This is a genomic window from Halanaerobium saccharolyticum, assembly GCF_004362045.1.
Classification (GTDB): domain Bacteria; phylum Bacillota; class Halanaerobiia; order Halanaerobiales; family Halanaerobiaceae; genus Halanaerobium; species Halanaerobium saccharolyticum_C.
The window spans coordinates 1-48,274 of record NZ_SNWX01000024.1; the positions used below are offsets into that span (position 1 = coordinate 1).

43 protein-coding genes, 1 rRNA gene, 1 pseudogene and 1 other annotated feature are annotated in these 48,274 nt (G+C 34.1%); of the genes and pseudogenes, 1 reads left to right on the top strand and 44 read right to left on the bottom strand.

Annotated features, from left to right (window positions below; translation table 11 throughout):
* Nucleotides 1-112: 112 nt before the first annotated feature.
* The 28 genes from DFR79_RS12130 to trpS form a co-directional block, all read right to left on the bottom strand.
* A complete protein-coding gene (locus tag DFR79_RS12130; protein ID WP_133515749.1) occupies nt 113-2,032 on the bottom strand; it encodes a V-type ATP synthase subunit I in 1,920 nt (639 codons plus the stop codon).
* Between the two features lie 2 nt (nt 2,033-2,034).
* On the bottom strand, nt 2,035-3,090 hold the full coding sequence (locus DFR79_RS12135) for a V-type ATPase subunit (RefSeq protein WP_133515750.1): 1,056 nt from the start codon (nt 3,088-3,090) through the stop codon (nt 2,035-2,037).
* Between the two features lie 5 nt (nt 3,091-3,095).
* A complete protein-coding gene (locus tag DFR79_RS12140; RefSeq protein WP_133515751.1) occupies nt 3,096-3,416 on the bottom strand; it encodes a hypothetical protein in 321 nt (106 codons plus the stop codon).
* 15 nt (nt 3,417-3,431) lie between these two features.
* A complete protein-coding gene (locus DFR79_RS12145) occupies nt 3,432-4,826 on the bottom strand; it encodes an ATP-binding protein (protein ID WP_133515752.1) in 1,395 nt (464 codons plus the stop codon).
* Nucleotides 4,819-5,499: a response regulator transcription factor gene (locus tag DFR79_RS12150; RefSeq protein ID WP_133515753.1), complete on the bottom strand. Its 681-nt coding sequence runs from the start codon at nt 5,497-5,499 to the stop codon at nt 4,819-4,821. Before DFR79_RS12150 ends, DFR79_RS12145 begins: the two co-directional genes overlap by 8 nt.
* A 154-nt stretch (nt 5,500-5,653) precedes the next feature.
* On the bottom strand, nt 5,654-8,449 hold the full coding sequence (gene ileS / locus DFR79_RS12155; RefSeq protein ID WP_133515754.1) for an isoleucine--tRNA ligase: 2,796 nt from the start codon (nt 8,447-8,449) through the stop codon (nt 5,654-5,656).
* A 55-nt stretch (nt 8,450-8,504) separates the two neighbouring features.
* Nucleotides 8,505-8,739, bottom strand: a binding site (T-box leader).
* Between the two features lie 100 nt (nt 8,740-8,839).
* On the bottom strand, nt 8,840-9,370 hold the full coding sequence (locus tag DFR79_RS12160) for a DivIVA domain-containing protein (protein ID WP_133515755.1): 531 nt from the start codon (nt 9,368-9,370) through the stop codon (nt 8,840-8,842).
* A gap of 18 nt (nt 9,371-9,388) precedes the next feature.
* Nucleotides 9,389-10,177: an RNA-binding protein gene (locus DFR79_RS12165; RefSeq protein ID WP_133515756.1), complete on the bottom strand. Its 789-nt coding sequence runs from the start codon at nt 10,175-10,177 to the stop codon at nt 9,389-9,391.
* Nucleotides 10,178-10,189: 12 nt separating this feature from the next.
* Nucleotides 10,190-10,474 (bottom strand): YggT family protein, encoded by a 285-nt coding sequence (locus DFR79_RS12170; protein ID WP_133515757.1) that lies wholly within the window; start codon nt 10,472-10,474, stop codon nt 10,190-10,192.
* 16 nt (nt 10,475-10,490) lie between these two features.
* A complete protein-coding gene (locus DFR79_RS12175; protein WP_133515758.1) occupies nt 10,491-11,195 on the bottom strand; it encodes a YggS family pyridoxal phosphate-dependent enzyme in 705 nt (234 codons plus the stop codon).
* A 4-nt stretch (nt 11,196-11,199) separates the two neighbouring features.
* Nucleotides 11,200-12,102: an HlyD family efflux transporter periplasmic adaptor subunit gene (locus DFR79_RS12180; protein WP_133515759.1), complete on the bottom strand. Its 903-nt coding sequence runs from the start codon at nt 12,100-12,102 to the stop codon at nt 11,200-11,202.
* A 66-nt stretch (nt 12,103-12,168) separates the two neighbouring features.
* A complete protein-coding gene (gene ftsZ, locus DFR79_RS12185; protein ID WP_133515760.1) occupies nt 12,169-13,245 on the bottom strand; it encodes a cell division protein FtsZ in 1,077 nt (358 codons plus the stop codon).
* 56 nt (nt 13,246-13,301) lie between these two features.
* Nucleotides 13,302-14,588, bottom strand: coding sequence for a cell division protein FtsA (gene ftsA / locus DFR79_RS12190; protein ID WP_133515761.1), 1,287 nt, complete (start codon nt 14,586-14,588; stop codon nt 13,302-13,304).
* A 119-nt stretch (nt 14,589-14,707) separates the two neighbouring features.
* A complete protein-coding gene (locus DFR79_RS12195; protein WP_133515762.1) occupies nt 14,708-15,403 on the bottom strand; it encodes a cell division protein FtsQ/DivIB in 696 nt (231 codons plus the stop codon).
* A 36-nt stretch (nt 15,404-15,439) separates the two neighbouring features.
* A complete protein-coding gene (gene murC, locus DFR79_RS12200; protein ID WP_243727789.1) occupies nt 15,440-16,813 on the bottom strand; it encodes a UDP-N-acetylmuramate--L-alanine ligase in 1,374 nt (457 codons plus the stop codon).
* A gap of 30 nt (nt 16,814-16,843) precedes the next feature.
* Nucleotides 16,844-17,944, bottom strand: coding sequence for an undecaprenyldiphospho-muramoylpentapeptide beta-N-acetylglucosaminyltransferase (gene murG, locus DFR79_RS12205; RefSeq protein ID WP_133515763.1), 1,101 nt, complete (start codon nt 17,942-17,944; stop codon nt 16,844-16,846).
* 8 nt (nt 17,945-17,952) lie between these two features.
* On the bottom strand, nt 17,953-19,047 hold the full coding sequence (gene ftsW, locus DFR79_RS12210) for a putative lipid II flippase FtsW (protein ID WP_133515764.1): 1,095 nt from the start codon (nt 19,045-19,047) through the stop codon (nt 17,953-17,955).
* 9 nt (nt 19,048-19,056) lie between these two features.
* Complete coding sequence (murD, locus tag DFR79_RS12215) at nt 19,057-20,406, bottom strand: UDP-N-acetylmuramoyl-L-alanine--D-glutamate ligase (protein ID WP_133515765.1); 1,350 nt, start codon at nt 20,404-20,406, stop codon at nt 19,057-19,059.
* 59 nt (nt 20,407-20,465) lie between these two features.
* Nucleotides 20,466-21,416 (bottom strand): phospho-N-acetylmuramoyl-pentapeptide-transferase, encoded by a 951-nt coding sequence (mraY, locus tag DFR79_RS12220; RefSeq protein WP_133515766.1) that lies wholly within the window; start codon nt 21,414-21,416, stop codon nt 20,466-20,468.
* Between the two features lies 1 nt (nt 21,417).
* Nucleotides 21,418-22,815 carry a UDP-N-acetylmuramoyl-tripeptide--D-alanyl-D-alanine ligase gene (locus tag DFR79_RS12225; RefSeq protein ID WP_133515767.1) on the bottom strand — a complete coding sequence of 466 codons (1,398 nt, stop codon included), beginning with the start codon at nt 22,813-22,815 and terminating at the stop codon, nt 21,418-21,420.
* Nucleotides 22,816-24,282 carry a UDP-N-acetylmuramoyl-L-alanyl-D-glutamate--2,6-diaminopimelate ligase gene (locus tag DFR79_RS12230; protein WP_133515768.1) on the bottom strand — a complete coding sequence of 489 codons (1,467 nt, stop codon included), beginning with the start codon at nt 24,280-24,282 and terminating at the stop codon, nt 22,816-22,818.
* A 40-nt stretch (nt 24,283-24,322) separates the two neighbouring features.
* Nucleotides 24,323-26,392, bottom strand: a complete 2,070-nt coding sequence (locus DFR79_RS12235) for a PASTA domain-containing penicillin-binding protein (RefSeq protein WP_133515769.1) — start codon at nt 26,390-26,392, stop codon at nt 24,323-24,325.
* Between the two features lie 11 nt (nt 26,393-26,403).
* Nucleotides 26,404-26,874: an FtsB family cell division protein gene (locus tag DFR79_RS12240; RefSeq protein WP_133515770.1), complete on the bottom strand. Its 471-nt coding sequence runs from the start codon at nt 26,872-26,874 to the stop codon at nt 26,404-26,406.
* A gap of 16 nt (nt 26,875-26,890) precedes the next feature.
* A complete protein-coding gene (rsmH, locus tag DFR79_RS12245; RefSeq protein WP_133515771.1) occupies nt 26,891-27,823 on the bottom strand; it encodes a 16S rRNA (cytosine(1402)-N(4))-methyltransferase RsmH in 933 nt (310 codons plus the stop codon).
* Between the two features lie 13 nt (nt 27,824-27,836).
* Complete coding sequence (gene mraZ / locus DFR79_RS12250) at nt 27,837-28,268, bottom strand: division/cell wall cluster transcriptional repressor MraZ (RefSeq protein WP_133515791.1); 432 nt, start codon at nt 28,266-28,268, stop codon at nt 27,837-27,839.
* 168 nt (nt 28,269-28,436) lie between these two features.
* Nucleotides 28,437-29,606, bottom strand: a complete 1,170-nt coding sequence (dinB, locus tag DFR79_RS12255) for a DNA polymerase IV (protein ID WP_133515772.1) — start codon at nt 29,604-29,606, stop codon at nt 28,437-28,439.
* Complete coding sequence (locus DFR79_RS12260) at nt 29,607-30,659, bottom strand: D-alanine--D-alanine ligase family protein (RefSeq protein WP_133515773.1); 1,053 nt, start codon at nt 30,657-30,659, stop codon at nt 29,607-29,609.
* 20 nt (nt 30,660-30,679) lie between these two features.
* A complete protein-coding gene (gene trpS / locus DFR79_RS12265) occupies nt 30,680-31,684 on the bottom strand; it encodes a tryptophan--tRNA ligase (RefSeq protein WP_133515774.1) in 1,005 nt (334 codons plus the stop codon).
* Between the two features lie 111 nt (nt 31,685-31,795).
* Here trpS and DFR79_RS12270 point away from each other — a divergent pair, with 111 nt between their 5' ends.
* The gene (locus DFR79_RS12270; RefSeq protein ID WP_133515775.1) at nt 31,796-32,188 is read left to right on the top strand and encodes a Fur family transcriptional regulator; all 393 of its coding nucleotides are present in this window, start codon (nt 31,796-31,798) and stop codon (nt 32,186-32,188) included.
* Here DFR79_RS12270 and rnhA read toward each other — a convergent pair.
* From rnhA to rrf, 16 genes and pseudogenes are all read right to left on the bottom strand, one after another.
* On the bottom strand, nt 32,185-32,640 hold the full coding sequence (gene rnhA, locus DFR79_RS16490; protein ID WP_347814035.1) for a ribonuclease HI: 456 nt from the start codon (nt 32,638-32,640) through the stop codon (nt 32,185-32,187). The two genes, DFR79_RS12270 and rnhA, sit on opposite strands and share 4 nt — an antisense overlap.
* A 150-nt stretch (nt 32,641-32,790) precedes the next feature.
* Nucleotides 32,791-33,048 (bottom strand): annotated as a pseudogene (locus DFR79_RS16495) (carboxymuconolactone decarboxylase family protein); the annotation flags it as partial.
* Between the two features lie 120 nt (nt 33,049-33,168).
* Nucleotides 33,169-34,887 carry a phosphoenolpyruvate--protein phosphotransferase gene (gene ptsP, locus DFR79_RS12280; protein WP_133515777.1) on the bottom strand — a complete coding sequence of 573 codons (1,719 nt, stop codon included), beginning with the start codon at nt 34,885-34,887 and terminating at the stop codon, nt 33,169-33,171.
* Nucleotides 34,884-35,162, bottom strand: coding sequence for an HPr family phosphocarrier protein (locus DFR79_RS12285; RefSeq protein ID WP_208107546.1), 279 nt, complete (start codon nt 35,160-35,162; stop codon nt 34,884-34,886). Before DFR79_RS12285 ends, ptsP begins: the two co-directional genes overlap by 4 nt.
* An 86-nt stretch (nt 35,163-35,248) precedes the next feature.
* A complete protein-coding gene (dhaM, locus tag DFR79_RS12290) occupies nt 35,249-35,647 on the bottom strand; it encodes a dihydroxyacetone kinase phosphoryl donor subunit DhaM (RefSeq protein WP_133515779.1) in 399 nt (132 codons plus the stop codon).
* A gap of 13 nt (nt 35,648-35,660) precedes the next feature.
* Entirely contained in the window at nt 35,661-36,290 is a 630-nt protein-coding gene (gene dhaL / locus DFR79_RS12295) for a dihydroxyacetone kinase subunit DhaL (RefSeq protein ID WP_432207098.1), read from the bottom strand.
* 5 nt (nt 36,291-36,295) lie between these two features.
* Nucleotides 36,296-37,285, bottom strand: coding sequence for a dihydroxyacetone kinase subunit DhaK (gene dhaK, locus DFR79_RS12300; RefSeq protein ID WP_133515781.1), 990 nt, complete (start codon nt 37,283-37,285; stop codon nt 36,296-36,298).
* On the bottom strand, nt 37,278-37,874 hold the full coding sequence (locus DFR79_RS12305) for a glycerol-3-phosphate responsive antiterminator (protein ID WP_133515782.1): 597 nt from the start codon (nt 37,872-37,874) through the stop codon (nt 37,278-37,280). Before DFR79_RS12305 ends, dhaK begins: the two co-directional genes overlap by 8 nt.
* Nucleotides 37,875-37,933: 59 nt before the next feature.
* Entirely contained in the window at nt 37,934-39,985 is a 2,052-nt protein-coding gene (locus tag DFR79_RS12310; protein ID WP_166638049.1) for a methyl-accepting chemotaxis protein, read from the bottom strand.
* A 167-nt stretch (nt 39,986-40,152) separates the two neighbouring features.
* A complete protein-coding gene (locus DFR79_RS12315) occupies nt 40,153-40,524 on the bottom strand; it encodes a DUF1667 domain-containing protein (RefSeq protein ID WP_133515784.1) in 372 nt (123 codons plus the stop codon).
* 1 nt (nt 40,525) lies between these two features.
* Nucleotides 40,526-41,806 (bottom strand): NAD(P)/FAD-dependent oxidoreductase, encoded by a 1,281-nt coding sequence (locus tag DFR79_RS12320; protein WP_133515785.1) that lies wholly within the window; start codon nt 41,804-41,806, stop codon nt 40,526-40,528.
* Nucleotides 41,799-43,274, bottom strand: coding sequence for an NAD(P)/FAD-dependent oxidoreductase (locus DFR79_RS12325; RefSeq protein WP_133515786.1), 1,476 nt, complete (start codon nt 43,272-43,274; stop codon nt 41,799-41,801). The genes DFR79_RS12320 and DFR79_RS12325 overlap by 8 nt, the downstream gene beginning before the upstream one ends.
* A 95-nt stretch (nt 43,275-43,369) precedes the next feature.
* The gene (gene glpK, locus DFR79_RS12330; RefSeq protein ID WP_133515787.1) at nt 43,370-44,866 is read right to left on the bottom strand and encodes a glycerol kinase GlpK; all 1,497 of its coding nucleotides are present in this window, start codon (nt 44,864-44,866) and stop codon (nt 43,370-43,372) included.
* 59 nt (nt 44,867-44,925) lie between these two features.
* A complete protein-coding gene (locus DFR79_RS12335) occupies nt 44,926-45,783 on the bottom strand; it encodes an MIP/aquaporin family protein (RefSeq protein ID WP_133515788.1) in 858 nt (285 codons plus the stop codon).
* A gap of 409 nt (nt 45,784-46,192) precedes the next feature.
* On the bottom strand, nt 46,193-47,332 hold the full coding sequence (locus DFR79_RS12340) for an aldose epimerase family protein (protein WP_133515789.1): 1,140 nt from the start codon (nt 47,330-47,332) through the stop codon (nt 46,193-46,195).
* A 438-nt stretch (nt 47,333-47,770) separates the two neighbouring features.
* A 5S ribosomal RNA gene (gene rrf, locus DFR79_RS12345) occupies nt 47,771-47,887 on the bottom strand.
* Nucleotides 47,888-48,274: the final 387 nt, after the last annotated feature.

The following is a 48,274-nucleotide window of genomic DNA, read 5'->3' on the forward strand; positions in this document are numbered from 1 at the left end:
ACATTCTAAAGATTTTTCTTATAATTAAATTAGTGGTGCTCTATTACTATTTGCTTACATTTTATGGTAACTATCATATTTTATTTGACGTTATCATAATATTTAAAAAAAATTATTCAATACTCAGCGGCTTGAATTCTCTCCCACTTCCGCTGTAGAATTTTGAAAAAATCTCAAAAAACTCTAATCTTAAGATCTGAATCCCAACAACAACACCTTCTAAAACCATAATTACTATATTACCCGCAATCAAAATTAAGAGGCTCCCGGCATTATTACTCACCATCTCAGATAGTATAATAACTGCCATTGACAAACCAACATGGTTTAAAGTAAAAGCACCAACTCTTAAAAAAGAAAGCGTATTACTTAAATATCCTAAAACAGAGTCGAAAAGTTCGAAAATAGACTCCAGCAGATACTCGGATATCTTTTTATCCACCTCAAATTTTTTTCCAACAATTAAATTGCCGAGCGGCTCTTTTAAAAATATCAGCAGTAATAAGCTTATTACTATGCTTAAGGTAAAAGGCAGCGGTATTAAAAGTCTATTCTGCAGACCGTAAGCAGCCAAACTTGAAAGCAGAAACAGATATAAGATTAGACCACTTAAGCCGCTGTCAGAAAATAATGCCTCTTTGTAATCTTTATTTTTAAATGAATTAAACAGGTTAAAAATCATTGATGTGATCAAAAGAAAAATTCCGATCATTACTGTAAAGCCGAGCCAGAACATAATATTCTCCATCGGCCTGATTACAAGTGCAGGAATCAGATCTTCCATTCCAAATATACTTCCGTAAAATGCACCAAAAAGCATCGAAGAAGATCCCAGTGAAATTAATATATAGCCTATACCCTGATCAGTGATAAACTTTATTTTATCTTTATAAATGGCCAGACCAAGCAGAACAAAAATTAAACCCTGGCCTAAGTCACCAAACATTATTCCAAATAATAATATATAACTTAAAGCAAAAAATAACGATGGATCAATTTCTCCATATTTGGGCAGCCCATATAGCTTAACCAGAGAAGAAAAAGATTTAACCCAGTCTGGATTTTCAATAATTGTTGGTGGCTCTTCTTCAGCAGTATTTTCAACTTCCTGACTGCTGTATAATACTTCTGGATATTTATTTGAAATTAACTTTTCAAATTCATTTTCGTTTTCTTCACTTATCCAGCCAGCTGTAATAAAGAAAAAATCACTTTTACCATAAAAGCTGTTATTTACATCTGTAATTCTATTAAATATTAACGCCTGCCTGTAATATTCCAATAACTGCTGCTGATAGCGGTGTTTTAATTTCTTAAATTCCAGCTTTATTTGATCTCTGATGATCTCAATCTTATCAAGTCGATATCTCGATTGATTTAGAATATCTTTGGGCTGTTCTTTAACTCTGTCAGGAAGTTCAATCCGATTAAAGTTGACTGAATTTAGAATGTCAAGTGCTTTTTGCTCATAATTCTTTTTAGCAAAGGTAAAAAACCAGACTCTTTCCTGATCTTCATTTACTTTTAAGACAAGAACTGGAACTTCGGTAACATTTTCAATCAGCCTCCTATATCTTTCCTGGCTTAAACTGCCAAAAATCAGGGTCACATAGGATAAGTTTTTTAAACTCTGAAGTTCTATATCAATATTCCGCATTACATAGACATGTCTAATTAGATTGTTTAATCTCTTTTCTTCAGCATCCAGTTTTTTAGTTATCCTTTCTAATTTATCAATCTTTTTCTGGATTGGATTAATAAAATCCTCAAGTTCTTCCAGACTAAATTCATTCAGCTGCTCAAAATTAGTGTTCTTTATTTCTTGATCTAAATTAAGACTGTCCATAATTTTGTTCAGCCTGTTAAAATAAGGTTTGTATGAATTTTCAATCTGATCATTTTTGAACTTCTTATGATATTTCTCTTTTTTTAAAAGTTCTATTTGACTATTTTTCATTATTTCTTCAGTTATTGAATCAATGTCATTTTTCAAGCCGAGAATCTGAAATTTTTTCATTTTTTTTATTCCCAAAATTACACCTCCCTTCTAATTAAGAAATTTTTAATCCGTTCATCTGGTAGAGAGTATCTAATCCCTTCAATTACTGTAATTATATCTCTAAGTTCATATTCTCTAAGGTACAAATAGGCAAGTATATTTGAAATCGTAAAAAAACTTTCAGATTTAATCTGCTGCAGTTTCTTAAATATATAATTTAAAAAAAATCTCTCAAAAATATTATTTGCGTCTTTAACTGCATTTTCAAGCAGCTCTTGATACGGAGCATAAGAAATTTGTTTGAATAAATCATCTGGATTATTTACCTGACTCAACTTTCTGAGTTCTTCTCTTGAAACTTTAAAATGAAAAGGAATAATATAATTTAATATTTCACCAGAAGATAAATTGTAATATCTTTTTATCCTGTAAATCCACTGAATATTTAAGAGATCAATCTGGGTTCCTATAATCTCATCAAAATATTTTTTGTCTTTTTTTGAAAATCCGCCAGCTAAGTCATTAAGGTGTGAAAAATAATGGAAGTCTAAAGTCATTTCTATTTGAAATAAATTTTTGTTCTGCTGGTACTGTTCTGCAAATTCGTCTAAAATTTCAGCGTAATGAAGTTCCTTCAGCACTTCCTGTATTTCTTGATAGGAAGAAGCCTGAATAAGATTATTAAAGTCAATTTTTTTATTACGATCTATATAAATTAAATTATCACTGAGATAATCTTCCTCATTTTCCATTAAAATAGTTCTCAAAATTATTTTTAAATCTTCAATTTCAAATTTTTTGAAATAATGTTCAATAAATTTTTCTAAATCCGAACTCAAATATTTCTTCAAAAAATCTTCAGAGAGGACAAGACTCTTTTTGAGATTTAGTTCAAGCTGACGTCGGTGAATTTCCTGTCCTGAAATATCTTCTAAATATTCTTTATAATATGTATTATCATAAAGATAGTTAAATGCTTCCTGAACCGAATTCAATTCTATTAAATTCTGAAAATCTTTTTCTTTAAGCATCTTACTGCTTAAAGCTTTTAATTTTGCATTAATAGCCGGATATTGAAAAATAGCTGCCATTATCTTCACCTTCCTGAGCTAATTATTTTATCAAAGTATTTTTTTATTAAATCATCTTTTACTTCCTGATAATCATTTTCTATTTTTTTTATTTCATTCTTACTTTCTTTTTTCAAATTAGCAGCAAATTTTTCTGCTCCCTCTTTGCTTTCTGCAAGTATTCTTTCTCCCTCTTCTTTACTTTCCTCGAGCTTTACTTTTTCTTCACGAGCCATTCTTTTTTCATATTTTTCTTCTAATTCTTTAATCTCCTTTGAAACATCTTCTTTTAAATTCTGTGCCTTTTTTTCAATATTTATAACTTTTTCTATTAATTCTTCCTGCATATTAATCCCCTCCTATTATTCTTTTGGCAGTATTATACTGAAATTACTGCCATTTTTCATGGAACTTTCAACTTTAATTTCTCCACCATGAATTTTAACAATCCAGCTGCAGATAGAGAGTCCCAGGCCAGTACCACCATATTCTCTTGAACGAGATTTATCAACTCTATAGAATCGTTTAAAAATATTATCCAGTTCCTCTTCTTCAATTCCTATACCATCATCTATAATATTTATTTTATATAAACTACCTTGAGTGGTTAGAATTACTTTTATTTCTCCCTCAGACTTAGTATATTTGACTGCATTGTCAATTAAATTTAACAAAAGCTGAGTAATCAAACTTAAATCAGCTTTTATTTTAAAATCTTGTTTTCCGAAAGTTTTCTTAATAATAGAAATGTTTTTTTCCAGAGCCAGGTTATTCATTTCTTCTATTACTGTGTCAACCACAATATTTAAATCAAATTTTTCTTTATCAAGTTTAATGTTTTTTTCATCTGCTTTTGCCAGCAGCAGCATTTGAGAAATTAGGTTATTCATCTGAACGATGTGTTTTTTAATGGTTAATAATATATCTTTTTGTTCAACAGTCAGCTTCTCTTCTGAATCGAGTGCTTCATCTACTTGAGCCTTAATAACAGAAACTGGAGTTTTAAGTTCATGAGAAACATCAGCATTAAACTGTTTTTGCCGATAAAATGAATTTTCCAGTCTATCTAATAGATTATTTAAGGTTTTGACCAGTCTTCCTACTTCATTTTCTCTATTCGCAGAGATTTTTATTCTCTGCGAAAGATTTTTTTGACTAATTTTTTCTGCAGTGGCAGAAATAATATCAATTGCCTTTAAGGCCCGATTGGCAAGAAAATATCCTCCTCCACTGGCCAGTATTAAAGTTAAGGGAATCATTATTAGAAAAATCACTACTAATTTATCCAGCACTCTCTCTTCTCTGGCAAAAGAATATAAAAGAGTTATAAAGCCAGTCATTTCAGTTGTTCTGGAATCATTGAAATCATAGGGAGCAGCCAGTACAGCCCATTTTTGATTATTATATTCAATTATTTTAAATTTATTAATAGCCTCTAGATTTAAATTTTTAATGAAATCAGAACTAGTATGCTTACTTATTAATTTACCCTGACTATTGATAAAATAACTTTTGATGTTTTGATTGTTGATGCTTCTTAAAGGATCTGAACCTATTTTGATAGGATCTCTGACTTCTGATTTGATATTTTGCATCTCCATTTTTAAGATGCTGTGCACTTCCTCTTTTAGCTGTTTTTCTAAATAAAAATAAAGTATAGAGCTAAAAAAGATTAAAACAAGAAAAAGGATAATCATATACCAGATTGTCAAATTTATTTTTAAAGGATATTTTTTATAATTAAAATTTTTACTCATCTTTAATAACCTTCATTTTATAACCGTGACCTCTGACTGTTTTTAGCAGCTTTATTCTATGTTGATTATCAATTTTCTTTCTTAAAAACCTGATATATACATCAACAATATTTGTATTATTTCCACTCATATATCCCCACACATGTTCTTCAATCTGGGACCGACTAAGGACATTCCCTCTATTTCTCATTAAATACTCCAACAGAGCATATTCTTTACTGGTTAGTTCAATTTTTTTGCCTGCTCTTTTAGCAGTATAGTCAACAGTATTTAAAACTAGATCACCATTTTTCAATTTATTACTATGTTCTTTAACTCCTCTTCTAAAAATTGTTTTGATCCGTGCAATTAATTCTTCAAATGCAAATGGTTTAGTTAAGTAATCATCAGCCCCCATATTTAAGCCTTTAACTTTATCCTCTATGCTATCTTTTGCAGTTAAGATGAGCACCGGAGTCTTATCTTTCCATTCTCTTAATTCTGCCAGAACTTCCAGACCATTCTTTTTGGGAATCATTATATCCAAAATAATTAAATCATATTGATTAACAATTGTCTTATCAATTGCTGCTTCTCCATCATAGGCAATATCAGCAGTAAAATTTTCTCTTTCCAATCTTTTTTTTATTATTTTAGCTAAATCTTTTTCATCTTCAACAATCAGAATATTCATTAATAACACTTCCCTAAATCTAAAATTTGACTTTAATAACAGAGAATAATTTACTATTTAAAAATTATAACAGTGCTTTATTAAAAAATGATTAAAAAAAGCAGCCTCATCTGAGGCTGCTTTTAATTAGTCCTATGCTCTTTGCTTTCCTTCACTATTTTTCCGCTTCAATAACTTCTGCACAGCGCTGACAAATATCTTCATGTTCTTCAAGCTCTCCAACTGTCTCGTCATACTTCCAGCAGCGGTCACATTTTTCGCCTCTGGCCTCGCTAACTTTAACCAAGACAGAACTATCTTCACCCTGATGAGCATTCTCGGCAGTTAATTCATCATTAAGTTCAGCCTGAGATACTATAAATAAATCAGCTAATTGATTAATTTCTGAACTTAATAACTGCTGCTGCTCTTCAGATGTTCCTTTAAGTTCTACCATTGCTTCCAGTGAATTACCAATTTTTTTGTCTGCTCTTGCTAATTCTAAAGCTTTAGAGACATCTTTTCTAACTGACAGCAGCTTATCCCACTTATTGATCAATTTCTGATCAAAGTAATTTTTCTTAACTTCCGGCCAGTCAGTTAAAAATACACTTTCCTCAGCTTTCATTTTCTCAGGTAGGAACTGCCAGACTTCTTCTGATGTATGAGGAATTATTGGAGCAAGTGTAATAACCAGAGCCATCATTATATCATAAAGTGTACTCTGGGCGGAACGTCTGCTTAAAGAGTCAGTTCCATCTGTATAAAGACGATCTTTAGTAATATCCATATAAAGTGAACTCATCTCTACAGTACAGAAATTGTGAACATCATGATAAACCCGGTGATATTCATATTTTTCATAGGCAGAGGTTATTTTTTCAATTAAATCCTGCAGCCGAATCATAATCCAGCGATCCAGTTCTCTGCGGTCTTCATATTCTACATAATTTTGTTCACTGTCAAAATCGCTGATATTACCTAAAATGAAACGGTAGGTATTTCTAATTCTTCTGTAAGCTTCAGAACTCTGTTTTAAGATATTATCGGAAACTCTAATATCATTTTTAAAATCAGAAGATGCAACCCAGAGTCTTAAAATATCAGCACCATACTGGTCGATTACTTTATGAGGCGAAACTACATTACCTCTGGATTTAGACATCTTATTACCTTTTTTATCTACTGTAAAACCATTAGTAATTACCTCTTTGTAGGGAGCAGTACCCTCTGTTGCAACAGCTGTTAATAGTGAAGAGTTAAACCAACCGCGATATTGATCTGTACCTTCAAGATAAACCTGGGCCGGCCAGCTTAAATTATCTCTTGTTTCTAAAACAGCCTTATGACTGGAACCTGAATCAAACCAGACATCCATAATATCTTCTTCTTTTGTAAAGTGATTCCCACCACAATGAGGACAACTATAAGATTCTGGCAATAGTTCTTTTGCTGAAAGCTCATACCAAGAAGATGAACCTTTTTCTGCAAAAATTTCTTTAACAGAGTCTAAAGTATCATCATTAATTACTGCTTCTCCACAATCATCACAGAAGAAAATAGGAATTGGTACACCCCACTTTTTCTGACGGGAAATACACCAATCTGAGCGTTCTGAAATCATATTTGTCATTCTTTCTGCTCCCCACTCAGGATACCAGTCAACATCTGCAATTGCTGCCAGAGTTTCTTCTTTAATAGCATCGATTGAGGCAAACCACTGATCGGTAGCTCTAAAAATCAAATTATTTTTACAGCGCCAGCAGTGAGGATAACGGTGATCAATAAAGTCAAGATTCATCAATAAATTCTGCTCTTTTAATTTGTCTGTTACCATAATATTAGCTTCATCATAGTGTTTGCCTGCAAAATCACCTGCCTCTTCGGTAAAGTAGCCCTGATTATCCATTGGTGCATAAACTTCTAAGTCATATTCCTGGCCAACTATAAAGTCATCATGTCCGTGCCCGGGAGCAGTATGGATACAACCCGAACCCTGTTCTAAGGTTACATGATCTCCAAGGATTAATAGTGATTCTCTATCAAAAAATGGGTGTCTGGCTCTTTTATTTTCAAGTTCTTTACCGCTAAATTCTTCACTGATAATCTCATAATCTTCAATTCCAGACTTAGACATGACTGAGTCTACAAGTTCTTTAGCCATTACCAGTTTTTCTCCCTCTGCTTCTACAACAACATAAGGATATTCTGGATGAAAAGCAATAGCCATATTAGAAGGAATAGTCCAGGGAGTTGTTGTCCAGATAACTATATAGCTATCTTCACTATTTAAAGTAACTCCACCAACTTCAACCTGATCCATCATTGGGAATTTAACAAAAATAGAAGGTGCTCTATCTTCACCATATTCTACTTCTGCTTCGGCAAGAGCTGTCTCACAGTGAGGACACCAGTGTACAGGTTTTTTGCCGCGATAAAACAGATCTTTTTTAGCCATTTCTCCAAAAACTTCTATCTGTTTTACTTCATATTCCTTATTTAAAGTTAGATAAGGATTATCCCACTCTCCCCAGACACCGAGCCGTTTAAACTGCTCCCGCTGACGATCAATATATTTCAAAGCATAATTTGTACATTTTTCTCTTAATTCTGGGACAGAAAGTTCAGCTCTTTCTTCATCTGTCATTTCGCTTGTTACTTGATATTCTATTGGTAAACCATGGGTATCCCATCCCGGTACATAGGGAGAATAATAACCTTTTAATGTTGCAAATCTGGTCACAAAATCTTTCAAAATCTTATTTAAGGCATGACCAATATGGATATCTCCATTTGCATAGGGAGGACCATCATGTAAAATAAAAGATTGATTCCCCTCTCTATTCTCTACTGCTTTTTCGTAAATCTCTTTTTCCTGCCATAACTTCTGAAAATCAATTTCGCGTTCACTTAGATTTGCCCGCATCGGAAAATCTGTATCAGGTAAATTAATTGTCTCTTTATAACTCATTTACTTTAATAACCTCCTGTAAAAATATATTAAAAATAAAAAAAGCCTCTGTCCTGTAAGGGACGAGAGACCGCGGTACCACCCTAATTAAAATCAGTAAATAGTCTTTGAAATAAATTCAAAATCACTAATTTTATCTTAGCAATCTTTAACGCAGAAATACGGGTATACTACTCGATTCATATACCGACTCCAGGGTGATCTTCTCAATTTTCTGTTTCCCGGCTTTCACCAGACCCGGTTCGCTGAAAACTATTAAAAATTGATACTTTCCCCTTCAAAATCACTTTATTATATAACATTTTTTACAATTATAAACTATCATTAAAAATAAGTCAAGTTCTACCCTCAATATTGTTTGTTAAATAATTAATGATGCAGGTAAAAATTTCACCTATTTTCTTCAAAATCACTACTATCTTCAATTTCACTTTCTATTGCTAAAGCAGAATCATCAAAATCGCCTCTTAAAGATTCTTCATTTTCTTCATTTAACATTTCCAGATGACTTTCCAGTAAAGTTTGAAAACGAATTTTAAAGAAATTCCTCTGTTCCCGCAGCTGTTCAAGTTTTCTTTTTTCAGAAGCTACCTGATTACGGGCATTTTCTTTAATTTCTTCTGCCTTCATTCTTGCCTCTTTTCTGATCATTCGTGCTTCATTATCAGCCTGTTCAATTCTTTCGGAGACAGTTCCCTTAATTGAATCAAGAGTGCTTTGAAGTTTATCTTCCATATCCTCATAATTTTCTATTTTTTCTTTAAGTTCCTGGTTCTCTTCCTGCAGATTATTTAAATCCTTAAGTAAACGTTCATAAGCAACTCCGACATCATCCAAAAATTCATCAACCTGAGTTGTATTATAGCCAAAAGTTGATTTTTTAAATTCTTTGTTATATATATCAAGCGGGTTTAGTTTCAAAATATCCCTCCTCTACAACTAAGTCAATCTTTTTAAAGTTAACTTAATTCTTCCTTTATTTGAAATACCTCTTTTTGCTTCTACTTTAACTCTACCCCTACCTCTAACAGAAATCAAGTCCCCAATCTCTACTTCTGCTGCCGGGTCTGATTCGATTTTCCAGTTCAATTTAACCTTCTCGTTTTCTATATCTCTGGACATTTTACTACGAGAATCTCCAAAACCCGAACTGGCAACTGAATCCAGTCTCATAGAAGCAACTGTGGTCAATATTTCTTTTTCGTACTGTACAGGTTTTACTATCTCAGATTCAGTAATTTCCTTAACATCAACAGGTACCTGATGTACCTTATCCAATTTTAATTCAATAACATCCTCAATTTCTGCTGCTACAATAATCTGAGCAAAATCCGAATGAACAAGAATATCACCAATTACTTTTCTCTGCAGCCCCAGGCCCATCAGAGCACCTAAAAAATCCCGGTGGCTTAGTTTTTGAAAAGAAAAATTTCCATCAAGCTGATAAATTTTAATCTGCTTTTCTACTAAATCCGGAAAAAGATATTCTGGGAAAATGACCAGTCTTTTTCTTTCAGCCTGAGGATAACCGCCTTCTTTTTTGAAATTAATTTCTGCAATCTGTTCAATTAACGGTATCGCTATGTCTATCTGATAAGGGTTCAAAAAATCTGTAGCCTGAGTTTTGTGATATTTTAAAACCTGTTCACACTTATCTAAAACATGTGAACCCAGCCTTCTATCCTCTTCTCTGTGTAAATGATTTAACAATTTGTCTTGATCAAACATAGATTCCCACCTTTATATTACCAGAGTAATTAAAATATCTCTAATGAAACCATGGATAATCTGTAAAGCAAAAATTGCGATTAATGGCGAAATATCAATACCAAGTATGCCCCCACTGGGAAGCAGCTCTCTAATTGGACCCAGAATTGGCTCAGTAGCATCAAAAATAAATTTAATTACTTTTTGCCAGCGCATATCACTGGGATTTGGCTGAACCCAGGAGATAATTACCCGACCAATAATCAATAAATTTAAAATCTCAAAAACTGCACTTACTATTCTTACTAATATAAACATTGTTTTGCCTCCAAAATTAGTATTCTCTTTCTCCAAATATTGCTGTACCAACCCTGACTATAGTTGCACCTTCTTCTACAGCAATTTGATAGTCATTTGTCATCCCCATTGACAGCTCTTTTAATTGAGTAACCTCACGCGAAAGCTGATCAAATAATTTTTTCATATCCTTAAAATATGAACGAAGTTTTTCTGTATCATCTAAGTAGGGCAGGACAGTCATTAATCCCTCCACTTTTAAATACTCTAAATTAATTATTTTTCTTAAAAAAACTTCTGCTCGGTCAGGAGTTATTCCAAATTTATTTTCATCACCGGCAATATTGATTTCAATTAGTACCGATATTTTTCTCTCGTTTTTTTTGGCTCTTTTATTTACTTCCCTGGCAAGTCTTAAGCTGTCAATAGACTCAATCATCCTACAATTTTCCATCCTCATAAGATATTTTACTTTATTTCTCTGTAAATGTCCAATGAAATGCCAGTCAAGCTTAATATTATCAGACATCAGTTTATCATTTTTCTCTTCTAATTCCTGAACTCTATTTTCACCAAAAAACTTAACCCCTGCTTCATTTAAAATTTTTATTGAGCCAGCCTTTTGGTTTTTGCTTACAGCAAGCAGCTTTACTTGAGTATGGTCTCTATCAGCAGCTGCCGCCGCTTTTTTTATATTATCCTTAACTTTATTTAAATTAGAAATTAGTTTATCTTTCTGCATAAGCCTAAACCTCCCTGCCGTAATTGAAATCTTCAGGATTTGTGATTATTTCTTCCCCAATCTCTAAACCGCTCACTATTACATATTCATCATTTCCATTTAAAATTACAACTTCCTGAAACTTATATTTATTATACCCACTAACCTTAAGAACACCCTGGCCAGAAGGTTGACTAAATACTGCTTTGCGGGGTATTTTAATACCTCGATAAATATTTTTGATAATATTCACTTCTATTCTTCTTCTATTAATCCAGCGAGGAATAAATTGATCTAACTCAATCAAGAAAAAAGTATCCTCCAGATTGGGTAGAATATCAAAAATTCTGGCTTTAAAAAGTTCTTCTGAATTTTTCTGCGCTATAAATATTACTTCATTAGTTCTAAATCTATCAACCTGTGACTTCGGAACCTGTACTATTAAAAAAAGTTTAAAGTTATTAATTATTCTATACAGTGTCTCTCCTTTTTTGACCCTATCTCCAGAAAGAAGATGTTCATAGTTTCCTCTTAACTCCTCAAAATCACTATATTTAATTTGATTTAAGTTATCAATATTTACTTCATCCTCTAAACCATCTACAGCAAAACTAACTATTCCTGCATTCTTATTAAATATCTTCTGCTGCCTGTCCGAAGATCTAATTACTGCCAGTTTTCTACCTGAAGCAAGTCTATCTCCCTCACCAACCAGAAGTTCTACTCGACCTGAAATTGGAGCCCTGATAACTTTTTCATCTCTAACAATCAGTGCCTCAGTCCAGAATCCATCAATAACTTCTCCCTGAGCAGCTAACATAGTTTCATATCTTGCTGCCCCAAAAAATTGAGTTCCTAAGATAAAAACAACCATTAAAATAAATATTATAACAAAAGGTTTAAAATTTGTAGCATTTTTTTTTGCCATCAGCATCACCTTAAAAGAAAGAGATAATCTAAATCCTGATGTAATTACATCAGGATTTTATTGTTATTATCCTTTTTTATTTCTTAAAAAAGCCGGTATATCAAGATCATCACCAGAAAAACTCTCCATTTCAAAATCTTCTTCCGGCATCTCTTCATCTTTAGTATTCTTAATTTCCTTTTTAGGAGACCCCGCATCAAAACCAGTCGCAATAACTGTAACTTTAACTTCACTTTCTAATTCTTCATCAATTACAGCTCCTAAAATAATATTTGCATCAGGATCAGCCACTTCCTGAATAACTCTGGCTGCTTCATTTGCTTCATGGATCCCCAGATCCAGACCTCCAGTAATATTTAATAATACACCTCGAGCTCCATCAATAGAGGCCTCCAATAATGGAGAAGCAATGGCCAGTTTTGCAGCCTCAGTTGCTCTATTATCTCCATCAGATTTGCCAATTCCCATGAGCGCTGAACCAGCGTCAGTCATAATTGTCTTTACATCAGCAAAGTCAAGGTTAATAATACCAGTAATTGTAATTAAATCAGAAATACCCTGTACACCCTGTCTTAATACATTATCCGCAATTTTAAAGGCGTCCATTAAACTTGTCTGTTTTTCAGCCACTTCCAATAAGCGGTCATTAGGAATTACAATTAAAGTATCTACTTTATTTTTTAGCTCTTCTATTCCCGAAATAGCATTACTCATTCTTTTTTTACCCTCTACTGTCAGCGGTTTAGTAACAACTCCAACAGTCAGTGCACCCAGTTTTTTTGCTGCCTCAGCAACTACAGGAGCAGCTCCAGTACCTGTTCCACCACCCATACCAGCAGTAATAAATACCATATCTGCACCATCTATAGCCTGTGCAATTTCTTCTCTATTTTCTTCAGCCGCTTCAAAACCAATCTCTGGATCTGAACCTGCTCCCAGACCTCTGGTTATTTTTTCTCCAATTCTAATTGTTACTCCAGCATTAGAAGCCATTAAAGCCTGTGCATCTGTATTAATTGCAATAAATTCAACTCCATCTAAACCTTCTTCAATCATTCTATTGACGGCATTATTGCCGCCACCACCTACACCAACAACTTTTATATTTGCAAATTGTTCAATTTCTGTTCCAATATCAAACACTAATATTCCCTCCCCGTTAAGGATAATATGTAAGCTTATCAAAATAATTTCTGGTTTTAGAAAAACTCACTAAACCAGGTTTTTAGTTTTGTAAAAAACCCACTTACAATTTCTTTGCTATTATTACTATTATTACTGCTCAGGTTACTATTCCTGGCATCTCCATTTTCCAGAGCAAACTCAATCAAACCTACAGCTGTAGAAAAAATTGCCCGGGGGATAGTATCACCCTTTTTTATATATACGGGATTATCAATAACATTTGACAGCCCACTAACATAATCAGGTTCTCCTATTCGAACTGGTAGTTCTGTAATATCAGAAGCAAGTTTTTCGGAACCCTCCAGTAAAGAGGCTCCTCCGGTCAAAATCATACCAGCAGGTGTCAGATCAGCAGAACCAGCACTATCCAGTTCCTTTTTGACAAGTGAAAATACTTCGCTCATTCGCGGTTCAATCACCTGACAGAGCATTTTGCGAGAAAGTTTCTTTCTTTCCTTTCCACTAGCAGCCAGAACCTCAATTTTATCACTTTCATCAATTTCTGCTGGCAAAACCGAACCATGCATTATCTTGATTTTCTCTGCTTCAGAAACAGGGGTTCTTAAACCTACTGCAATATCATTGCTGACATGATTACCTCCAACAGGAATTACTGCAGTATGTGCTATACTGCCTTCATGAAAGACAATAACATCAGTAGTTCCACCACCAATATCTACTAAAACAGCTCCTAACTCTTTTTCATCATCAGATAAAACAGCCTGGCTGGAAGCCAGCGGTTCTAAAACCACCTCATCAACACTTAAACCGGCTCTTAAAATACTTTTTACCAGATTCTGAATTGAGGTTGAAGCACCTTTTATAATATGAGTTTCCACCTCAAGTCGAACTCCAGACATTCCTAAAGGGTCCTGAATCCCTGGACTACCATCTACAATGAACTCTCTGGGAAGCACATGTAAAATATCTTCCTCAGCTGATACAGGAATTATTCGCGCTGCATCAATAACTCTTTTTATATCACTCTCTTTAATTTCCTTTTCATCTCCAGTAACTGCAACAACTCCATGACTGTTGATAGACTTAATATGTGAACCAGCAATCCCAACATATGCAGAATCTACCTTCTGTCCGGCCATTCTTTCTGCCTTCTGAACAGCACTTTTTATTGCATGACTGGTTTTATCTATATCAACTACAATTCCTTTGCGGAGGCCGTTAGATGGAGCTAAACCTATTCCAATAATCTCAATATTATTATCTCCATTAATTTCTGCTATTAATGCACATATCTTAGTGGTGCCGATATCAAGCCCAGTAACTATCTTTCTCCTTTTCACAACAGTCTACCTCCTTTCTTATCCAAACATTTCTTTTTTTTATTCATTTAATAAATCAGGCTCAATTAAAATAGTTCAATATAAATTTTGTTATTCCTTTATTATTGATAAAATTATCCTTATTTTAACTTAATTACAGGATGTTTTATAACCTGTAAATTAATATAATCAATGTCAGCTTCCTGATTATTATTTAAAATAGAATTTAAAATTGCAAATTTATCTTCCAGCTTTTCATTCCTACCTAAATTAACCCCTCCACCTTCTCTCAAATATAACTTATAAACATCATCCTGATAAATTATTTTTTTAAACTTTCCAAGATATTCAGGCCTTAGGTTATTAAAAATATTTAAAATATCATCTGCTAATAGAGGAAAGAATACTTTATGATTATCAAAATAATAAGCAAAACCAGCAAGTTGAGGTAAATTAACCTCTGCTGTTAAACCTTTTTCTGCTAAAATTATGCCATCTGCAGAAAAAATCAACTTTTGGTTGTTGTTTTTCAGCCAGGCTACTGCCTTTCTTTCTTCAATTACTACATGAACTGTTGAAGGGTATGATTTTTCTATTTGAACTGAAGATATCAAATTATGTTTTAATAAATTATTTTTCAATTCCTCTTCGTTCAAAAATAATAAATTATCACCATAAAATTTATTAATTCTTAATCTTAACTCATTTTTATTCATCTCAGTTCGAGAATGAAATACAAAATCCCTGATATGAAAAAAAGGAGAAAAAAGAAAAGATAAAAAAGTTAGAAATATAAAAAATAATAGCATCAGAACGATCTGATATTTTTTCTCCATTAATCATCCCTCACAAAATTGAACCAATATAATAACCTAATTATTTTTTAAAATCAAATCAGGAAGTTCTGTAATATCGCCCGCTCCAACAGTCAGAATAATATCTCCTGCCTCAGCTTCAGCCAATAATCTAGCAGTAATTTCATTAAAATCAGCTAGATAATTACATTCCACAGCAGAATTTTTAGAAATTTTATCTGCTAAATCTTTTAAAGAAATAATATAATTCTTTTTTTCTGAAGCAGAAAAGATATCAGTTAAGTATACCTGATCAGCATCAGCAAATGCCTGACTAAACTCTTCTAGAAATTTATAAGTTCTGCTGTATCGATGGGGCTGAAAAATAACTCTAATTTTATTATAATCCATGTTTTTTACAGTCTTTAAAAGTTCTCTAATCTCAGTTGGATGATGGGCATAATCATCCACAATATCAACAGTAGAATTTAAAACTTGACCCTTATAATCAAATCTACGATCAACTCCACTAAATTCTTTAAGAGCAGCCTGAATTACTTCAATGTCTATTTTTAAACACCTGGCTGCCGCGGCTGCAGCCAGAGCATTATAAATATTATATTCTCCAGGAACAGAAAGTTCAATTGCAGCAGCAAATTCTTCTGAATGATATAAATCAAAAAAACTATTAAAATTATGATACTTGATATTTTTAGCTGTGAATTCTCCCTCTTTTAAGGAAAAACTGCTGCAATTTTTTCTATTTTTAAAAAGAAAATCTAAGTTTTTATCATCTTTATTATATAATAGAATTGCCCGCTTGTCATTTTTATCGGCAAATCTTTTAAAAATATCTTCAAATTCTTTAAAATCCCGATAAAAATCAGGATGATCAAGCTCCAGATTATTTAGTAATAATAAATCTGGATCAAAATAAAGAAAAGATCCATCACTCTCATCTGCCTCAGTTATAAAATATTCACCTCTGCCATCTGCCATATTACCTTTTAGTTCCTCGAGAAATCCTCCTACCATAACTGCAGGATCTTTTTTTGCCCGCCTAAAAATTGCAGCCAGCATCGCTGTAACAGTTGTTTTGCCGTGAGTTCCAGCAACAGCAATAGTTTTTTTGTTTCTCATTAAATAGGAAAGCATCTCTGCCCTTTTAACTATTTTTAAGCCTTTTTTTCTGGCTGCCTTAATTTCGGGGTTATTATCGGGAATGGCACTGGTTTTGACTATTATATCAGCACCCTCAATATTAGAAGCAGTATGACCTATAAAAAGTTTAATTTTATATTTTCTTAATAAATCCAGATATTTGCTTTCTTTTAGATCAGAACCACTTACTTTATAACCTCTTTCCGCAAGAATTTCTGCTATACCACTCATCGAAACTCCACCTATGCCAATCAAATGAATATGCGAATTTTTATTTAGCAAAATAATCACCCTAAATCAAATTTTATTATTAAAATAATTTTATAAACCCAATTTTTCTATAACCCTGATAATATTGGACAGCGAATCTTTTTGTGACATTGATTCTGCTGCAGCTGACATAGATTTTAATTTTTTTTCGTTTTCAATAATCATTCTCACTTTTTTCAATAGTAACTTTTCATTTAAATCAGCTTCCTCAATAACTACCGCTGCTCTGTTATTTTGCAGAGTGCGGGCATTAAAAAGTTGATGATTTTCTGCAGCTGCTGCAAAAGGAATTAAAATAGATGGTTTTGCACAGCTTGTGATTTCTGCCAGACCAGTTGCTCCAGCTCTAGCAATGATCAGGTCCGCTACAGCCAGTGCATATTCCATTTCATCTAAATAGTCAATAACTTTTAATAATGGATTTTCCAGATCAAGATTACTGCTTTTGAGTCTGGTCAGCAGCTGATTATAATTATCTTTTCCGCTTAAATGTAAAATTTGGATATTATTTTGAACTGCATATTTATAAAGTTTTATCACATTTTGGTTAATCACTTCTGCACCCAGACTTCCACCGGTAATTAAAATAGTTTTTAGGTCTGGATCTAAATGCAATTCTCTGTAAGCTTGAGCCTTTTCTACATTCATAATTTGGGCTCTGACCGGATTGCCCGTGATCTCAATTTTATCTTCATTAACATTTAAATAGTCTGCTGCCTCAGAAAAGTTAAGGCAGACTTTATCAACTACCTGAGCCAGTAATTTATTTGTAATACCTGGATAGGCATTTTGTTCATGGATTATAGTATTTTTTCTCAGTAAACTTCCAGCCAGAACCACAGGTCCAGCTACAAAGCCCCCGGTTCCGATAACAAAATCTGTTTCAAAATCTCTGATTAATTTTAAAGCTTTAAAAAAAGCTTTAGTGTTAAAAAATAAAGAACTAAAAATCTTTGTTGAGATTTTTCTGGGCAGTGGTCGTACAGAAAGTTTTTTAAAATCAAAGCCAGCCTTTGGCACAATTTCTGCTTCCATTCTGTGATCAGAACCAAGATACAAAATTTCCCAGCCTCTTTTTTTTAACTCCTCTGCAACTGCAAGTGCAGGATAAATATGACCTCCTGTGCCTCCACCAGTAATTACTGCTTTCATAATTTATCTCATCCTTCAACATAACGCGAAATATTTAATAATAAAGCCAGTGCTGTTAAATTAATTACTAATGATGATCCCCCATAACTAATAAGCGGCAGAGTAATACCAGTAACAGGCATTAATGATGTGACTACTGCCATGTTAATCAGAGCCTGTATAACAACTATCGACGTAATACCAACCGCAAGCATTGAACCAAACGGATCATCAACTCTTGTAGCAATTTTTAGACCTCTCCAGGCAAGTAAAAAATATAAACTAACAATAAATAAAGTACCCAGCAGACCAAATTCCTCACCCAGAACTGCAAAAATAAAGTCTGTACCTGGTTCTGGTAAATACAAAAATTTCTGATGGCTGTTGCCGGCACCTACTCCAAACAAGCCGCCGGAACCAAGAGCCAGCAAAGACTGGATGATATGATATCCACTATCCAGCGGATCCTGCCAGGGATTAAGAAAAGTAAATAACCTTTCCCTCCGATATGGTTCGGCCATAATTGCTGCCAGTGATAATAATAAAGACACTATACTCAGAACAATAAATAACGATATTCTAATACCGCCGACAAAAATCATTGCTGCTGCAACTGCTGCCAGACTAACTGCAGTTCCAAGATCTGGCTCCAGTAAAATTAAAAATGATATTAAGCCGATTACAATTAAAGGTGGTAAGATTCCATTTTTTATTTGTTTTATTTTGTCCTTATTTTTATCAATATAAGCAGCAAGATAAATAACTATAGTAAATTTAGCCAGTTCAGATGGCTGAAAATTAACTGGACCTAAAGGTAACCATCTTCTTGAGCCTCCTGCCATTTTCCCAACTCCAGGAATCAGAACTAAAATCAAAGTTCCCAGAGAAACTAAAAGTAAATAAGGAGCTAAATCCTTTAATTTTTTATACTTTAGTTTATAAATAATAGCTGATAAAAGGAGAGCTACCCCTAGGTATTTAAGCTGATTATAAAAAAAATAATAACTATTAGAAAAAAGTTGTTCGGCTTTAACGGAACTGGCTGAGAGAATCATTATCAGACCACTTAAAACCAGAGCAATAATTGTAAATAATAAAATAAAATCAGGCAGCTTTTTACGCATAACTTCTCCTTAATCAATATTTTTTATAACATTCTCCTGAAAAATTTTCCCTCTCTCTTTATAACTGGAGAACATATCCCAGCTGGGACAGGCAGGAGATAAAAGTAAAGCTTTATCTCCAGATAAGCTTTCTACTCCAATTTGAGCAGCGGCCTCCATTGTTGTAACTTTTACTATCTCCAATTTGGAGTCTGCAAAAAGAGAAGCAATTTTTTCTGCGGTTTCCCCAATTAAAATTAAAATCTTAACTTTCTCTTTAATCAGAGGCACTAACTCCGAGAAATCGGCATTTCTATCCTGACCTCCCGCTATTAAAATAATATCCTGTTCAATACTGGCAAGAGCTTTTAGAGCCGCATCAGGATTGGTTGCTTTTGAATCATCAATAATTAAATAATCCTTTGAGTTTTTAACAATTTCCATCCGGTGAGACTGCAGTTTATAGTTTTCAGCAGCTCTCTGAATTTTTTCTATTTTTTGACCAGCAAGATATGCTGCCAGAGCTGCAAAAGCAGCATTTTTACGATTGTGTTCCCCAGGTAAATCAATTTTTTTAAAATCCAGCAGCTTTAGCTCTTCTTGCTGAAAATAAGCTTCTTCTTTACTAATTAACAAATCAGCCTTTTTAGATTCAGAACTAATACCTAGAACACTGGCCTTAATTTCGTCTTTCAAATCTAAAAGATATGGATCATCAAAATTAAGAATTGCATAATCGGTCTCTTTTTGATTACTAAAAATATTTTTCTTGGCTTTCTGATAATTATCTTCACTGTGGTGGCGGTCCAGATGGTCTGGACTGTAATTCAAATAAAGAGCAATTTTAGCTTTAAATTGCTTAACTGCCTCTAACTGAAAAGAACTCAATTCTAGAATAACTTTTTCTCCAGACTGCAGTTGATTAATAATAGAGATAAAAGGGATCCCTATATTCCCTGCTACTTTGACCTGATCACCATCTAAATCGCTCAGCATTGCCCCCAGCAGTTCTGCAGTAGTAGTTTTACCATTAGTACCTGTAACAGCTATAATTTCCGCTTCTGACTGTCTAAAGGCAAATTCGATTTCACTAATTGTCTCAATTCCTTTTTTTCTGGCCGTTTTCAAAATTTCTAAATCATAAGGAACGCCGGGACTTAAAATAATTAATTCGCTTTCCAGAATTTGTCTCCCATTACTTCCCAGATCAAATTCTATATTTACACTATCAACTTGGGCAATCAAATCCCTTAAATCTTCTCTATTTTTTGAGTCAGCAACAATGATGTCCAGATCAAATTTTGATAAATATTTAACAACTTCCAATCCAGTACGGGGACTAAAACCTAAGACAGCAATTTTTTGATAATCTAAAGTCAATAAAATCTAACTCCTTTAAAATATAAATATTAATCTAAAACAAAAAAACAAAATTTTATTTATAATATAGAAAGCAGAGCAGCAAGAGATAATATAATAGTAATAATCACAAATCTAAATACAATTTTATTTTCTGCCAGTCCAGCTAACTCAAAGTGATGATGGATTGGTGTCATCTTAAATACTCTTTTACCACCTGTAATTTTATAATAGGGAACCTGAATCATAACCGATAGAGTTTCGACCACATATATACCACCGATAACCAATAGGTATAGTTCTGCAGCTGTAAAAACTGCTGCTGCTCCCAGAAAGGCCCCTATTGCAAGTGAACCTACATCTCCCATAAATACGGAAGCCGGATTGGCATTATACCAGAGAAAAGCAGTTGTGCTGCCTGCCATAATCAGCATCAAAAGACTGTATTCTGGTAAATTAAGTAAGTAGAACAATAAAGCAAAGGCCAGAGTCACTACAGTGGTTATTCCAGCTGCCAGGCCATCCAGACCGTCAGTAAGATTAACTGCATTAGAGCTGCCAATAATTACAATAAAAGACAGTAAAAATTTGCCTGCCGCACCTAAATTATAGAAATCATAAAAAGGGAGCAGTATACTATGTTGATTAGCTACAAAAACTGCCACCACTGCTGTTACTGCAGCTGCAGCTATCTGCAGAATAATTTTTTGCCAGGCTCGAAGCCCCAGGGATCGCTCAAACTTTATTTTTAAAAAATCATCTAAAAAACCTGTTAAAGCCATAATAAAAGTTGTCAGCAAAATTGCTATAATCTCTATATTGAGATGCAGAAGTGATATTGAAAAAAATAAGAAAGCAGAAATGATTAAAAGCCCCCCCATTGTTGGGATTCCTGCTTTTTTTAGATGACTTTCCGGTCCATAATCACGTACCTGCTGGCCAAAATTAATCCTTTTTATATAACTAATAAAAGTATTACCACTAAAAATAATTAATAATAATGGTAAAAGATATGCTAAAATATACCACATTTTAGAGCTCCTTATTTTTTAATTCAGCTGCTATTTCTTCCAGTTTGTTGGCTCTTGATCCTTTGATTAAAATCAAATCATCTGTTTTTATTTCAGCAGCAAGAAAATCAATACATTCCTGGTTATCATTCAAAATTATTAATTTTTCTGTCTGCATTTTAGACTCAGCTCCAGCTGCAATATCTTTAGCTTTACTACCAATTGTTATCAATAAATCCACTTCTTTTTCTGCAGCATAAGCACCAATTTCCTGATGTTTAACCTTACTTTCCGAACCTAATTCCAGCATAGAGGCTAAAACAGCTATTTTTCTCTCTGCCTTTAACTCAAATAAAACATCAAGAGCAGCTTTTACAGCCAGAGGATTGGCATTATAACTATCATTTATAATCCGGGAACCATTATTTAGTTCAACAAACTCCATTCTGTTGGAGGAAAATTTTGTCTTCAGCAAACCCTGCTGAATTTCACTTAAACCAAGCTTTAGTTTAAATGCTGTAATTAGGGCAGTCATCACATTATAAATATTATGTTTACCGGCTTTATTAAATTTGAAATTATAAACTTCATCTCCATATTTCACTTTAAAATTTAAGATTTCTTTATTTTTGTCAAAAGAATAATCTATTGTCTGCAGATCTGCCCCCGTTTCAAAACCAAAATATATTACTTCTGCCGCTGTAGTTTCTCCCATTTTTCTGGTATAATAGTTATCGTAATTTAAGACTGCAGTGTCAGATTCTTTGAGCTGGTCAATTAATTCTTTTTTTGCCTGAGCAATATTTTCCAGACTACCCAGCTGTTTTAGATGGGCTGCAGCAACATTAGTTACAATCCCAAAATCAGGTACTGCTATTTTTGCAAGCAGCTCAATTTCTCCTAAAGCACTCATTCCCATTTCCAGAACAGCAATTTCTTTCTCAGCTGTTAAGCGTAACAGAGTTAAAGGAAGTCCCAGATGATTATTATAGTTTCCTTCAGTTTTTAAACAATTATATTTTTGAGAAAGGACAGAATAGATCAAATCTTTAGTAGTGGTTTTACCAGCACTTCCTGTCACCGCAACCACTTTTAAATCAGCAAATGTTTTTCTATAATTATGAGCAATATCCTGCAGAGCCCTGGTAGTATCAGCAACTTTTAATACAGCCACCTCTGAGTTTTTGAGAAAATCACTTTCAATTTCCCGATCAACAATTACTGCCCCAGCTCCATTATTTACAGCATCTTCCAGATATATATGTCCATCCTGATTTTCTCCAATGATTGCGATAAATAAATAATTCTTCTTAACTTCCCTGCTGTCAATCACAATTTCTTCTATTATTTGCTCACCAGTTCCCTGTAACAATTCTGCTCCAGAAAATTTAATTATTTTATTTAAACTTAATCTCTCCATTTAAATTCCTTTCGCTTCTACCGCAGCCTGATAGGCAACTTTTCGGTCATCAAGCTCTATTTTTTTATTTTTTAATATTTGAAACTTCTCGTGTCCTCTGCCCAGAAGCATCACTAAATCATCTTTTTGGGCCAGCATAATTGCTTTTTTAATTGCTTTTTTGCGATCAGCAATAACTTCATAATTAGTAAAATCCGTACTAAAACCAGCTTCTATTTCAGCAAATATCTCTGCTGGTTCTTCACTGCGTGGATTATCATTACTGACAATTGTATAGTCAGCATATTTTTCTGCCAGAGCAGCCATTGCGGCTCTTTTGCTGCGGTCCCTATCTCCCCCACAACCAAAAAGTACAATTAATTTATTTTTATCCATAACACTGGCTGTTTTTAAAACATTTTTCATACCATCTGGAGTATGTGCATAATCAACCACTATCTGGAAATCCTGGCCTGCATTTATGATTTCAAAACGTCCCGGCACAGCAGGAATATTAGTTAAAGCCTTTTTAATAGTTTCCTGTTCAACTCTCATTAGATCAGCTGTTAAAATTGCAGCTAGAGAATTATAGATATTAAAAACTCCACCTAAATTCAATTTAAAGAGGGTCTCAATTCTACCTGCTGTTCTGTATTCCATACCTCTCTGATGCAGTTCATAATCAGAAGTATATAAATCTGCTCTAGAAGAAGATAAACTGTAAAAATAATTCTTTCCGCCTGATTTTTCCTGAATATAATCAGCATTTGTATCATCAAGATTAATTACTGCATATTGATCTGAATTTAACTGAGCAAATAATCGAGATTTAACTGCTCGATAATTCTCCAGATTTTTATGATAATCAAGATGCTCGGGGCTAATATTTGTGAAAATAGCAGCAGCAAATTCCATCCCTTCAACCCTATATAAATCCAGAGCATGTGATGAAACCTCCATCACCCCATATTCCACTTCTTCTTCTCGCATCTGAGAAAAATATCTGTATAAATCAACAGATTCCGGAGTTGTTCTTTTTGAATCAAGCTCCCGGCTGCCAATTATGTTTTTAATAGTACCAAAAAGAGCTGCTTTACCTCTGGCTTCCTTTAAAATGTTGTATAATAAATAGGAAGTTGTGGTCTTACCATTAGTTCCAGTAATTCCTATCAACTTAATATCTTTCAGGGGGTTTTTAAAAAAAATTTTACCCAGTTGAGCCATTGTTTTTCTGCTGTTATTAACCTTAATATAACTGACCCCACTCTGGTAATCTGAAAGCTCATCTTCTATAACTACTGCTGTGGCACCGTTTTTTATAGCCTGGTCAATAAAACGATGTCCATCAACTTCAAATCCGGAAATGGCTACAAAAAGATTATCTTTTTCTATCATCCGGGAATCATATTTAATCTCGGTAATCTTCTTTTCTAAACTACCTTTTTTTAATTCATAATCTATATTATATAACAAATTTTTTAACTTCATCTTAAAAACAACCTCCACAACTAATTGTTCAACTTACTAACTATCGGAGTTTTAAATTTACTTTTTTAGAACTTTTAATTCTACTTCCCGGGTAAACTGACTGACCTACAACTTTTCCGGAACCATCTAAAATCAATTTCAGACCTTTTTCTCCTGCAAGTCTTTCTGCTTCAATTCCAGTTAGACCTCTAAAATCCGGTACCGCAATCAGCATTTGTTCTCTTTGTTTCTTCTCACTGAAGAGCCAGACTGTAGACTTATAATTTGCTTTAACTCCAGATGCAGGAAGTTGAGCTCTTACAACTTCGCCATCCCCCATTAGTTTAACATTAAATCCTTTTTCTCTCAAACTGGTTTCTGCACTTAAAAAATCAGACCCTATTAAATCAGGAACTATAATTTCTCTTTGACTTTGTTTAAAATAAAAATCATTATCCTGACCGGGTTTAATATTTAAGTAATTCAAAATATTGGCTGTCAAATTCTTAAAAACAGGAGCTGCTGTCTGACTACCATAATAGGTCTCACCTTTAATATCATATAAAATAGTTAAAATAACTAGATCTCTGTCTCCAGCAGGTACAATACCAATAAAAGAAGAATCATAAATATCCTCATTATAGTGTTTGGCGGTACCAGTTTTTCCCCCAATTTCATAACCCTCAATGGCAGCCTGAGTTCCTGTTCCACTTTCTACTACCTGTTTTAATAATTCTTTTGTTTTATCAGCAGTACTTTTAGATATAACCTGTCTTACAACCTGAGGTTCATTGATTATATCTTCAGAATTACTGCCAGTATCAACTCTTTTTACCAGCCGCGGTCTCATCAACTTTCCTTCATTGGCAACTGCTGCCACTGCCGTTACCAGCTGAATCGGAGTTACTGAAATACCATGTCCAAAAGAAAAAGTTGCCAGTTCTAAAGGACCAATTTTTTGGTAATCCGGAATAATCCCCGCTGCCTCTGCTGGTAATCTAATTCCTGTCTGTTCTCCAAAACCAAAAGCCTTAATATAAGAATAAAAAGTTTCCTTTTTCATCTTGAGACCAACTTCAACAAAACCAGGGTTACATGAATTTTTTATAACTTCAGCAAAAGTCTGAGATCCGTGACCAATACTACTCCAACAGCTTATTTCTTCATTTTCTACATAAATATGACCTGGATCAGTTAAAATATCATTTTCAGTAATTACCCCTTCCTCGAGAGCAGAAGCAGCAGTAATTATTTTAAAAGTAGACCCGGGTTCAAAAACATCACTAATTGCTCTATTACGCCAGTTTTTCTCCGGGTAATTAGCAAAATTATTTGGATTATAAGTAGGAGTATTGGCCATTGCAAGTAAATCTCCATTAGAAGAATCCATAACAATAACTGAACCCCCTGAAAAATCAAAGGTTTTAGCAGCATTTTCAAGTTCCTTTTCTGCCATATATTGAATTACTTCATCAATAGTCAGGTGGACATTATACCCATCTCTACCGGGAACAGCCTCTCTAACCCCATTGGGGATTGTGTGACCTTCTGCATCTTTTTCTACAATAATTTTTCCGGCTTTACCACTTAAATAATTATTATAAGAAAGTTCTAATCCATTAAGTCCATTATTATCTACACCAGTAAAACCAATAATATGAGAAGCCAGCTCTCCCTCAGGATAATATCTTTTACTTTCTTCAGTAAATGTAATCCCTTTTAAATTCTTATTCTCGATTTTCTGAAATGTTTTCCGACTAACTTTTCGCTGTAAAAAAATTGCAGCTGCATCAGAAATTATTCGTCTATAAATAGTATTATAATCTTTGTCCAGAATCTCAGCAAGTTCAGCAGCAGTTTTTTCTGGATTAATAATATTATCCGGCAGAGCAACCACAGTCTTTGCCGGTAAGCTGACTGCAAGTTTCCTGCCGGTATTATCATAGATTATTCCTCTTTCTGAATTTACTACAAATTCTTTGACCCGCTGACTTAATGCCATATGTTTATATTCTGCACTATTAATTATCTGAATCCAGACAAGTCTTAAAGCCAGAATAATAAATAATATAAAGATAATTGCAAAATAGAATATTACTCTATTTTTTACAGTCTTTTCAAATCGCTGCAAATATAATCCTCCTATTCAAATGATTCTGCCTGAACAGTAGCTACTTCACTAATTATTTTATCATAAATTTGTGCTAAGAAAAACTTTTCTTTTGGAATGTCAGCCATAAATTTTTCTTTTTTTTCACTCTGATTATTATAAACCAGGGTTACCCTTTTATCTGGCTCAATCATATTCAATTCTCTTTTGGCAATTTTTTCGATTTCTGCCAGAGAAGTTTTGCTGGCCAATTCTACTTCCAGCCGATCATTTTTTAACTTAATAGTTTCTAATTTTTCCTCTAATTGCAGCAGTTTAGAACTGCTCTGATTGATATTTAAAACTTGAGAAATATATAACAATATGGAGATACTAATAAAAACCATCATAAATATATATAATATTGTTAAGGCCTGTTTTTTTACATTTGTAAAATTATAGGATGACTCATTGAGATAATTACTCTGAGAAACTCCATTTTCATAACCTGGTTCCGTATACATTTTATTACCTCCCTCTTTAAATTTTTTCTGCTGCTCTCATCTTGGCACTTCTTGAGCGTGGATTTGATTCCTTTTCTTCCTTTGAAGCCTGAACCGGACTCCTAGTTATAACCTTAACTTTTGCCTCTTTATCACAGACACAGATCGGAAAATCTGGTGGACAGGTACAATCTTTTGCCAGGTTTCTAAATTTATGTTTTACTATTCTATCTTCCAGTGAATGAAAGGTTATTATTACCAGCCTACCACCCGGTTTTAAATAGTCAACTGCCTTATCAATTAGATTTTTAAGCTGTTCCAGTTCATTATTAGTTTCAATTCTTAAAGCCTGAAAAGTTCTTCTGGCCGGATGTCCACCACTTCTTCTGACAGCTTTAGGAATAGCAGCTTTAATTACCTCCACCAGATCACTGGTAGTTTTAATTTCCTCCTCAGCTCTCATTTTAACTATAAATTCAGCTATTCGAGCAGCCCAGTTTTCTTCTCCATATTCAGTAATAATTTTTTCTAATTCTGCCTGAGAGTAATTATTTACTATATCCCCTGCAGTTAATTTTTGTTTTGGATTCATTCTCATATCTAAAGGGCCCTCTTTTTGGTAGCTAAATCCTCGTTCAGGATTATCCAGCTGGGGAGAAGAAACTCCTAAATCAAAGAGCATTCCATCAACAGCTTCAATCCCCAATTCTGCAAGCACCTGATCAAAATCCTGAAAATTTGAGTGTGCTAAAATTAAAGATTCTTCATCTGGAAAACGTTTCTTTACTGCCTCAATTGCAGCAGTATCCCGGTCAACTGCAATTAATTTACCTTCTTCAGATAAGTTTTTTAGAATTTCCGAACTGTGTCCAGCTCTACCTAAAGTCCCATCTAAATAAATTCCGTCTTCTTTTATATTTAAATATTCAATTGCTTCTTCTAATAATACAGCCTGATGAGTATAATCCATATTAAAATCCTTTCTAGATTCCTAATTCTTCCATTGCATCTGCAATATCTTCATAAGAATCTTCTACATCGTCCATGTAGGTATCCCATTTTTCTTTGGCCCAGAGTTCAATTCTATTTGCCAGACCGATTATAACTATTTCGTGATCAAAATCAGCGTAGTCTCTTAAATTTATTGGTAGGGAAACTCTTCCCTGTTTATCTAATTCGCATTCGTTAGCTCCTGAAAAGAAAAAGCGGACAAAATTTCGGGCATTTTTACTGGTCATTGGTAGGGAAGTTAATTTTTTTTCTAATTCTTTCCACTCAGCCATCGGATAAAGAAATAAACAATTATCAAGCCCTCTAGTAATAACAAACTGCTCACTTAAGTCTTCCCTGAGCTTAGAAGGGATGATTAAACGTCCTTTATTATCCATATTATGAGTGTATTCTCCCATAAACATAATATCACTTCCCACTTTCTACCCTTTTACTCCACTTTTCACCACTTAATAATTTTATTCTACATCAAATAGAAAAGTCCTTTATATTTATCAAAAAAAAATAATAAATTTTTATTAAACATAAATAATTACCTGACAAACTAAAAACCCACCGCAAACGGTGGGTTTTTAGTCATCATTATTTAAGTATAATTTTCTAGCTCGTGATATTTTATTGAATCCATATTTTCGTTTTAATTGATCTATAGTTTTGTCTAATTGATCCTCACCTTCTGCAAATAAATTTAATTGTTCCTGCCCTTCCTGACAGAGATTTGAAACCCCAAGCCCCAATAATCGCAGAGGTTTATTTAATAAATCATTTTGAATTAACAGTTCTTTTGCTCTCTGATAAATTTCTTCACTGCTGTTTACAGCAACTTTGAGAGAATTTTGCCTGCTGTAAGTACTAAAATCAGAATACCTGACCTTAATAAAAACAGTACTACCCTTAAGAGAGTTGCTGTGGAGGCGAAAAGATACTTTTTCGCTCATCTTAAATAAATAAGCAAATAAACGATCTCTATCCTCAATATTATCAGCAAAAGTTTCTTCATGACTGATTGATTTAATTTGACTTTGACTTTTTACTTCTCGTTTATCTATTCCCCGGGAAAGAAAAAATAACTTAACCCCAGCTTTTCCATACCTCTTTTTTAATTCTTCCAGAGAATATGGCCAGATATCACTGGCTTTATAAATGTTTTCCTCTGCCAATTTAGAGCTAAAAACATCTCCAACACCCCAGATTTGATCAATATCAAGCTTACGCATAAAATTTTTAATGTCATTTTTTTTAATCACAGTCAGGCCATCTGGCTTATCATAATCCGAGGCCAGCTTAGCCAGAAATTTATTGACCGAAACCCCAACAGAAATGGTCAGTTCAGTTTCTTTTTTTACCTCATTTTTTATTTTCTTTGCAATTTCTACTGCACTGCCATATAATCTGTCACAGCCCTTTACATCCAAAAAAGCTTCATCAATAGAGAGTTTTTCAACTAAAGGAGTATACTTCTTTAAGATAGAAAAAATTTCTCTAGAAGCATTTTTGTACAGTTTATGCCTTGCAGGTAAATAAATTCCATCAGGACATAATTTTTTTGCCTGAGCAACAGGCATTGCCGAGTGAACGCCAAATTTTCGAGCCTCATAAGAGGCAGTAGAAACAACACCACGATTACTTAAATTTACCCCACCTACAATTACAGCTTTACCTTTAAGTTCAGGATTCTCACGCTGCTCAACTGCTGAAAAAAAAGCATCCATATCTGCATGTAAAATATGAATTTTTTCCATTTAACTTTTCCTTTTTAAAGCAAGTTCTACCAGTTTATCTAGAAGTTCAGTATATGTTATTCCACTCTCTTTAAAAAGTAAAGGATACATACTAAACTTTGTAAACCCCGGCATCGTATTAATTTCATTTACCAGAATCTGATCCTGTTCTTCGTTAACAAAAAAATCAAGTCGAGAAATTCCTTCTGCTCCCACAGCTTTAAAGGCTTTAAGCGATAATTCTTTAATTTTTTGCTGGCTTGCTGGAGAAATATCAGCCGGAATAATTAATTCTGTACTCTGATCTTCGTATTTAGCCTGATAGTCATAAAAATCATGGGTAGAAATGATTTCTCCTGCTGTAGAAACTTTAATGTCATTTGCTGTACCCAATACAGCAGATTCTACTTCTCTCCCCTGGATACTACTTTCAATTATTAATTTTTTATCATATCTAAACGCTTCCTGGAGAGCATTTTTAAATGAAGCCAGATTTTCAACTTGACTAATTCCAATACTGGATCCCATATTAGCAGGTTTGATAAAAAATGGGAGTCCTAAATTTTCTGCAAAATTTGCAAAAAGATCTGCAGTTTTTTGACTGTTATATTCATCTTTTTTTAGTATTTCAAAATCACTCTGGGGTATATTATAAAAACTAAAAATCTGCTTCATCACAGCCTTATCCATTCCCACTGCCGAGGATGTCAGATCACAGCCAATATATTTAATATTTAAAGTATCTAAAAAGCCCTGAATTTTTCCATCTTCTCCATAAGGTCCATGGAGTACAGGAAAAACTAAATCAACTTCTTTTTCCAGAAATTGAAGAACTTCTTGAGGTAAAATATTATCCCTTTTGAGCTCTGGAACCTTTTTTTTATCTCCCAGCAAAATTTCCTTTGATTTTTCAAGAGAATTAAAAAAACCTTTCTTGCTGATGGCAACAGGGAAAATATTATATTTTTCCTGATTAAAGGCCTGATAAATCGAGCGGGCAGAGAGTAAAGAAACTTCATGCTCAGCTGATCGACCACCAAAAAAAAGGGCAATATTCATCTTTGAATTCAGCAATAGAACCCCTCCCTTCTAACTTAATTATTAAAATAATCTATTTTCATAACTTCTCTTACTTTTTTTAATGTCTCCTGTGCTTCTTTTCTTGCTTTTTCGGTACCTTCAATTAAAATCTGATCTACTAATTCTGGATTCTCAAGATACTTCTTTCTTCGCTCCCGCATTGGTTCTAAAAAATCATTTAGCTTTTCAGCCATTCTTTTTTTACAGGCGACACAGCCAATTGTTCCAGCCCTGCACTTTTCTGCAATTTCATCAGATTCTTCAGTATTAAATGCTTGATGATAATGAAAAACTGTACAGACTTCGGGATGGCCCGGATCATCTTTATGAATCCTGGCTGGATCAGTTTTAGCCTTCATTATTTTTTGAGCAACCTGATCTTTACTATCACTTAAATAAATTGCATTATTTAAACTTTTACTCATTTTGTTCTTACCATCAAGTCCCATCAACCTTGGGAAATCACTGATTAAAGCTTCCGGTTCTGGAAAAACCTCTCCGTACATATTGTTAAATTTACGGACAATCTTCCTCGTCTGTTCAATATGTGGAATCTGATCTTCCCCTACAGGAACCAGATTTGCGCGGCAGAAAGTAATATCAGCAGCCTGACTTACAGGATAACCTAAAAATCCATAAGACATTTCTTTATACCCATACTGTTCAGCTTCAGATTTAATAGTTGGATTATGCCGCAGCTGATTTACTGTAACTATCATTGAATAAAAAACTGTTAACTCTGCAATTTCTGGTACAAGTGACTGTACAAAGATAGTAGTTTTTTGAGGATCAATTCCAGCAGCGAGATAATCTCTTGCTACCTGTCTCACATCTTCCTTTAATTTCTCCGGCCTATCAAAATTTGTAGTTAGTGCCTGAACATCTGCTATAATTAAAAATGTATCGTATTTATCCTGTAATTCAACTCGATTCTGCAAACTGCCAACATAATGGCCTAAATGCAGTTTACCTGTAGGTCTATCACCTGTTAAAATTCTTTTTTCTTTTTTCTTTGACAAAATCATCACCCTTTTTCTGAAATAATAAGTTTTACTTGAATATCTAAAAAATTTCTGCTAAAATTATATTTAAGATAATAATGATTATTAATAAATCTTAGGAGGATAAATATGGCCACGAATACTAGAATGACTAAACAGCGCAGGGCAATATTGAGGGTGTTAAAAAGTACTAAATCTCATCCTACAGCTGATTGGATATATGAAAAAGTTAGAAAAGAAATTCCAAACATTAGTTTAGGTACTGTTTACCGAAATTTAAATGTTTTAGCAGAAAACGGTGAAATTAATGTTTTAGACTATGGAAGTAACCACAGTCGCTATGATGGTAATCCTGTTCATCATTATCATTTCCGCTGTCAAAAATGTGGAGGAGTTTATGATTTAGATCTCGACTTAAATGTAGATTTAAATAATAAAATAAATACTAAAACTGAATTTATCGCTCATTCTCATCGCTTAGAGTTTAGCGGAATTTGTCCAAAATGTCAGCAGAAAAATTAAATTTTTTCTGCTTCTTTTTTTGCCAGTATATCAACTTCATCATTAAATTGATCACCACTGTGGCCTTTTACTTTCTGATAAGTCAATTCAAAGTCAGAACTAAGTTGATCCAATTGCTGCCACAAATCCTGATTGGCCACTGCCTTTTTAGCTGCTGTTTTCCAGCCATTTCTCTTCCAGCCCTCTATCCAGTTTGATAATCCGTTAAGTACATAAGTTGAATCACTATAAAGTTCTACCCTGGTATTTTTAGGAATTATCTTTAGAGCTTCAATTACTGCTTTTAATTCCATTCTATTATTAGTAGAATCTTTTTCTGATCCTGAAACTGTTTTTAATTTTTGAAAATCTGGATTTAAAATAACTGCAGCATATCCCCCTGGACCCGGATTCCCGAGACAGGCTCCATCAGTGTATACTTTAAACTCCTGATATTTATCTAAATTTTTCATTTCTCTCTTATCAGACTCATCTGAACTTTCTTCCTTCTCGACAGCTGAAATGTCCTCTTTACTCTTATCAGGCTCCAGCTCCTCTAAAAGCTTAGCCGCTCTTCTCAAATGGGGAATTACAATTGAGCCTCCAACAATTAAACCAACATTCATCGCTTCATAAATTTCCTCTCTGGACCATCCTCTTTTAACTGCTTCAATTATATGATATGTAATACAATCATCACATCTTAAAACCAGAGAGGAAACCAGTCCTAATAATTCTTTAGTTTTAGCGGGTAGTTTCCCATCCTGATAAACTTTATGATCCAGATTAAAAAATCTTTTGGTATTCAGATCTCCTTCTTCTAATATCAAATCATTCATTTCAGATCTAAATTCATTGAATTCATCTAAACTATCCTGCATTTAATCCCTCCTGGTTCTAGTCAATATATATAATGTTATAAGATAAATCGATAGATAGTAATAATACAAAAAATCAAAAGAAACCGGACAGCAAAATGCCGCCCGGATTTAATTGTAATTTTATTTTTCAATTGTTTTGAGATAAGATTTTACTGCTGTATCAGATTTTAATTCCAGTATTTTTTCGGCCTCTTTTTGTGCTTCCTCAACAGTCCATTTAGAAAGAATTTCTTTAGTTTTTAAAATTGAAACCGCACTCATACTAAACTCATCTAATCCAACACCTAAAAGATATGGTATCAAATATTCATCACCAGCAGCTTCTCCACACATACCGACCCAGATACCTTCCTTATGAGCAGCATCAATAGTCATTTTTATTAATCTTAAAACTGCGGGGTGATAGGGTGTATGCATCGGAGCAATTTTTTCATTTGTTCTATCTACTGCAATTGTATATTGAATCAAATCATTTGTTCCGATACTGAAAAAGTCAACTTCCTGAGCCAGATAATCAGCAATCATAACTGCTGATGGGATTTCTATCATCATTCCAATATCAATATCTTCATTAAATTGATGTCCTTCTTCTTTAAGTTCTTTTTTTACATCTTCCACAATCAATTTTGCTTCATCCAGTTCTTCAAGAGAAGAAATCATCGGAAACATAATTTTTAAATTTCCATACTGGCTTGCTCGTAAAATTGCTCTCAGCTGAGGTTTGAATATATCATCTCTTTCCAGACAGACTCTAATAGCTCTATATCCTAAAAAGGGATTCATTTCTTCCGGAAAATCTAAATAAGGTAAATCTTTATCTCCCCCAACATCCAGAGTCCTAATTATGACAGGCTTATCACCCATCTTTTCGGCAGCTTCTTTATAAACTTTAAATTGTTCTTCTTCGGTAGGTAGTTGATTGCGGTCCATATAAAGAAATTCGGTCCGGAATAGACCTACTCCTTCTCCCCCATTTTCTAAAATAGGAGTAATATCATTTACATTCCCCATATTTCCCACTACTTCAACTTCTGTACCGTCTTTAGTTTTAGCTTTTTTATCCTGATAAGTTTCCAGTCTTTTTTGTTCTGCTTTATATTCAGCAAGTTTTTCTTTATATTCTTCCAGTGTAGATTCATCAGGTGAAAAATAAACTTTTCCACTATTTCCATCTACAATTATGTCTATATCATCTTCTGCTTTTTCAATTAACTCACTACCAAGACCAACCACAGCCGGTATGCCGAGGGACCTGGCCATAATAGCAGTATGAGAAGTTCTAGAACCGTCTTTGGTTAAAAAAGCAAGAACTTTATCTGTGTCAAATTGAGCAGTGTCAGATGGAGTCAAGTCTTCTGCTATTATAACTACTTCTTCATCCAGTTTATCAGAAATATCTTCAACTCCCAATAGAATTTTCACAACCCGCATTCCAACATCTTTAATATCAGAACCACGTTCTCTTAAGTACTCATCTTCCATAGCTGAAAACATAGCTGCATATTCATCCACAACATCTTTAACTGCTGCAGCTGCATTGAGCTTATCGTCTTTTATCTTATCTTCAAATGCAGGAATAACTTCCGGGTCATCCAGAATCATAAGGTGGGCACCAAAGATTTCTGCTTTTTCTTCACCCATTTTTTCAGCAGTCTGTTCTTTTAACTCCTCTAAAGATCCCTTTGCCTCTGCAAGTGCAGAATGCAGTTTTTCTATTTCTTCATCTACCTGATCTTCACTTATGTTTCTTCTGTCAATTTCAATTTTTTGGTCTTTTTTAACTAAAGTTTTGCCAATAGCAATTCCTGGTGAAGCAGCAATTCCTTTCACTAAAATCACTCCTCATCCTCTTTGGCCATCTCAACTTCAATAAAATCAACTAATTCTTTTACCGCTTCTGCAGCATCATCACCCTCAGCTCTAACAACGATCTCATTACCTTTACCAACACCAAGACTCATAACCCCCATAATACTCTTTGCATTAACTTCCTTCTCTTCAAAAATAATTTCTATTTTTGAATCAAATTTACCTGCTTTCTGCACAAATTGTGCTGCAGGCCGGGCATGCAGACCGGTCTTATTAGTGATTATAACCTTCTTTTCTTCTACCAATCTGATCATCCTTTCGTATTTTTATTTTAATAAATGTCACTCATTTATATATTTTATCATAAGTACAACCCAAATTTCATCCTTTTTTACAAATTATTTTTATTTATTATCGAATTTTCTTCAATTGTGGCCATTACTTCTTCTAAATTTTTACCTAAACTTGCTTCAACCGCCCCTAAGACCGCTCCTTCAACAAGGGGGGCATTAGCCAGTCTAATTAATTTCTGTTTTTCCTCTGGCAGCCATTCTTTAACCATATTAAAACTCATAACCGCACTTCCTAAGTCTGCCAGGACAACAATTCCATCTTTATAATCCATATTTTGTAATTTTTGTTCAATCAGATCAGCATCTGTACCAAGCTCTCCGTTATTTATACCTCCAGCAATTTGAATATCAACCTCATCCTGTTTCATCTCTTCCGCTAATTCTTTAGTGCCTTCAGCAATTTTTAAACTGTGAGATATAATTAATATATTAACCATTTCTACACCTCTTTTAATTTAAATAACTTTTAATAAATGTTTTAATCATTAAATAAGAAGATGTTGCTCCTGGATCCTGATGTCCGATACTTCTCTCACCCAGGTAACTGGCTCTCCCTTTAGTTGCCTGCATTTCAATAGTGCTTTTCATTCCTTCAGCAGCTTTCTCTAAACAATTATTTAAAGCAGTTTCTAAATCGACTTTATTAGCCCGACTGTGTTTTAATGATTCAGCTGCAGGAATTATGGTATCCAGCATTGTCTTTTCGCCGGCTTCAGCTTTACCTCTTTTCTGGATACCAGCTATAGATTCTTCGGCAATTTCTACTAAATCATCCAGGTCAAGTTTATTATCTGAAATCACCTTAGAAATATTTAAAAATGCGGTCCCATAAAGGGGGCCAGAAGCACCACCTACATTAGAAATTAAAGTCATTGCTGTCAGTTTAAATAACTCATCTCTGCCTTCAAAATTCTCTTTTTCTAATTTTTCTTTTAACTTTTTAAAACCTCGAGCAAGATTTATACCATGGTCTCCGTCACCAATCGCAGCATCCAATTCTGTTAAATACTCTTTGTTCTCAATAATTACAGCTGCTGTTTTTAACAATAATTTTTTTGTTCTATTAACCATTTTTACCACAATCCTTATAATAGATTAATTTCACTTTCTGCTTCTAACAAATTAATTAAATCATCATCCAACTTCAAAATAGTAATTGAAAGACCTTCCATTTCCAGAGAGGTCATAAATTCTCCTACATAAGTTTTATAAATCTCGATCTCCTTACTTTTTAACAGCTGATTAGCTTTTCTATTGGCTATATAGAGCTCCATTAGGGGAGTCCCACCCATTCCATTAATCATCAGGGCAACTTTTTCCTCTGCTTCCACTTCTAAATCTGATAATATATCAGCCAATAATAATTCCACTATCTGATCTACGTTTTTTAATTTAGTTTTTTCGGTACCTGGCTCACCGTGGATTCCAATCCCCATTTCCATTTCATCTTCCTCTAGGGAAAAAGTAGATTTTTCAGCTGCCGGCAGCTGACAGGGATTAATAGCCATTCCTTTTGTTCTCACATTTTTTATAACCTTTTCTGCACTTCTTTTTACCTCTTTTAGGTCAGCACCCTGAGCCGCTTTAGCTCCAGCAATCTTATGTACAAATACTGTACCAGCAACACCCCGCCTGCCAGTTGTATAGAGACTATCTTCTACGGCAACATCATCATTGACAACTACCTGATCAACTTCAATACCTTCTGCTTCTGCCATTTCGGCTGCCATTTCAAAATTCATAATGTCTCCAGTATAATTTTTAATAATTAATAAAACCCCATTACCACTATCAACTGTCTTAATTGCTTCAAAAACCGCATCAGGAGTTGGTGAGGTAAAGACATCGCCTGCTACAGCAGCATCCAACATTCCCTGGCCTACATAACCTGCGTGTGCCGGCTCATGACCACTACCGCCTCCACTAACCAGGCCAACTTTTTCTACTGGTGCATCTTTGCGAACTACAATATTATAACTGTCCAATTTTTCCAGTCGTTGACTGCTGGCCATTACGATTCCTTCAATCATTTCCTGAACCACATTATCCGGATCATTAATTAATTTTTTACCCATTATTACCACCCTTTTTGTTATAATTCCACAGCTGATGATCACTAGCTGATACAGCAAAAATTCCTTTTTCCTTTAAGCTCTCAACTTCAGTTTTATTTTGAATTAAACCACCAGCAATAACTGGATAGTCACATCTGCTCTGCTTCTGTCGTTCAATAAAATAAGGGGCTGCAATTCCCGGTAAAATTTCTACTGCATCAACAGTCTGATAATTCAGTGATTTTTCTGCACTAATTAAAGAAGCAGAATCCAGAAGAAAGACCCTCTGAATAGTCATTAAATTATATTTTGAGGCTTCTTTGATTAAATAACCTTTAGTTGAAATTATCCCATCACATAAATCATTTTCGGCAAGATACCTAATACCTTCTCTATCATGAGCGATCCCATTAACCAGGTCAATATTTACCATTAAAATTTTATCATTATCGTGTGCCAGCTGCATCGATTTTTCAAGATCAAAAATTGAACCAGTTAGTAAAAATATTAAAACTGAATCTTTAATTTTCATTGCTTTATTCAAATCTTTAATATTTCTAATAGCCGGAATAATTGGATACTTACTAAAATAACCAGCCAAATGTTTCAATTTTTTTCCTCCCTTAAGAAAGCTCCCAGCCTGGAGGCTGGGAGCTAATAATAAAGATTTTAAGAATTTAAGTCAAATCGTTTGACTAATTGATTTAATTTAGTCGACATCTCAGCCAGTGAATCAGCCAGGGATGTAATCTCCTCGATAGAAGCATTCTGTTCCTGACTGGCGGCTGCCACCTCTTCAGTATTGGCGGATGTTTCTTCAGAAATACTGGCAATCTCACCAACTTCTTCTACAATTTCTTCAGTATAGCGGTCTACATCTGCTACAATTTTAATAGAATCAGCAATTCCTTCTGCAGCATTTCTGATTTTTTCTTCTATGTCAGCAAAAGATTCTTCTGCGCTGCTGACAACTTCTTCCCCATTCTTAATTTCATCAATTCCATCATCCATCCGTGAGCTTGCAGTTTTAGTTTCCTGCTTAACATCTTCTACTAATTTTCTGATCTCTCCCGCTGAATTTACCGATTCTTCAGCCAGTTCTCTAATTTCATCTGCAACTACAGAAAAACCTCGTCCGGCTTCTCCAGCTCTTGCTGCTTCGATTGCTGCATTTAAAGCGAGTAAATTAGTCTGTTCAGCAATATTATTAATGATATTTAAAATCTCATCAATCTCATTAGAAATTGATTCTAAATTAGAAATTCCAGAGGCAACTTCCTGAATAGCATTTCTGATTTTAGCCATCTGGCTGCTAACTTTATCCATCTCTACTTTTCCACCTACTGCAGCTGTTTCCATTTCTTCTGCTAAATTTTCCACTTCCTGGTTCGATTGTTTCAGCTTTTCTATATCCCCGGCCAGAGTTTTAATCTGCTGATTAATATTATCCACACTGGCTGCCTGATCATCAGCACCAGAAGCTACATCATTGATTGACTGAGCTACCTGAGTCGAAACATCTCCAACTTCAGTTGAAACCTCTTTTAAATAGGTTGATGATTCTTCTACCTCATCAGAAGCCTGATTAATATTTAAAATCACTTCTTTAAATTCTTTAACCATATTATTAAATGAACGACTTAACTTTCCTATTTCATCATTCTTATCAGCACTATCAGTTAATAATATTTTATCACTTAAGTTACCAGAGGCCAGCTGATCAAAGGCATTGATCAGAGATTTAAGTGGTTTTAACTGCCAGCTTAATAATAAATAACTAGAAACAAATAAAATAACAACTCCCAGTAATGCAATTACTAATATGATATTTCTCAGGTTATTTACCGGACCATTAATTACTGCAAGTGGAACATCAATAGCCATGTATATACCATATTCTTCACTTATCTGATCAAAATACTGAGTTCTACCATTAGCAACTCTTACTGCTGATTCTTGTTGACTATTAATCTGTTTTGTTAACCATTGATCTTCAATTTTTGTGCCCATCAATGATTTATCCAGATTACTTAAAATATATCCACTACTATTTATCAAACTAAAAGCCGAAACATTTTCCAGTGACTCTAAGGTATCACTGTAAAATACATTAAGATTTGTAGCCATTACATAATAACCAATTACCTCTTTTTTCCCTTCAGCTGTTTCATTAGTAATCTCTGACTGAAATAAGACATGAGGTTTACCATTTATAATATGTACTTCTTCACTGGAAACATTCTTATACTGGTCTTCGGGTAATTTTTTACCGGCATAATCATAAATATTTTCTTCCCCTTTAATTCTCGAATCTACCAGAACCAGACCATCAGTGGTTGTCACATAAGAAAACTGAGTTTCTTCAAACATTCGATTATTATCTTTCAGCAATGCTGCCCTATTAATAAAGGTGCTCATCCAGCCTCCATTAGCCAGATCAATAATCTCACCATTTTCAATATAATAGTTGCTCATATTAGCTAAATTAAAGACATCTTCAAAACTGGCAAAATAATTTGTTCTCTCTTCAAGACGATTTAACTGTCCCAAAATTTCCTGCCTATGATTTTCCCGAATCAGATTAATTCTCTGATCAATTTGATCAGACATTATGTCTCGAGTATAGCTATAAGTAAAAAATGAAACCGCGGCCATAACAGCAATTACAATAATTGTTAAAATCAAACTTATTTTCCATTTTAAATCCATGTTTTTTAGCAATAGCAACATCCCCTATTATTTATAATTTATTATATATGTTTAACCCTTACTATATACTTTGATTTAAATCTGCAAAATCCTGCTTGTTTTTTAAATTTATTCCGAAAATAGGGGAAATACCAGAAAATTATTAAATCTCCTGGTATTATCAATTTTAATATAATCTTCTATATTTCTTCTGGCATATCTCTGGTAGCCACAATATCTGCACCAGTATTCATTATATTTTCTATTAAAACCTCACCCATTTTAACAGGTGCTTCAATTTCTTTCTTCCCTATAATCTGCATGGCTTCAAACATATTTTCTAATGGTATCTGTTTTGTTGTCTTCACCGGACAGAGTGGTAAAGCACCATTTTTTACTCTAATTGTAGTTGGTAAGATTCTTGTCGGAGCTACAATCTCCTCTTTAGCATAATCCTGACCCTGAGGACAGGCATTTCCTTTAATATCTATAATCTCATCACCTTCGTACTCAACTGTTACTTCACAGCCTTTTGGACAGGCTACACAGGTAAGGGTTTTAGTTTCTATCATTTTATTCTCCCTCCTTTTCGATTATCTCAACTTTAATTTCATTTAAATTATCCAGGTCATCCAGGGTCTTCTGAGCCAGAGGTACACTGATCATTTCTCCTGGTTTGGCAAAAGGTTCCGAAAATGAGTATAATTTTTCTCCATCAGCATATAAGTTGATATCCACAGCGGTTAACGGAGTTGATACTCTCATATAAAGAGGAATTTTTTTGCGGTCTCCAGCTTCAAGTTCGATTTTCTGAGGAATAACATAACTCACATTTTCTCCAGCTTTGACATCTACACACTTATTAGTCTTAGCAAAGCTATTTTTAATATATTTTGCAGCATGAGCTCCCGCAATCTGAGATTCTTCTGTTACCCAGTCTACTAAATCATGAACATGGAGCACATTACCACAGGCAAAAATTCCCTCTATATTGGTTTCCCGACCTTCATTTACTATTGGTCCGCCAGTGCGGTCATCTAAGACTACATCAGCTTTTTTGGAAAGCTCATTTTCCGGAATTAAACCTACCGATAATAATAAAGTATCGGCTTTAATAGTTTTAGCTGTTGCTGGTATAGGTTTTAGATTTTCATCAACTTCAGAAATCTCAACCGCTTCTAATCTTCCTTCACCTTTAATTGCGGTTACTGTATGATTTAACATTAATGGAATATCATAATCCTCCAGACACTGCACAACATTTCTGGTTAAACCTCCTGTATAAGGTAAAAGCTCGCAAACTGCTTTTACATCAGCACCTTCTAATTTCATTCTCCGGGCCATAATTAAACCTATATCTCCAGAACCCAAAATTACTACCTCATCTCCCGGCACAAATCCTTCAATATTTGTATAGCGCTGAGCGGTTCCCGCAGTTATAACACCAGCAGGTCTTGTACCTGGAATTCCAATCGCACCTGAAGTCCTTTCGCGACAACCCATTGCTAAAACCACTGCTCCAGCCTCTATCTCAAGAAAACCTTCTTTTTTATTCATTGCATAAACTTTTCTATCTTTTGTTACATCCAGAACCATAGTATCAAGCTTTATTTCAATATTTCTTTCTTTTACATCATTGATAAATCTCTGAGCATATTCCGGACCAGTAAGTTCTTCCTTAAAATAATGAAGACCAAATCCATTATGAATGCACTGGGGCAAAATTCCACCAAGTTCAAAATCTCTTTCTAATATCATTACATCTTCAATACCTTCATCATAAGCTTTTTTTGCAGCAGCCAGCCCAGCTGGTCCTCCACCAATTACAACTAAATCTTTTTTTAGATTAAGCATTACCCATCACCCTGCTTCCCAGTAATTGCTTGATTTTATATTCTAAAATCTGAGAATTTCCTTCTTCCTGTTTAACTTCAGTCGGATCTATACCAAGTTCCTGAGCCAGAATATCGACTACTCTTGGACCACAGAATCCAGCCTGACATCTTCCAGCACCAGCTCTGGTTCTTCTTTTAACTGCGTTAACAGTTCTGGCACCTACCGGACTGTTAATTGCATCCAAAATTTCTTTGTAGGATACGGTTTCACAGCGGCAAATAATTTGTCCATATTCTTTATTCTGATCAACCATTTTAGCTCTTTCTTTATTTGTCATCTCATAAAATCTAACTGGCTCTTCTCTAGTTTCTATATAATTTTTCTTTTCTGATAAAGTTAAGCCTTCATCTCTAAGAATATCAGCTGTATACCCTGCAATTGCTGTAGAAGAAGCAAGTCCTGGTGACTGAATACCAGCAACATTAACAAATCCCTTAACATTTTCTGCAGCTTCAATCACAAAATCTTCAGTGTCATCTGCAGCTCTTAAGCCTGCAAAAACTCTAATTGTATCCCGGAGATCAAGGTCTGGATAAAGTTTTTTTGCTCCTTCATAAACCTCTTTTAATCCTTCTTTAGTTGTCGCAAGATCTGTTTTACTCTCAACATTTTCAGAGGTAGGCCCGATTAAAAGATTATTTTCAACTGTAGGAGTTACTACAATACCCTTACTTATCGGTGTTGGTATAGGAAAGACCACATGATTAACTGCAAAATCTTTGGCATGGTCATAAATATAATATTCACCCTTGCGAGGAGTAATATTTATCTTTTCAATTCCTACCATCTTTGCAATTTCATCTGCATATAGTCCAGCTGAATTGACCACATAATCTGCAGCAAAATCACCCTGATTAGTTTTAACACCAACAACTTTTCCTTCCTCAGTCAAGACATCTTCAACAGCTGTTTGCAATTTAACTTCTACCCCATTTGCCACAGCATTCTGAGCCATTGCCAGAGCAGCTTCCCAGGGTGTAATAACCCCTGCGGTTGGAGCCCAGAGAGCTTTTACAGCATCTCGAGAAATGTTTGGTTCATGTTCAAATAACCAGTCTCGATCTACAATTTCCATATTTTTAACTTTATTTTTAAGTCCTTTTTGATATAATTCATCAATTACGCTTAAATCATCACCCTCAAGCCCCACAACCAATGATCCAATTTCTTTATAGGGAATATTTAATTTTTTAGAAACTTCTCTAATTTCCTCATTTCCCTTTACATTTAATCGTCCTTTAAGTTTATCTGGATCAGCATTATAACCTGCATGCATAATTGCTGTATTAGCTTTTGTTGTTCCTGTAGCTACATCTGCTTCTTTTTCTAAAAGTAAAATGTCTAAGTTATATCTGGCTAATTTCCAGGCTACTGCACAGCCAGAAATTCCAGCCCCAATTATAATTACATCATATTTTTTACTCAATGAATTTACCCCCTAAAAAATTATAAAATTTTTATAATTTTATCAGCCGGATTTGAAAATCCGGCTGATAAATAATCCTTTCTTAAAAACTAAATTTACTCTTCTGCCCAATCTTTAGAACGCCCAACTGCTTTTTTCCAGCCATCATATAATTTCTTTCTCCTGTCAGCTGACATCTCGGATTTGAAATCCTTATCTTTTTTCCACTTTTCTATAAGCTCTTCTTTATTTTCCCAGAACCCTACAGCCAGACCGGCTAAATAAGCTGCTCCAAGGGCTGTAGTTTCATTGATTTCAGGTCTTTCCACTTCTGAACCCAGGATATCTGCCTGAAACTGCATCAAAAAGTCATTCATTGCAGCCCCACCGTCTACTCTCATTTTTTTCAGCTCAATACCAGAATCAGCTTCCATTGCTTCCAGAACATCCCGACTCTGATAGGCAATAGACTCTAAAGTAGCTCTTATTATATGCTCTTTAGAAGTACCCCTTGTCAGGCCAACAATTGTTCCTCTGGCATACATGTCCCAGTAAGGAGCACCAAGTCCTGCAAATGCCGGAACTACATAAACACCACCTGTATCTTCTACTTTTCTTGCATGTTCTTCAGATTCTGGAGCAGAATCAATCAGTTCCATTTCATCCCGCAGCCACTGAATTGCAGCTCCCGCAATAAAAATGGAGCCTTCTAAAGCATAATTAACCTTACCATCTACACCATATGCTATTGTAGTTAAAAGTCCATTTTCTGATTTAACCGCTTTTTCGCCTGTATTCATCAACATAAAGCAGCCAGTTCCATAGGTGTTTTTGGCCATTCCTTTTTCGTAGCAAACCTGCCCAAAGGTTGCTGCCTGCTGATCACCAGCAATCCCAGCAATAGGAACATTTTGACCAAAGAAGTGATAATCAACTGTTTCCGCATAAACTTCACTAGACTGTTTTACTTCTGGCAGCATTGATTCTGGTATTTCTAAAATATCAAGCATTTCCTGGTCCCATTCTAAATCAAAGATATTATAAACCATAGTTCTGGAAGCATTAGTATAATCAGTTACATGTGTTTTACCACCTGTTAATTTCCAGATTAACCAGCTGTCAATTGTTCCAAATCTTAATTTGCCTGCTTCAGCTTTTTTTCTGGCTCCCTGTACATTATCCAGCAGCCACTTTATTTTTGTACCTGAAAAATATGCATCTACAACCAGACCAGTTTTATTTTTAATTTTTTCTTCTAATCCCCGATCTTTTAAATCATCACAAATAGAGGCTGTTCTTCTATCCTGCCAGACAATTGCATTATGTATCGGTTCTCCTGTTTCTGCATCCCAGACAACAGTTGTTTCCCGCTGATTGGTAATTCCAATTGCAGCAATTTGAGAAGGATTAATATTTTTTCTACCCATTGCATCAGCCATTACAGCCAGGGTAGTCCCCCAAATTTCATCAGGATCGTGTTCAACCCAGCCTGGTTTAGGAAAGTGCTGAGTAAATTCTCGTTGTGAGGAACTAACTATTTCTCCGTCATGGTCAAAAACTATTGCTCTCGAACTGGTGGTACCCTGATCAATTGCTAAAATATAATCTTCCATTTCCATATTCCCCCATTATTAATTTTTTTATGTTAAAATAAATTTTAAATAGCTTAATACTAGTTTCTTGCTATCGCTTCAGTATTCCTTTTTTCTTCTGCAATTGTTGCCTTCTGTTTTTCATCCAGGATATCTCCTGTCATCATATCTTCTTTAGCTACTCCTTCTTTTAAGACATCCGGTAAATAGGCTCTAATGAACTTCTTGTAAACAAATGCTCCAAGTACTCCTCCAAGCAGTGGCCCCACAATTGGAACCCAGAAATAATAATTATGAGCAGTAAATGGTGCTGCTCCCCAACCAGCTAAAGCTGTAAATAATTTTGGCCCAAAATCACGAGCAGGATTAATAGCAAAACCAGTCAATTTACCACCAATCCCCCCAATTCCAGCAACCAATAAACCAACCGAAAGTGCTGGCCCTAATCCTTTAGGAGCACTTGAGTTAAGAGGCTCTGACATTGCAGCAATTCCCATCACCAGAACTGCTGTTAAGATTAGCTCAATCATCATTGCTTTTGGATTTGAAATATTATCCATAGCAATTGTATGAAAAACTGTCATATTAGCAGCCGTTTTTTCGACAAATTGTTCTGCATAAATAAAATATGCACCAGCTGCTCCAATAAAAGCCCCAATTATCTGAGAAATAACGAACGGTCCAACTTTTTTCCAGGGAAAATCTCCTACTGAGGCCAGACCAACAGTAACAGCAGGATTAATATGAGCTCCACTAACTCCACCAGTAATATAAACAGCCATAGTTACACCAAGTCCCCAGAGTAAAGACAATTCCCACCAGCTAATATCTGCTCCTATCTGAACTAAATTTGCAACCACACCAGCACCAAAGAATAATAAAATAGCTGTTCCAATTACTTCAGACAAACATTCTCCAAAAAGATTTTCATTTTCCATTTTGAATTTACCTCCATTTAAGTTATTTAACTACTATCCATAACAACCCAACTCCTTTTTATATAAAAATCTGCAGATTTAAAAAGACTTTTTAAAATACAAAAAAACCTTATTGAAATTTAGATAAAATTGGGTATAGTACCCCCTCTAAATCTCAATAAGGTTTTCTCTTCGGCTCAACCTTATACTTTTTATTTGACTGTAGCTAAAGTATAGCATTAAAATTTGTAATTGTCAAACAGTTTACAAAAATTAAATAAAATTTTTGCTTTTCAAAAAAAGGGCTCCATTTTTCAGAAGTTATAAATTAATAAAAACAGAGCCCCATTTTAATGATATTTTAATTACCAAAATAATAAGCAGATACTTAAGCTGATCTATATGATCTAATATCTACTTCCCATTTAAATTACTTAGTGCTGAAATCATAAATTGTGGTTGTTTTATAAACTTCATTTGGTCTTAAGATTGTAGAAGGAAAATGATTCACATTAGGAGAATTAGGAAAATGCTGGGTTTCTAAACAAATTGCATCATGCTTATTATATACCTTATCATATTTTCCAGTAATACTTCCATCTAAAAAGTTGCCGCTGTAAAACTGTACTCCTGGCTCAGTAGTATAAACTTCCATAAAGATTCCAGTCGCCGGAGAATATACACTGGCTGCCACTTGATCTAAATCTCCTTCTGTATTTAAAACATAATTATGATCATATCCAGCTCCATTTTCTAATTGAACAAAATCTTCTTCTATTCTTTTTCCTACTCTGGTTGCTTCTCTAAAGTCAAGTGGTGTACCTTCTAAACTAGCAATAGCTCCTGTAGGAATCCACTCATCATCAATAGGAGTATAATAATCAGCATTTATCATAAGTTGATGATCTAATGCAGTATCATTAACTCCATTTAGATTGAAATAGGAATGGTTAGTTAAATTTACGGGAGTTGCCTTGTCAGTTACTGCCATATAATCTATTACAACAGAATTATTATCGGTTAAAGTATAAGTAACTTTTATATCCAGATTACCTGGATAACCTTCCTCTCCATCTTTACTAAGATAGTTTAAAACAATTGACACGTCATTATTATTTTCAACAGCTTTTATTTTCCAGACCCTCTTATCAAAACCAACAAACCCTCCATGTAAGTGATTGTCACCATTATTTTGTGCTATATGATAAGTTTTGCCGTCAAGAGTGAATTGTCCATCAGCAATTCTATTTCCATATCTACCAATTACTGGCCCAAAATAATTTGGGTTTTCTATATAACCTTTTAGACTCTCTAGACCTAAGACAACATCTACTAAATCTCCATTTTTGTCTGGTACTTTTAAAGCAGTTATTCTACCACCATAATTAGTCACTTTCATCTGTGCTCCATTATTATTAGTCACAGTGTATAAATATACCTGCTCACCCCGATATTGTCCCCAGTTTTCCATTTTTACACTAACTGCTCCAGCCATAATTGTACCCATTAAAAGAAGAACAAAAGTCAAAACAAGAGAAATTAACGCCCGATGAAAAGTTTTACTTAACATATTACTCTAACCCCCTTAAGTTTTTAAAAACAGTTAAAAATAAATCTATTCATAGATATAGATAAATACATTAATTAACTGAATGAACTTAAATTAGTCAGATGAGGAGTTTAACATAAAGGAGATCTCCCTTATTTGAAATAAGGGATAATAAACAAATAAACTTAATCAAATAATGTATGTATTGCGGAGTGTTAGATGAGGAATTGCTTAAAAGAAAATGAACTAATGATCAATTATAGTTTTAATTTAAATTATTAAATATCAACTCTAAAAAATTTGAATTTCTGATTAATTGCACTACCTTAATTCACAGAAAATTAAGGTAGTTCATCATAAAAAATTTTAGGATTTATCTGATTATTATAATAGCATCTGATTCCTAAATTGTCAAGTAATTATGGGAATATTTAGAATTTTTAATTTAAATAAAAAAAGGACCGGCAGTGACCTACTCTCCCACATCGTTACCAATGCAGTACCATAGGCGCTGGAGGACTTAACTTTTGTGTTCGAGATGGGAACAAGTGTTGCCCCTCCGCAATTACCACCGGAAATTTAAAAATTTTTCATTTTATGACGCATGGTCAAATTTTTGTTAGCACATCGATTGCGTCATATATTTACATGTAATTCTGCTCTTTTCTCTTATGTAATTGATCTTTTCACTTTGAGAAAAGATAACAGAATTTCTGTTTTAATTTCAGACCTTATTAATTTAGCTTTTTATCACTTTTTGAAGGTTAAAAAAGAAAGCTGTTTGAGCGCAGCGAGTTCTTTCTTTTACTGAAAAAAGTTATCAAAAGCGTTAAAAATTAATTGGTCTTTGAAATTAAAAACTGTAAATTCAAAGATACATATAGGAAATAATGATTAAGCCCTCGATCTATTAGTACCAGTTAGCTTAATGTATTACTACACTTACACCTCTGGCCTATCTAC

Bases quoted from the DNA above. Each gene is read 5' to 3' on its own strand.
- DFR79_RS12135 (WP_133515750.1), bottom strand. From the start codon at position 3,090: ATGGCAGCTATTTTTCAATATCCGGCTATTAATGCAAAATTAAAAGCT.
- DFR79_RS12140 (WP_133515751.1), bottom strand. From the start codon at position 3,416: ATGCAGGAAGAATTAATAGAAAAAGTTATAAATATTGAAAAAAAGGCA.
- DFR79_RS12145 (WP_133515752.1), bottom strand. From the start codon at position 4,826: ATGAGTAAAAATTTTAATTATAAAAAATATCCTTTAAAAATAAATTTG.
- DFR79_RS12150 (WP_133515753.1), bottom strand. From the start codon at position 5,499: ATGAATATTCTGATTGTTGAAGATGAAAAAGATTTAGCTAAAATAATA.
- ileS (WP_133515754.1), bottom strand. From the start codon at position 8,449: ATGAGTTATAAAGAGACAATTAATTTACCTGATACAGATTTTCCGATG.
- DFR79_RS12165 (WP_133515756.1), bottom strand. From the start codon at position 10,177: ATGTTTGATCAAGACAAATTGTTAAATCATTTACACAGAGAAGAGGAT.
- DFR79_RS12170 (WP_133515757.1), bottom strand. From the start codon at position 10,474: ATGTTTATATTAGTAAGAATAGTAAGTGCAGTTTTTGAGATTTTAAAT.
- DFR79_RS12175 (WP_133515758.1), bottom strand. From the start codon at position 11,195: ATGCAGAAAGATAAACTAATTTCTAATTTAAATAAAGTTAAGGATAAT.
- DFR79_RS12180 (WP_133515759.1), bottom strand. From the start codon at position 12,102: ATGGCAAAAAAAAATGCTACAAATTTTAAACCTTTTGTTATAATATTT.
- DFR79_RS12195 (WP_133515762.1), bottom strand. From the start codon at position 15,403: ATGGAGAAAAAATATCAGATCGTTCTGATGCTATTATTTTTTATATTT.
- murG (WP_133515763.1), bottom strand. From the start codon at position 17,944: ATGAAAGCAGTAATTACTGGTGGAGGCACAGGAGGTCATATTTATCCT.
- ftsW (WP_133515764.1), bottom strand. From the start codon at position 19,047: ATGCGTAAAAAGCTGCCTGATTTTATTTTATTATTTACAATTATTGCT.
- mraY (WP_133515766.1), bottom strand. From the start codon at position 21,416: ATGTGGTATATTTTAGCATATCTTTTACCATTATTATTAATTATTTTT.
- DFR79_RS12225 (WP_133515767.1), bottom strand. From the start codon at position 22,815: ATGGAGAGATTAAGTTTAAATAAAATAATTAAATTTTCTGGAGCAGAA.
- DFR79_RS12230 (WP_133515768.1), bottom strand. From the start codon at position 24,282: ATGAAGTTAAAAAATTTGTTATATAATATAGATTATGAATTAAAAAAA.
- DFR79_RS12240 (WP_133515770.1), bottom strand. From the start codon at position 26,874: ATGTATACGGAACCAGGTTATGAAAATGGAGTTTCTCAGAGTAATTAT.
- rsmH (WP_133515771.1), bottom strand. From the start codon at position 27,823: ATGGATTATACTCATCAGGCTGTATTATTAGAAGAAGCAATTGAATAT.
- mraZ (WP_133515791.1), bottom strand. From the start codon at position 28,268: ATGTTTATGGGAGAATACACTCATAATATGGATAATAAAGGACGTTTA.
- dinB (WP_133515772.1), bottom strand. From the start codon at position 29,606: ATGGAAAAAATTCATATTTTACATGCAGATATGGATGCTTTTTTTTCA.
- DFR79_RS12270 (WP_133515775.1), top strand. From the start codon at position 31,796: ATGGCCACGAATACTAGAATGACTAAACAGCGCAGGGCAATATTGAGG.
- rnhA (WP_347814035.1), bottom strand. From the start codon at position 32,640: ATGAAAAATTTAGATAAATATCAGGAGTTTAAAGTATACACTGATGGA.
- dhaM (WP_133515779.1), bottom strand. From the start codon at position 35,647: ATGGTTAATATATTAATTATATCTCACAGTTTAAAAATTGCTGAAGGC.
- dhaK (WP_133515781.1), bottom strand. From the start codon at position 37,285: ATGGGTAAAAAATTAATTAATGATCCGGATAATGTGGTTCAGGAAATG.
- DFR79_RS12315 (WP_133515784.1), bottom strand. From the start codon at position 40,524: ATGATAGAAACTAAAACCCTTACCTGTGTAGCCTGTCCAAAAGGCTGT.
- DFR79_RS12320 (WP_133515785.1), bottom strand. From the start codon at position 41,806: ATGCTTAATCTAAAAAAAGATTTAGTTGTAATTGGTGGAGGACCAGCT.
- glpK (WP_133515787.1), bottom strand. From the start codon at position 44,866: ATGGAAGATTATATTTTAGCAATTGATCAGGGTACCACCAGTTCGAGA.
- DFR79_RS12335 (WP_133515788.1), bottom strand. From the start codon at position 45,783: ATGGAAAATGAAAATCTTTTTGGAGAATGTTTGTCTGAAGTAATTGGA.
- DFR79_RS12340 (WP_133515789.1), bottom strand. From the start codon at position 47,332: ATGTTAAGTAAAACTTTTCATCGGGCGTTAATTTCTCTTGTTTTGACT.